The 56,975-nt window shown below is 61.0% G+C and carries 53 protein-coding genes and 1 rRNA gene (1 of these 54 running past the window's edge); 35 read left to right on the plus strand and 19 right to left on the minus strand.

Annotation, left to right across the window (positions count from 1 at the left end; translation table 11 throughout):
* From rrf to AACS24_RS18325, 8 genes are all read left to right on the plus strand, one after another.
* Positions 1–84 (plus strand): 5S ribosomal RNA (rrf, locus tag AACS24_RS21995); the annotation flags it as partial.
* 182 nt (positions 85–266) lie between these two features.
* Positions 267–773, plus strand: coding sequence for an NUDIX domain-containing protein (locus tag AACS24_RS18295; protein WP_108571567.1), 507 nt, complete (start codon positions 267–269; stop codon positions 771–773).
* Positions 774–905: 132 nt separating this feature from the next.
* The gene (locus tag AACS24_RS18300) at positions 906–3,059 is read left to right on the plus strand and encodes an AsmA family protein (RefSeq protein WP_108571568.1); all 2,154 of its coding nucleotides are present in this window, start codon (positions 906–908) and stop codon (positions 3,057–3,059) included.
* Positions 3,060–3,204: 145 nt separating this feature from the next.
* Positions 3,205–4,587: an ATP-binding protein gene (locus tag AACS24_RS18305; protein ID WP_108571569.1), complete on the plus strand. Its 1,383-nt coding sequence runs from the start codon at positions 3,205–3,207 to the stop codon at positions 4,585–4,587.
* A complete protein-coding gene (locus AACS24_RS18310) occupies positions 4,584–5,231 on the plus strand; it encodes a response regulator transcription factor (protein ID WP_065401380.1) in 648 nt (215 codons plus the stop codon). Before AACS24_RS18305 ends, AACS24_RS18310 begins: the two co-directional genes overlap by 4 nt.
* 80 nt (positions 5,232–5,311) lie before the next feature.
* On the plus strand, positions 5,312–6,076 hold the full coding sequence (locus AACS24_RS18315) for a DUF2861 family protein (protein ID WP_258222993.1): 765 nt from the start codon (positions 5,312–5,314) through the stop codon (positions 6,074–6,076).
* 258 nt (positions 6,077–6,334) lie between these two features.
* Positions 6,335–8,536 carry a glycoside hydrolase gene (locus AACS24_RS18320; protein WP_108571571.1) on the plus strand — a complete coding sequence of 734 codons (2,202 nt, stop codon included), beginning with the start codon at positions 6,335–6,337 and terminating at the stop codon, positions 8,534–8,536.
* Between the two features lie 95 nt (positions 8,537–8,631).
* A complete protein-coding gene (locus tag AACS24_RS18325; protein ID WP_108571572.1) occupies positions 8,632–9,162 on the plus strand; it encodes a GNAT family N-acetyltransferase in 531 nt (176 codons plus the stop codon).
* An 87-nt stretch (positions 9,163–9,249) separates the two neighbouring features.
* Here AACS24_RS18325 and glnE read toward each other — a convergent pair whose 3' ends face one another.
* Together glnE and AACS24_RS18335 are read right to left on the minus strand one after the other, a co-directional pair.
* Entirely contained in the window at positions 9,250–12,123 is a 2,874-nt protein-coding gene (glnE, locus tag AACS24_RS18330; protein WP_181364231.1) for a bifunctional [glutamate--ammonia ligase]-adenylyl-L-tyrosine phosphorylase/[glutamate--ammonia-ligase] adenylyltransferase, read from the minus strand.
* Positions 12,124–12,299: 176 nt separating this feature from the next.
* Positions 12,300–13,550, minus strand: a complete 1,251-nt coding sequence (locus tag AACS24_RS18335) for a methyl-accepting chemotaxis protein (protein ID WP_108571574.1) — start codon at positions 13,548–13,550, stop codon at positions 12,300–12,302.
* Positions 13,551–13,582: 32 nt separating this feature from the next.
* On the opposite strand from AACS24_RS18335, the gene AACS24_RS18340 reads away from it, so the two are divergent.
* The 11 genes from AACS24_RS18340 (at position 13,583) to AACS24_RS18390 (ending at position 27,736) form a co-directional block, all read left to right on the plus strand.
* A complete protein-coding gene (locus AACS24_RS18340; RefSeq protein WP_108571575.1) occupies positions 13,583–14,401 on the plus strand; it encodes a potassium channel family protein in 819 nt (272 codons plus the stop codon).
* Between the two features lie 152 nt (positions 14,402–14,553).
* Positions 14,554–15,159, plus strand: coding sequence for a TIGR04211 family SH3 domain-containing protein (locus tag AACS24_RS18345; protein ID WP_108571576.1), 606 nt, complete (start codon positions 14,554–14,556; stop codon positions 15,157–15,159).
* Positions 15,160–15,488: 329 nt separating this feature from the next.
* Positions 15,489–18,653, plus strand: coding sequence for a bifunctional proline dehydrogenase/L-glutamate gamma-semialdehyde dehydrogenase PutA (putA, locus tag AACS24_RS18350; protein ID WP_108571577.1), 3,165 nt, complete (start codon positions 15,489–15,491; stop codon positions 18,651–18,653).
* Positions 18,654–18,908: 255 nt separating this feature from the next.
* Positions 18,909–19,688, plus strand: coding sequence for an NAD(+) diphosphatase (nudC, locus tag AACS24_RS18355; protein WP_108571578.1), 780 nt, complete (start codon positions 18,909–18,911; stop codon positions 19,686–19,688).
* Positions 19,689–19,868: 180 nt separating this feature from the next.
* Positions 19,869–20,936 carry a uroporphyrinogen decarboxylase gene (gene hemE / locus AACS24_RS18360; RefSeq protein ID WP_005354434.1) on the plus strand — a complete coding sequence of 356 codons (1,068 nt, stop codon included), beginning with the start codon at positions 19,869–19,871 and terminating at the stop codon, positions 20,934–20,936.
* Positions 20,937–21,047: 111 nt separating this feature from the next.
* Complete coding sequence (locus AACS24_RS18365; protein WP_108571579.1) at positions 21,048–21,977, plus strand: ROK family protein; 930 nt, start codon at positions 21,048–21,050, stop codon at positions 21,975–21,977.
* An 80-nt stretch (positions 21,978–22,057) separates the two neighbouring features.
* Positions 22,058–23,068: an erythrose-4-phosphate dehydrogenase gene (epd, locus tag AACS24_RS18370; protein WP_108571580.1), complete on the plus strand. Its 1,011-nt coding sequence runs from the start codon at positions 22,058–22,060 to the stop codon at positions 23,066–23,068.
* 61 nt (positions 23,069–23,129) lie between these two features.
* Entirely contained in the window at positions 23,130–24,293 is a 1,164-nt protein-coding gene (locus tag AACS24_RS18375) for a phosphoglycerate kinase (protein ID WP_108571581.1), read from the plus strand.
* Between the two features lie 115 nt (positions 24,294–24,408).
* Complete coding sequence (gene fbaA, locus AACS24_RS18380; protein WP_033112775.1) at positions 24,409–25,488, plus strand: class II fructose-bisphosphate aldolase; 1,080 nt, start codon at positions 24,409–24,411, stop codon at positions 25,486–25,488.
* A 158-nt stretch (positions 25,489–25,646) separates the two neighbouring features.
* A complete protein-coding gene (locus tag AACS24_RS18385) occupies positions 25,647–26,951 on the plus strand; it encodes an NAD(P)/FAD-dependent oxidoreductase (protein WP_108571582.1) in 1,305 nt (434 codons plus the stop codon).
* Between the two features lie 194 nt (positions 26,952–27,145).
* The gene (locus tag AACS24_RS18390; RefSeq protein ID WP_108571583.1) at positions 27,146–27,736 is read left to right on the plus strand and encodes a hypothetical protein; all 591 of its coding nucleotides are present in this window, start codon (positions 27,146–27,148) and stop codon (positions 27,734–27,736) included.
* Positions 27,737–27,799: 63 nt separating this feature from the next.
* Here AACS24_RS18390 and AACS24_RS18395 read toward each other — a convergent pair whose 3' ends face one another.
* From AACS24_RS18395 to cutA, 4 genes are all read right to left on the minus strand, one after another.
* The gene (locus AACS24_RS18395) at positions 27,800–28,213 is read right to left on the minus strand and encodes a hypothetical protein (RefSeq protein ID WP_108571584.1); all 414 of its coding nucleotides are present in this window, start codon (positions 28,211–28,213) and stop codon (positions 27,800–27,802) included.
* A gap of 79 nt (positions 28,214–28,292) precedes the next feature.
* Positions 28,293–28,784 carry a GNAT family N-acetyltransferase gene (locus tag AACS24_RS18400; RefSeq protein WP_108571585.1) on the minus strand — a complete coding sequence of 164 codons (492 nt, stop codon included), beginning with the start codon at positions 28,782–28,784 and terminating at the stop codon, positions 28,293–28,295.
* The gene (locus AACS24_RS18405; RefSeq protein ID WP_108571586.1) at positions 28,774–30,558 is read right to left on the minus strand and encodes a protein-disulfide reductase DsbD; all 1,785 of its coding nucleotides are present in this window, start codon (positions 30,556–30,558) and stop codon (positions 28,774–28,776) included. The genes AACS24_RS18400 and AACS24_RS18405 overlap by 11 nt, the downstream gene beginning before the upstream one ends.
* Complete coding sequence (gene cutA, locus AACS24_RS18410; protein WP_042029703.1) at positions 30,555–30,872, minus strand: divalent-cation tolerance protein CutA; 318 nt, start codon at positions 30,870–30,872, stop codon at positions 30,555–30,557. Before cutA ends, AACS24_RS18405 begins: the two co-directional genes overlap by 4 nt.
* Positions 30,873–31,090: 218 nt before the next feature.
* On the opposite strand from cutA, the gene AACS24_RS18415 reads away from it, so the two are divergent.
* Complete coding sequence (locus tag AACS24_RS18415) at positions 31,091–31,441, plus strand: hypothetical protein (RefSeq protein ID WP_041210630.1); 351 nt, start codon at positions 31,091–31,093, stop codon at positions 31,439–31,441.
* Positions 31,442–31,547: 106 nt separating this feature from the next.
* Here the strand turns inward: AACS24_RS18415 and AACS24_RS18420 are convergent, their stop codons facing one another.
* On the minus strand, positions 31,548–31,997 hold the full coding sequence (locus AACS24_RS18420; protein ID WP_108571587.1) for a PACE efflux transporter: 450 nt from the start codon (positions 31,995–31,997) through the stop codon (positions 31,548–31,550).
* Between the two features lie 135 nt (positions 31,998–32,132).
* Between AACS24_RS18420 and AACS24_RS18425 the strand changes: the two genes are divergently transcribed.
* Positions 32,133–33,014, plus strand: a complete 882-nt coding sequence (locus AACS24_RS18425; protein WP_108571588.1) for a LysR family transcriptional regulator — start codon at positions 32,133–32,135, stop codon at positions 33,012–33,014.
* Positions 33,015–33,020: 6 nt separating this feature from the next.
* Here the strand turns inward: AACS24_RS18425 and ygfZ are convergent, their stop codons facing one another.
* Positions 33,021–33,929 (minus strand): tRNA-modifying protein YgfZ, encoded by a 909-nt coding sequence (gene ygfZ, locus AACS24_RS18430; RefSeq protein ID WP_181364232.1) that lies wholly within the window; start codon positions 33,927–33,929, stop codon positions 33,021–33,023.
* Between the two features lie 111 nt (positions 33,930–34,040).
* On the opposite strand from ygfZ, the gene AACS24_RS18435 reads away from it, so the two are divergent.
* Positions 34,041–34,310 (plus strand): FAD assembly factor SdhE, encoded by a 270-nt coding sequence (locus tag AACS24_RS18435; RefSeq protein ID WP_108571589.1) that lies wholly within the window; start codon positions 34,041–34,043, stop codon positions 34,308–34,310.
* Positions 34,311–34,329: 19 nt separating this feature from the next.
* The gene (locus AACS24_RS18440; protein WP_108571602.1) at positions 34,330–34,707 is read left to right on the plus strand and encodes a protein YgfX; all 378 of its coding nucleotides are present in this window, start codon (positions 34,330–34,332) and stop codon (positions 34,705–34,707) included.
* Between the two features lie 123 nt (positions 34,708–34,830).
* On the opposite strand, the gene nadB is transcribed toward AACS24_RS18440, so the two are convergent.
* Positions 34,831–36,438 (minus strand): L-aspartate oxidase, encoded by a 1,608-nt coding sequence (nadB, locus tag AACS24_RS18445; protein ID WP_108571590.1) that lies wholly within the window; start codon positions 36,436–36,438, stop codon positions 34,831–34,833.
* Positions 36,439–36,620: 182 nt separating this feature from the next.
* Between nadB and rpoE the strand changes: the two genes are divergently transcribed.
* From rpoE to pdxJ, 10 genes are all read left to right on the plus strand, one after another.
* Complete coding sequence (gene rpoE, locus AACS24_RS18450) at positions 36,621–37,202, plus strand: RNA polymerase sigma factor RpoE (protein ID WP_033112788.1); 582 nt, start codon at positions 36,621–36,623, stop codon at positions 37,200–37,202.
* 22 nt (positions 37,203–37,224) lie between these two features.
* Complete coding sequence (locus AACS24_RS18455; protein WP_033112789.1) at positions 37,225–37,827, plus strand: RseA family anti-sigma factor; 603 nt, start codon at positions 37,225–37,227, stop codon at positions 37,825–37,827.
* A gap of 21 nt (positions 37,828–37,848) precedes the next feature.
* Positions 37,849–38,829, plus strand: a complete 981-nt coding sequence (locus tag AACS24_RS18460) for a MucB/RseB C-terminal domain-containing protein (protein ID WP_033112790.1) — start codon at positions 37,849–37,851, stop codon at positions 38,827–38,829.
* Between the two features lie 100 nt (positions 38,830–38,929).
* Positions 38,930–39,391 carry a SoxR reducing system RseC family protein gene (locus AACS24_RS18465; RefSeq protein WP_108571603.1) on the plus strand — a complete coding sequence of 154 codons (462 nt, stop codon included), beginning with the start codon at positions 38,930–38,932 and terminating at the stop codon, positions 39,389–39,391.
* A 117-nt stretch (positions 39,392–39,508) separates the two neighbouring features.
* The gene (lepA, locus tag AACS24_RS18470) at positions 39,509–41,302 is read left to right on the plus strand and encodes a translation elongation factor 4 (protein ID WP_033112792.1); all 1,794 of its coding nucleotides are present in this window, start codon (positions 39,509–39,511) and stop codon (positions 41,300–41,302) included.
* A gap of 3 nt (positions 41,303–41,305) precedes the next feature.
* Entirely contained in the window at positions 41,306–42,229 is a 924-nt protein-coding gene (gene lepB, locus AACS24_RS18475) for a signal peptidase I (protein WP_033112793.1), read from the plus strand.
* On the plus strand, positions 42,230–42,901 hold the full coding sequence (gene rnc, locus AACS24_RS18480; protein WP_033112794.1) for a ribonuclease III: 672 nt from the start codon (positions 42,230–42,232) through the stop codon (positions 42,899–42,901).
* Positions 42,898–43,797, plus strand: coding sequence for a GTPase Era (era, locus tag AACS24_RS18485; RefSeq protein WP_033112795.1), 900 nt, complete (start codon positions 42,898–42,900; stop codon positions 43,795–43,797). Before rnc ends, era begins: the two co-directional genes overlap by 4 nt.
* 14 nt (positions 43,798–43,811) lie before the next feature.
* A complete protein-coding gene (gene recO / locus AACS24_RS18490; RefSeq protein WP_005335391.1) occupies positions 43,812–44,522 on the plus strand; it encodes a DNA repair protein RecO in 711 nt (236 codons plus the stop codon).
* A gap of 84 nt (positions 44,523–44,606) precedes the next feature.
* Positions 44,607–45,344 carry a pyridoxine 5'-phosphate synthase gene (gene pdxJ / locus AACS24_RS18495; protein WP_005335389.1) on the plus strand — a complete coding sequence of 246 codons (738 nt, stop codon included), beginning with the start codon at positions 44,607–44,609 and terminating at the stop codon, positions 45,342–45,344.
* 93 nt (positions 45,345–45,437) lie between these two features.
* Here pdxJ and AACS24_RS18500 read toward each other — a convergent pair whose 3' ends face one another.
* The 10 genes from AACS24_RS18500 to kbaZ form a co-directional block, all read right to left on the minus strand.
* Entirely contained in the window at positions 45,438–46,682 is a 1,245-nt protein-coding gene (locus tag AACS24_RS18500; RefSeq protein ID WP_108571591.1) for a MalY/PatB family protein, read from the minus strand.
* Positions 46,669–48,138, minus strand: coding sequence for a maltose/glucose-specific PTS transporter subunit IIBC (gene malX / locus AACS24_RS18505; RefSeq protein ID WP_231499775.1), 1,470 nt, complete (start codon positions 48,136–48,138; stop codon positions 46,669–46,671). The genes AACS24_RS18500 and malX overlap by 14 nt, the downstream gene beginning before the upstream one ends.
* Positions 48,139–48,242: 104 nt before the next feature.
* Positions 48,243–49,097, minus strand: a complete 855-nt coding sequence (locus AACS24_RS18510) for a tagatose bisphosphate family class II aldolase (RefSeq protein ID WP_108571592.1) — start codon at positions 49,095–49,097, stop codon at positions 48,243–48,245.
* The gene (nagA, locus tag AACS24_RS18515; protein WP_108571593.1) at positions 49,088–50,287 is read right to left on the minus strand and encodes an N-acetylglucosamine-6-phosphate deacetylase; all 1,200 of its coding nucleotides are present in this window, start codon (positions 50,285–50,287) and stop codon (positions 49,088–49,090) included. Before nagA ends, AACS24_RS18510 begins: the two co-directional genes overlap by 10 nt.
* On the minus strand, positions 50,287–50,727 hold the full coding sequence (gene agaF, locus AACS24_RS18520) for a PTS galactosamine/N-acetylgalactosamine transporter subunit IIA (RefSeq protein ID WP_108571594.1): 441 nt from the start codon (positions 50,725–50,727) through the stop codon (positions 50,287–50,289). The genes nagA and agaF overlap by 1 nt, the downstream gene beginning before the upstream one ends.
* Positions 50,728–50,775: 48 nt before the next feature.
* Positions 50,776–51,654: a PTS N-acetylgalactosamine transporter subunit IID gene (gene agaE, locus AACS24_RS18525; protein WP_005354370.1), complete on the minus strand. Its 879-nt coding sequence runs from the start codon at positions 51,652–51,654 to the stop codon at positions 50,776–50,778.
* Entirely contained in the window at positions 51,644–52,417 is a 774-nt protein-coding gene (gene agaW, locus AACS24_RS18530; RefSeq protein ID WP_005354369.1) for a PTS N-acetylgalactosamine transporter subunit IIC, read from the minus strand. The genes agaE and agaW overlap by 11 nt, the downstream gene beginning before the upstream one ends.
* A 15-nt stretch (positions 52,418–52,432) precedes the next feature.
* Positions 52,433–52,906 carry a PTS N-acetylgalactosamine transporter subunit IIB gene (agaV, locus tag AACS24_RS18535; RefSeq protein WP_005335358.1) on the minus strand — a complete coding sequence of 158 codons (474 nt, stop codon included), beginning with the start codon at positions 52,904–52,906 and terminating at the stop codon, positions 52,433–52,435.
* Positions 52,906–54,075, minus strand: a complete 1,170-nt coding sequence (locus AACS24_RS18540) for an SIS domain-containing protein (RefSeq protein WP_108571595.1) — start codon at positions 54,073–54,075, stop codon at positions 52,906–52,908. Before AACS24_RS18540 ends, agaV begins: the two co-directional genes overlap by 1 nt.
* A gap of 12 nt (positions 54,076–54,087) precedes the next feature.
* On the minus strand, positions 54,088–55,401 hold the full coding sequence (kbaZ, locus tag AACS24_RS18545) for a tagatose-bisphosphate aldolase subunit KbaZ (protein ID WP_108571596.1): 1,314 nt from the start codon (positions 55,399–55,401) through the stop codon (positions 54,088–54,090).
* A gap of 274 nt (positions 55,402–55,675) precedes the next feature.
* On the opposite strand from kbaZ, the gene AACS24_RS18550 reads away from it, so the two are divergent.
* Both AACS24_RS18550 and cysQ read left to right on the plus strand, forming a co-directional pair.
* Positions 55,676–56,536 (plus strand): DeoR family transcriptional regulator, encoded by an 861-nt coding sequence (locus tag AACS24_RS18550; RefSeq protein ID WP_108571597.1) that lies wholly within the window; start codon positions 55,676–55,678, stop codon positions 56,534–56,536.
* A gap of 47 nt (positions 56,537–56,583) precedes the next feature.
* Positions 56,584–56,975, plus strand: partial view of a 3'(2'),5'-bisphosphate nucleotidase CysQ gene (cysQ, locus tag AACS24_RS18555; protein ID WP_108571598.1) — the 5' portion only. It continues 364 nt past the right edge of the window; only the first 392 of its 756 coding nucleotides appear in the window; it begins with the start codon at positions 56,584–56,586; its stop codon lies off the right edge, out of view.

Here is a 56,975-nt window from a genome sequence, read left to right on the forward strand (position 1 = left end):
ATCCCATGCCGAACTCAGAAGTGAAACGCGGTAGCGCCGATGGTAGTGTGGCATTCGCCATGCGAGAGTAGGACACTGCCAGGCACCCAATTTAAGAACCCCGCTCATCGAGCGGGGTTTTTTATTGCCTGAAAATCAGCAAATCGCCCGATAATTGCCCTGCTTTATTCCTCTCCCTTTGAATTCCTAGTCCTCCCCGTCTGTTTTACTCATAAAAAACGGTCGCAACAGCGTAAAATGGCGCTTTATCTGGTCGGAGATAGCCCATGTTTTGTCCAAAATGCGGCGGTCAAACCCTGCAGAGCGTCAGTCCCAAAGAGTTTCGCTGTGGCTGTGGCTTTCATTTTTTCCAGAATGTGGCGACTGCGGTAATGGTGGCGCTTTGCTGGCAGGATGAGGTGCTGGTTGCGGTGCGTGCCTGCAATCCTGGCAAGGGGTTGCTGGATCTGCCGGGCGGATTTGTCGATCCCGGCGAGTCTCTGGAGGGGGCGCTGGTGCGCGAGTTGCAGGAGGAGCTGGGGCTCGATGTCAGCGCTCAACCTTTTACCTATCTCGGTTCATTCCCCAATATCTATCCCTACGATGGCATCACCTATCACACCTGTGACACCTTCTTTGCCATCAAGCTGAGCGAAAAACCGGTCATCCAGCCGGCTGACGATGTGGCCGCCTGTCAGTGGTTGAAGATCAGCGATATCCCCTTGTCCCGCTTTGCTTTTGAATCGACGCGCACCGCGATGGCGCGGCTGCAGCAATCCTCTTTGCAAGCCTGATCCCTGCTGATGACGATGGGGATTGGCAGCGACCATCCCTGTCTCATCCTTGTCCGCTTTTGTCCCGCAGACGCCATTCGTCAGACGGTGAGTGGTATAGTCAGCAGTGGATCCGGATTCAAGGAGCATATCGTGAAGAAGATAGTTCTCATCTTGCTCGGCATCGCCGTGGCGGCCTTGCTGGCCATAGTGACGCTGATAAGCCTTATCGACCCCAATCAATTCAAGCCCCAACTTGCAGAGCAGGTGCGCAAGAGCACGGGCCGGGAACTGGTGATGGCGGGGGAGATTGACTGGCGTTTCTGGCCGAGTCTTGGCCTCTCGCTGGAGAAGGTGGCTCTGCGCAATCCGGCCGGTTTTGCCGAGCCGGATCTGGTTCGTTTCGAACAGGGCGAGGCCTCGGTTGCGCTGTTGCCGCTGTTCTCCCATCGTCTGGAGGTCGGCAAGGTAACCCTGAGTGGCGCCCATCTCTTTATCCAGACCAAGGCGGATGGCAGCTCCAATCTGAGCGGACTGATCAAAGATGCCACTGCTGATGCAAGCGAACCGGTCGTCCCCGCAACCCCTGCGCCAACCGCTGATAGCAAGCCCTGGCAGATCAGCTTGCAGGGTGTCGCGCTCTCCCAGGCCAGTGCGCTGGTACAGGATGATCGCAGCGGCACGTCGCTGCGACTGGATCGCCTCGATCTCGATATGGGGCAGCTGGCTACCGGTGAGTGGGTACCCGTGGCGCTGGCCGCCAAGGGGAGTGCCGACAAGCTCGCTTTCGACGTTAAAGGGCAGACCCAGATCAAGCTGGCGCAGGAGGTGATGGCCAGTGAACTGAAAGACTTGAGCCTCAGTGGCAGCCTGAGTGCTCCGTCCCTGCGACTCGACAGTTTCTCCATCAAGGGAGACCGATTGGCCTTTGGTGAGTGGAGCAACTTCACGTTGGCGCTGAAAGGAGCCAAGGTAGAGGGGCAGCAAGCTTTACTGGCTGGCTCGCTGGAAGGAACGCTCAAGGGACGGCTCGACAAGGAGATGAAGCTTGCCGAACTCTCCGATGTGCTGCTGACGGCAGCGCTGGAAGGTGATGCCCTGCCGCGCCCGCAGATGAAGCTGAAACTGGCCGGTTTTGCCCGTGTCGAGCTCGACAAGCAGTTGATTACCCTGAGCAAGCTGGTGATGAGTGCCGATGAGGCGCTGCTGAGTGGTGATGGAACCGTGCAGCTTGGTGCCACTCCGGCAATCACCTTTGATCTGCATGGGGAGAAGCTGGATCTCGACAAATGGCTCGCCAAATCGACACCGGCTCCGACCGCACAGCCGAAAGAGGGCAAACCGGCGGCCAATACCGCTGCAAGTGGCAATAAAGCGGTAACCGGCAAAAGCGAAGCTCTCTCCGCGGTCGAACCGGATCTGGGCGCGCTCAAAGGGGTGGATCTGGATGGTCGGTTGCAACTCGGCAGCCTGCGTCTGAAAGGGCTGGATCTTGGCGCAGTCGATCTGCAGGTGGCTCTGGCCAAGGGACTGCTGACGCTCAAACAGTTCAGCGCGACCGTGGCTGGCGGTCAGGTAAACGCGAACGGGGTACTCGACGCACGCCAGCAGCCCGCCACCTACAAGGTGCACAAGCAGGTGGCCGGAGTGAACATTCGTCCCTTGTTGCAGACTCTGGCTCAGAGTGATCTGCTGGAGGGCAAAGGCGATCTCGATGTGCAGGTGCAAGGACGTGGTCTCTCTGAGTTGGCACTGCGCAACGGGATGCAGGGTAAGGTTACCTTGAAGCTGAGCGATGGGGCCCTGCACGGCATCAACCTGCCGGAGATGATCCGCGAGGCGCGGGCCACCCTCACCGGCAAGGGGGCCGAACAGGTGAAGGAGGCGCGCAAGACCGACTTCAGCGCCCTGACCGCCAGCTTCCAGATTGCCGACGGCGTTGCCCGCAGCAACGACATCCAGCTCTTTGCCCCCGCCTTGCGGGTCAAGGGCGAAGGGCAGACGGCACTGGTGCCGGAGAGCCTCGACTTCCTGTTCCTTACCTCCATCGTCGAGAGCAGCAAGGGGCAGGGAGGCAAGGATGTGGACGAGCTGAAGGAGATCACCATACCGGTACGGATCGGCGGCCACTGGCAGGCGCCCAGCTATCGGCTCGACGTGAAGGCGCTGCTCAGCAACAACAAGTTGCTGGAGGATAAGGCCCGTAAGGAGGCCGAGCGCGGACTCAAGAAGCTGCTGGGGGACAAGGCCGACAACGATGCCGTCAAAGGGGTGGCTGACCAGCTGCTCAAGGGACTGTTCAAATAGGTGACGGTTCATATGGGCTGGCGGGAGCTGCGCCAATGCCGTTAGCGGTTGACCGGATGTCAGCGCCATTTAAAAATGGCGCTGACATTTTTTATGGCGCAGTGCTCTGCTGTGTCTTCATCCGGAGTCATCTCGAGTTGAACCCATGCGCCTGATCCTGCTGCTCTGTTCCCTGATCTGCTACGGCATGGCGTATCCCGCGCTGGCTGGGCCGCTGGCGGATCGTCTGGCTGGCGAGCTGGCCAGACAGGCTCCCGAACATACGCTGCCTCTTGATGAGGTGCAGCGGCTCGACCGGCGCCTGCTTGCTCCCGACTCCCTTCATCCTGCCTGGCACCGTTATCCGCTGCGCCAGTTGCAGGCCATCTATCGCTATCAGCAGGAGTGCGGGGCGGATAATGCCTTGCCCGCCGAGTGGCTGCCACTGCTGCGGGCGCTTTGCGGCCAAGGGGCTGCGCCCTCGACCAGCTGGTTTGCCGCTCACCCCATCTATCCGCTTGGCGGCTCCAGCGCGGCTCGCTGGCAGGCTGGTCATCCGTCCGCCGGGCTCGACGATCTGCTCCATGTGCGGGAGCGGCGCGACCGGTTGGGGCTGATTGGCGAGCTTGATGATGACAACCTCGACGCCCTGCTGCGGGGCGAGCGCTGGCTGCTGCAATCCGGTCAGCTCTGGCTGCTTGCCGGTGGACAGTGGCGTCGCTATGGCGCTGGCCAGTGGCAGCCGCTGGCCGAGCGGTTCGGCGTGATGCTGGATAGCTGGGTCGATGGATCCTGTCAGGAGCGGGTTGGCGCGCTCTGTATCAACGAGAGCCCCACGCTGCACTGGCAGTGGCTGGCGCTGGCCAGCTCGCTTGGTTTCATCCTGCTGCTGGGATGGGCCAGCTGGCAGCGCTGGCGCCTGCTGCGGGAGCGGCGCGTCGCATTGCAGATGCTGACTCACGAGCTGCGCACCCCCATCATGGCGCTCTCAGGCATCAGCGAGGAGCTGCGCCACGACTTCGACCGGCTCCCCCCTTCCGCCCAGCAGAGCGTGGGTCAGCTGCTCGGCAGTGTCGCCCGCTTGCATCAACTGGCACAGGCCAGTCGCCACTATCTGGCGGCAGAGACCCTCGAGGATGAGCGGGTGGCGGTCAGTTTGGCCGAGTGGCTCACGCTGGCCTGCGAGCGGCATGGCGCCACCTTCTGCCTTGAGCGGGAGATGACTCTGGCGCTCCCCTTCTACTGGCTCGATCTCGCCCTCGACAACCTGCTGCGCAACGCCAGCCTGCATGGCCGCGCGCCGGTTCGCGTCTGTGCCAGCTGGCAGGCGGGGCGCTTGATCCTCGCGGTCAGCGATGGCGGCGAGCTGCCGGGTTATCGGCTCGCTACCCTGCTGCGCCGCGGTGCCCGTGCCGAGGGTTTGGGGCTGGGGCTTGCCATCGTGCGGCATCTGCTGCGCCGTCTTGGCGGGCGCCTCGTCCTGTCCGGTCCACCGACTACCTTCACCCTGACACTGCCCTGCCAACTCTGGAGCGACCCCGAATCATGAAGACCATCCTGCTTGTCGAAGACGAGGCGCTGCTGGCGGAGAACCTGCAACGCTATCTGACCCGCGAGGGGTATCGCTGCCTCTGGTGCGACACCCTGACTGCGGCAGAGCAGCAGTGGCTGGCGGCGGATCTGGTGCTGCTGGATCGTACCATGCCGGAGGGGGATGCCCTCGACTGGCTACCCCAGTGGCTGGCGCGCAAGGCGTTGCCGGTGATCGTGCTCACCGCAAGGGTGGAGGTGAGCGATCGGGTGGCCGGGCTCGATGCGGGGGCGCGCGACTACCTGACCAAGCCCTTCTCCCACGACGAGCTGCTGGCACGGATCCGTGCCCAGCTGCGTCAGCTGGGGGATGGCACTCAGGCAGTGGGTGGCTTGCAGCTCCATCCCGCCCGGTTGCAGGCGAGCTGGCAGAATGCGGAGGTGAGCTTCACCCCCACCGAGTTTGCCCTGCTCACCCTGCTGGTGCGAATGGCGGGGCGGGTGCTGAGCCGGGAGGAGATCCTCAACCGGGTATGGGGCTATCAGGCGTTTCCCTCCACCCGCACTGTCGATACCCATATTCTGCAACTGCGCCAGAAGTTGCCCGGGCTGGCCATCGAGACGGTGCGCGGCATCGGCTACCGGCTGGAGGTGACAGCGTGAAGCGCGCAATGCTGGCTGGACTGCTGTTGGCTCTAAGCGTCTGTCTTCTGAACCAGGGCCTTCTAAACGCAAGCAGCGTGATGGCAACTGAACGCGTCTTGGAAACCGAACGCACTGATCCGCTGCAACCGGCCACCCTGGCGCTGTTGCAGGGGGATAACCTGCACGGCTGGCAATCTTTGCAGCAGGCGTGGCCTGCGCTAAACAGCGATGCCGAGCGCCGTAGCTGGCAGGGGATGCTGGCCGCGCTAAGTGCCCAGCACTGCGGCAAGGATTTCCCGCTTACTCTGCCTGATGGGGTGAGCGAGCTGCGCCTTGAGCTGATCCAGCGCGATGCGCCGCTGCTGCGGGACTATCGGGTGCAGCTGACCGGGGAGGGACCCATCACCGCCGCGGAACTTATCGATCCCGCTGGCCGTAACCGGCTGGCTGGCGCCCAGTGGGAGGCGGAAGAGAACACTGGCGTCAGGGTTGTAGGCGCCGACCTGCCGACCCCCTTGCCAGCCGGACTCTATCAGCTGCGGCTGGCGGTGGCGGGCAAGCGCTGGCAGGTGGCACTGCCGCTGCCTGCAGTGCAGGATCTGGACTGGCTCTCCCGCTCGCCGCAGGCGGTGGCCAATCTCCCCGCCAACCCAGCTTCCTGTACGCCGCTCTGGCTCGATCAGGCGGTGCTGGCCCGCCCGCAATACTCCCTGCTCTGGTGGCACCGGATTGCGCCCGATGAGCCGGTTAACTGGCCAACCGCCACTCCTGACAGTTGGCGCACCCTCTCGCTGGTGCAGACCAGCCAGCGCGGCCAGCTGGTGTTGCAACTGAGCCACAGTCAGGCAGGGCCGGTGGAGTGATACCGGGGGATTGAGTCGCTGCTGTCTGTGATGGATGACCAGCTTCGGGCACAGATTGTTTCGTTGGTGCAATAGTTATCATTTTTTGCTGATGTTATTTGCAACAATTGACCCGTGGCTGGTGGTGGCTATTAAATAGGAAATGGCTGAGAAGCCTCTCCGCCTCTGCTCTGTGCTTAATCCTGACATTGGCCTGACAATCGCAGGCTGCCGATCTGCTGAAATGCGATTCCCGTGTGTTATCAGGAATCACAGACCATGACTTTTCTTCCCGTGCTAACGAGCCGGATCCGCCCGCTGTTGTTGTTGGCGCCGCTGTTCTCCCTGCCTGCTGAGGCGCTGACTCTGGCCAACGAGCAGTGGCGTATCGAGCTGGATCCCGCCACTCTGGCAGCCGAAGCAATTCTGCCATCGGGCAATCACTTGGCCATCTCTTCCCCCGGCCCGCGCCAGCCGGTCACCGCCCTGCAGCAGGAGGGTGAGCGCGCCAGCTGGCTGACCCGTGCTGATGGCGAGGTACGGGCGTTGGCTCGCCTTGAGGGCAACCGCCTGATCCTCACCCTGAGCCGCGCGACCACTGGCGAGCTGGTATGGCCGCGGGTGCCGGCAGGGGCACAGGCGCTGATGCTGCCGATCCATGAGGGATTTCGCATTCCGGCTACTCACACGGCGTGGCGCAAGGCGCTGGTGGAGGAGTATCAGGGGATCAACACCACGGATAATCTGACCTTGCCGCTGGTCGGGCTGGATCATGGGGTGCAACAGCTGGCGATCCTCTTTGCCAACCCTTTCAACAACCGGCTCACCTTTGCTCCTAAGCAAGATGGCATTGCCCTCACCGCGACCCACAGCGTCAATCGCCTTAATCAGGCTGACTCCTATGAGGTGGAGGTATCGCTGCAGCCGGGCAACGACTGGCTGGCGGCGGCCAAGGCCTACCGCAGCTGGCTGCAGGGGCGGGGTGAGCTGGTCTCGCTCGAGAGCAAGCTGGCGGCGGTGCCGGATGGCAAACGGCTGATCGGTGCCTCTCACCTCTACCTCTGGGGCGAGCGACTGCTGGTGCCACAGGATGTGAAGAGCTGGCCCGCGCTGCGCCGCCTGATCCCCGCCGACTGGCTCAAGGGGGAGAGCAAGAGTGCGCTGCAAGCGCCCGATCTGGCCCGCAACCGCTACCTGCAAAATCTGGTGCTGGCCGGGGTGGAGCAGGCGCTCGCACTGCGCCATCCGGGTCAGCAACCGGCCGATTTCACCGCCCGGCGCGCGCTGGCGGCAAGGCAACTGGGGGCTGCGCTTAACGATCCGCAAAGCTGGGGTGATGGTAGCTCGGCCAAGATGATCGCCGCTCTCAAGCAGGCTGGACTACCAAAACTCTGGCTGGGGTTGCCCCAATGGACTGCGGGCTTTGCTGCGCCAGAGGGGATTGAACTTGCCAAAGAGGCAGGTTATCTCATCGCCCCCTACGACTCCTACGATACCGCGCTGCCGGAGGGGAATCGCCAGCAGAGCTGGCTCACCGCCCAGATGGGGCAGGATATCTACCTGCGCTGCGGCATCATGCAGGAGAATGGACGGCGCAAGAGCGGCTTTCAAAACAGCGGCGTCTACACCAATCAGGCCTGCGTGCGCCCGGTGATGGAGCAGCGCGTGCCCTGGTTGCAGCAGGCGAGCCACTACAACAGCTGGTTCCTCGATGTGGCGGCGACCGGCATGGTGTTTGACGACTTCGATCCGGCCAAGCCGACCACTCAGGCGCAGGATGCGCAGAACCGGATGGCGGGGATGGCGTGGATTGTCAAGCGTCAGGGCGTGCTGGTGGGCTCCGAGGAGGGCGGGGCGGTAGCCAACCGCACCGCGGCCTTTGCCCATGGCCCCCAGACCAGCGGTTTTGGCTGGCAGGATCCCGATATGCGCCGCAACAAGCGCTCCCCCTACTATCTGGGGGCCTGGCATCCCGAGTTTCAGCCCGATTACTTCTTTCGCCAGAGCCGTCTCAAGCCCGAGTATCAGGGGCTCTACTTCGATCCGGCGCTGCGGCTACCGCTGTTCCAGAGCGTCTTTCACGACAGCATAGTGACCACCCACCACTGGACGATGGACAGCCTCAAGTTCAAGGAGAGCCGTCAGGTCACCGAGCTGTTGCAGCAGCTCTACAACGTGCCGCCCCTGCTCAACCTCAGTCTGGATAGTGCCGGTACGCGCATTCCCTACCTCAAGGGGCTCGATGCCTTCTTCCGCCCGCTGCACCAGCGGCTCTACAACCACCCGCTCACCGGTTTTCGCTGGCTCGACAAGCGAGGAGAGGTGCAGCAGAGCGAGTTTGCCGATGGCACAAGATTGGTGGCCAACTTCGGCCCGGCCACCGAGCTGGCAGGGATAAAACTGGCCGCTCAAAGCGTGCTGGCGCTGCTGCCCGATGGCCGGCAGCTGCAGTTTGTTTCGCAAGCTGATGGTGCGCGTTAATCCGGGATCCTGGTTGTTATGTGTTCAGAGGATGATGCGGCAGAACTTTTAATGTATAGATGAACGTTCTGCAAAATAGATGAGAGGTAGTTCTGATGATTGAAAGTGAAGTGATTAGAGAGGTAAACCATCCGGCGTGGCCGCTGGTCTGGCAGATCTATGGCGAGAGTTTTCCCCGCTACGAGCAGCGCCAGTCACAGCATCAGCCACAGAAGATGCGGGATCCTCGCTATCACTGCCAAATCTTTTATCAGGACGGCCTGCTGCTCGGTTTCATCTTCTGGTGGGCGTGTGGCGAGCAGATCTATATCGAACATCTGGCCATCAATCCGGCACTGCGCGGCCGCAACTACGGCAGCTGCCTGCTGGCCGAATTTTGCGAGCGGGCAGGCAAAACCGTCATTCTCGAGATCGATCCGCCAGAAGATGAGATTGCCATTCGCCGTCTGCGCTTCTATCAGGGGCTGGGCTTTTGTCTCAACGATTATGCCCATGTCCACCCGCCCTATCAGCCCGGCTACGAGGGCCATGCTCTGCGGGTGTTGAGCTATCCGGGGCGCCTTCAGGAAGAGGCCTATCAGCGTTTCAACAGCATGCTGGTGGAGACGGTGATGGATCACGGCTGAGCAACCGTAAGAATGTCGTTTTGCCGATAAGAGAGGGCTCGCCTGAAGCAATTCAGGCGGGCCCATTTTCATTGCCGCTGGCGGGAATCACTCCCCCAGCAGCTTGTGCCAGACGTCGAGCACATGGCTGCGCTCACTCTGCAGTTGATCGTCGCTCACCTTGCGGGAGATCTCCGAGAGGTTGAGGCGATGGCCGAGGTTGCGGATCTCCAGATAGGCCTGCTTCAGCCCCTCCGCCTGCTCCAACGTCAATACCCCCGCCATGACGCACTCATCGAAGATACGCACGTTATCTGACCAGCGGGTAAGGGCGTCGGGCTCGCCGCAGGCGTGGGCCAGCACCAGATACTGGGCGATAAATTCGATATCCACCATGCCGCCGGGGGACTGCTTGAGGTCGAACTCGCCAGCACCGGCCTTGAGCAGGTGATCCCGCATCTTCTGGCGCATCTCGCGCACCTCGCGGGCCAGGGTCGGCAGCTCCCGTCCCTTGGCCAGCACATCGCGGCGGATGCGGGCAAACTCGGCAACGATGGCATCGTCGCCATAGATGGGGCGGGCCCGCACCAGCGCCTGATGCTCCCAGGTCCAGGCTTCGTTTTGCTGATACTGCTCGTAGGCTGAGAGGGACGAGACCAGCAGGCCGGAGTCGCCGGAGGGGCGCAGCCGCATATCGATCTCGTAGAGAATGCCGGAGGGGGTGCGGGTGCTGAACAGGTGCAGGATCCGCTGGGCGAGACGCAGGTAGAACTGGCGGCTGTCGATGGGTTTGCGCCCGTCGGTGTAGCTGTTGGGGTCGCCGCCGTGCAGGAACACCAGATCGAGATCCGAGCCGTAACCGAGCTCGATGCCGCCCAGCTTGCCGTAGGCCACTACCGCAAAGCCGCGCTGGCCGCTCAGCGCCACCTCGGGCGGCACCCCGTAGCGCTCGCTCATCTGGGCCCAGGCCTGATTGACCACCTCCTCGGTGATCGCCTCCGCCAGCCAGGTGAGGTGGTCGCTCACCTTCATCAGCGGCAGGGCGCCAGCGATGTCGGCCGCCACGATGCGTAGCAGCTGCACCTGCTTGAACTGACGCAGCCCCTCCATCTGCTGCTCCACATCCTCTTCGGGGATGCGCAGCAGGAACTGGCGCAGCTGGGGCTTGTACTGGTCGAGCGGGGTGGGGTGGTAGAGGTGCTGGGGATCGAGCAGCTCATCGAGCAAAATGGGGTAGCGGGCCAGCTGTTCGCTCACCAGATGGCTGGCGTCGCACAGCCGCACCAGCTGGCGCAGGGCGCCCGGGTTTTCCGCCAGCAGTTGCAGATAGGCGCTGCGGGTGAAGATGCGAGTCAGCAACTCGCACACCCGCTCGAACAGGCGGGCGGGTTGCTCGCTGGCCACCACCAGCCGCAGCAGCTCCGGCATCAGCCAGTCCAGCGCGATGCGCCCCTGCGGCCCCACCTGACGGCGTTTGTACTCCTCCTTGAAACGCAGTAGCGCGGCACAGAGCGGGGCGGGCTCGGCCACTCCCTGCGCGGTCAGCAATTTTTCCAGCTCGGCGGCATCGAGCTCGGTGCGCCAGAGATCGAGCCAGAGCTGCTCCAGATGGGCGGGTGCCTCTTTCTCTTCCCCCACCACGGCGGCGAATTCCTGATGGACGGCGGCCATCTCCTCATCGAGATGAGCCATAAAGGCGCCCCAGTCGGCAAAACCGAGGGCGGCGATCAGCCGCTGGCGATCCCGCTCTTCGGTGGGCAGGGTCTGGGTCTGCTGATCGCCGATCTCCTGCAATATGTTCTCGACCCGGCGCAGGAAGCGATAGGCATCCAGCAAGCGATCGCAATGGGCAGATTCGAGGGCGCCACATTGGGCGATGGCGGCCAGCGCTTCGGGCAGGTGGCGCACCCGCAGCGCCGGTTCACGCCCACCGCGAATAAGTTGCAGCGCCTGGGCGATGAACTCCACCTCGCGAATACCGCCAGCCCCCAGCTTGATGTTGCCCTCCAGTCCCTTGCGGCGCACCTCGGCGGCGATCATCGCCTTCATCTGGCGCAGACCGTCGATGACGCCAAAGTCGATATAGCGGCGAAACACGAAGGGGCGCAGCATTTCGGCCAGCTCGACCGAGTGCTCGCATTGGGGGCCCAGTACCCGCGCCTTGACCATGGCGTAGCGCTCCCAGTTGCGGCCGTGGTGCTGGTAATAATCCTCCATGGCGGCGAAGGAGATGGCCAGCGGCCCCGCATCGCCAAAGGGGCGTAAGCGCATATCGACCCGGAACACCTGACCATCCTGGGTGGGCTGGTGGAGGGCGTTGATGATGCGCTGACCGAGTTTGATGAAGAATTGCTGGTTGGCGAGCTCGCGCCGTCCGCCGACCGTGTAGCCGTTCTCGGGGAAGGTGAAGATAAGGTCGATGTCCGAGGAGAAGTTGAGCTCACCGCCACCCAGCTTGCCCATGCCGAGAATGAGCAGCGGCTGCGGGTTGCCGTTGCCATCCATCGGGGTGCCCAACTCATTGCACTGCTTGGCGTAGAGCCAGTCGCGGGCGGAGCAGATGAGGGCATCCGCCAGCTTGGTCAGGTGGATAAAGCTCTCTTCCACTTCGGCGTGACCCAGCAGCTCGCGCCAGGCGATCACCAGCATGCGGCTGCGGCGGAACTGGCGCAGGATGCGCTTGAGCGCCTCTTCATCACTCACCTCGGCGAGCAGGGAGGTGAGGTCACTCTGGTAGGCGGGCCAGCGTTCGACCCGCTCCAGATCCCCGGAGGTGAGCAGCTCGGTCAGCAACTCCGGCTGTTTGAAGAGAGAGTCGGCGACAAAATCGGAGAGACCGAGCAGGGTCAGCAGGGTTTGGCGCACCGGCTCGGGCTGATTGCCATAGTCGGGGGCCAGTTCAGTCAGCCGTTGCCACTGGCGCTGGGCCAGCTCCTGCAGCAGGGGGGAGAAGGCGGAGAAAGAGGGAGAGTGCTGGGCCACGGTTGCCGTCCTTGTGGTTAACAAAACTGCCGGATAAAAAGCTGGCTGCCAATCTAGCACTGTCAGGCCCCCGCGTCACAGCGCAGGGACGAGAAGCATGATCCGGCGGGAAAAATGGGCTGCTGGTGGTGATATGAAAAAAGGCCCCGCAGGGCCTTTCTGTCTATTCACAGTGGTCACGCCAGCTTGAAGGACTGGATCTGGCCATCCAGCTCCTGGCTGTGCTGCTCTACCAGTACCGAGGCCTCTTGCAGTTCGCGCAGCACTACCACGGAGCCTTCGGCAATCTGCTTGACCTGCTCCAGATTGCCGCGCATCTCCTCGGCCACCGAGCTCTGCTGATCGGAAGCGGCAGCGATGTGGCGGTTCATGTCGGCCACGCCCTGTACCCGCTCCACTATGGTGGCGAGCTGATCGCCCGCCTGGGTCACCTGGGCAACCCCCTTGTCGGCCTGCTGCACGCTCTGGGCCATCAGCTCGCCAGCCTGACGGGCATTGCCCTGCAGCTGTTCGATCATCTTCTGGATCTCGACGGTGGCAGCTTGAGCCCGGTTGGCCAGCTCGCGCACCTCGGAGGCCACCACGGCAAAACCGCGGCCCGCTTCACCGGCGCGAGCCGCCTCGATAGCGGCGTTCAGTGCCAGCAGGTTGGTCTGCTCCGAGATGCCGCGAATGGTATCGACTACCGAGCCAATTCGCTCGACCCCGTGCTCCACTTCGTTGACCACGCTGGCGGAGCGCTGGATGTTGCCGGAGAGGGTATCGATAGTGTTGACGGTCTCGGCCACGCAGCGGCTCCCCTCTTCGGCCAGCTGGCTGGTCTCGGCAGTGGCCTGGGAGGCCTGATCGGCATGAGAGGCCACCTCGCGAATGGCGCCGACCATCTGACTCATGGCGCTGGCCAGCTGCTCAATCTGGGCGAACTCTTCGCTGATCGCCTCGTTGGCCTCCTCCATGCAGAGGGTCACCTGGGAGGCGATGTCGTTGAGCTCCTTGCAGGCGGCGCGCTGGCTGCCAAAGACTGCTTTCAGATTCTCCTGGGAGTGGGAGACCGCCTTGGCGATGTCACCGAACTCGTCGCGGGAGCGGAGCTGCACCTTGTGGCTGAGGTCACGCTTGGCGAAACGCTCCAGCAGATCGACCAGATAGTGCACCTGCTTGACCATCAGACGGGAGCCGGTCATCAGCAGGATAACGAACAGCAGCCCCATGATGGTGGTCTCCATCAGGCCGCTCCAGAGCAGGCGGTCGGCAATGGCGTTGGCTTTCTCCGGATCCAGCCCCTCGGTGAGCAGGGTGGCCTCCAGATTGTTGGCATCAAACCAGAGTTTGGTCAGTAGCAAAATGGTACTGATCACCATCAGCAACACCACTTTCGGCACCAGCCGAATGTTGCTCATCCGCTTCTCCAGCAGGTTCAACTGCATCGTAAAATCTCCTTTGAAAATCGCTTTTTCCTTTGCCCTCAAGGCTATCGGCATTATCTTCTCTTTTATTAATTTGCACTGTGTTTAAAGTTGGAAAATGTATGCGGCATCACTTAACTCACTTGCGGGCGATGGATTTGCTGATGGCATTTCTGTCGATAGTCTCGGTGTTACTGGTCACGGCCCGCTGGTGGGGTCATGCGAGCATCACCCCACAGACCCTGCAGCTCTTCTATGACCTCGACAGTCTGATCTGCTACTTCTTCCTCGCCCACTTCGCCTATGGCTGGCTCAGGGCGCCCGATCGCAAGGCATTTTTCATGGCCAACTGGATCTATCTGCCGGGCAGTCTGCCGATGGTGGAGCAGCTGCGCTGGGCCCGTCTGCTCCAGCTGTGGCGGGTCTATCAACTGTTCAGGGAGCACCCGGATCTCTGGGCCATGTTCCGCCGCGAGCGCAACGAGACCACCCTCTCCGGCATCCTCTTCCTCTTCTTCCTGTTGCTGGGGGTGGGCTCCGGCGTGATGTACTGGATCGAGTCGGGTCAGCCCGGCAGCGAGATCCAGACCCCCTACGATGCGTTCTGGTGGACGCTGGTGACCCTGTCGACCGTAGGCTACGGCGATCTGGTGCCGCGGACGGAGGAGGGGCGCTTTGTCGCCAGCCTGTTGATCCTGTTCGGGGTTGGCCTGTTTGGTGCCATCAGCGGTTTCATGGCCAGCATCTTTTTGCAGCCAGCCAAGGAGAGCGAAACCGACAAGTGGCGTCACCACTACAACAACCAGCAGGAGCAGCTGCTGCGCGAGTTGCGGGCGCTGCGTGACGAGGTGCGCGAGCTCAAGAAGAAGTAAGGTTGTCGCACGGGAGCGCAAGTTGCGAGCCAGCTCCCAGCTATCGGTTGTGGCAGAGCAGGGGAGGTGCTTTTTCTTTGCTTGTCCTTTAACCTGCTGGCGGCTTAACATTCAACCTCTTGTCCAAACCTGAAAAAGAGAATCGATCAACCATGCGCGCCCTTCTCGGGATTCTTATCTGCTTGTGTGCCCAACAGGCACTGGCCGATACCCGTTATGTTTCAGACAACATCTTTACCTTTATCCACAATGGTCCGGGTACCCAGTACCGGATCCTCGGTAGCGTCAAGGCTGGTGAACCGCTGGAGGTGAAGGCGGTGAACGGCGAGGCCGGTTTCACTCAGGTGGTGGACGGTCGCGGCCGTGATGGATGGATCAAAAGCAGCGAACTGCAGAGCCAGATCAGCCTGCGCGAGCAGCTGCCGCAGGTAGAAAAGGAGCGTGACGAGCTCAAGGCCCGCCTGCAAAACCTCAACGGCGACAACGAGAAACGCTTCGCCGAGAAGGATGGCCAGATCGCCGCCCAGAGCAAGGAGATTGCCGCCCTCAAGGCCCAGCTGGTCAGCCAGGGTGAAGAGATGAACAATCTCAAAGAGCAGAACGACGCCCTGACCCAGAGCTACGATAACCAGGAGCACGACATGCAGATGGACTGGTTCATCCGTGGTGGTGCCATGGTCGGTGCCGGTATCCTGCTTGGCATCCTGTTGCCCATGCTGCCCCGCCGTCGCAGCCGTAGCGATCGCTGGATGAACTGACAGCATCTGGCTGAATGAATTGATGAGAAGGGTCGCCGTGGCGGCCCTTCTTTTTTTGGGCGCATTGGGGATATCCGCTATTGGGCGGGATGCGTGGCTGCTTTGCGACAGGGCGGTGGCAGATCGTATACAAAATGAAGTCAGATGACCCTCATGTTTATTGGCGGGCTGGCTTCAAAAGGGAATGAATAGGGTGAATTAGCGATCTTTGTTAAAGAGTGGCAACAAATTCATTTCATATAGGGTGCAACATTGTATACATTATCGGCGTTTCGGCGGCGCGTCCGCCTTTGTCGATATCAGCCCTCGGGCGTACAGGAAGACCCCCTATGTTCAAAGCTACTCAAGTGCTTGCTGCTGACTATATCCCCTCCGATCTGGCCGCCCTGCGCGAAGCCATCACCCAGAACTACGTGGTGGATGAAAATGCCTATCTGGCCGAACTGTCGGCCATGCTGCCGGGGGATGGCGCCGCGCTGGAGCAGGTGACCCAGCGTGCCCGCACCCTGGTGACCAAGGTGCGCAAGGAGAGCGGCTCCGGCGACGGCATCGACGCCTTCTTGCAGGAGTACAGCCTGGATACCCAGGAGGGGATCATCCTGATGTGTCTGGCCGAGGCGCTGCTGCGCATTCCCGATGCCGAGACCGCCGACGCCCTGATCAAGGACAAGCTCTCCGGCGCCAACTGGTCCTCCCATTTCCGCAAGAGCGACTCTACTCTGGTCAACGCCTCCACCTGGGGGCTGATGCTGACCGGCAAGATCATCAAGCTGGACAAGAAGCTCGACGGCAACCCGGCCAACCTGCTGGGGCGCATGGTCAACAAGCTGGGCGAGCCGGTGGTGCGCTCTGCCATGTATGCCGCCATGAAGATCATGGGCAAGCAGTTCGTGCTGGGGCGCGACATGAAAGAGGCGCTCAAGGCGAGCCGTAAATCCCGCGAGCTGGGCTACACCCACACCTACGACATGCTGGGTGAGTCGGCGCTGACCATGCAGGATGCCGACAAATACCTGACCGATTATCGCAACGCCATCGAGGCGGTCGGCAACGAGCGGATCAGCGACGGCGGCCCGGCCCCCTCCATCTCCATCAAGCTCTCGGCGCTGCATCCGCGCTATGACGTGGCCAACCGCGAACGGGTGCTCGGCGAGATGTGCGAGCGGCTGGTGGGGCTGGTGCGTCTCGCCCGCGACAAGGATGTGGCCATCAGCATCGATGCCGAGGAGATGGACAGACTCGAGCTGTCGCTGGACTTGTTCGAACAGCTCTACCGCTCCGACGCCAACCGTGGCTGGGGCAAGCTCGGCATGGTGGTACAGGCCTACTCCAAGCGTGCGCTGCCGGTACTCTGCTGGCTCACCGCACTGGCCCGCGAGCAGGGTGACCTCATTCCGGTTCGCTTGGTAAAAGGCGCCTACTGGGACAGCGAACTGAAATATGCCCAGCAGGCGGGCCTGCCCGGCTACCCGCTCTTTACCCGCAAGGCGGGCACCGACATCTCCTACCTCGCCTGCGCCCGCTACCTGCTGAGCGAGCCGACCCGCGGCTTTATCGCCCCCCAGTTCGCCACCCACAACGCCAATACCGTGGTCAGCATTCTGGAGATGGCCGGTGATCGCCAGTTTGAATTCCAGCGCCTGCACGGCATGGGCGAGGAGCTGCACAACGCGGTGCTGAGCGACAATCCCGGCCTGCACTGCCGCATCTATGCGCCGGTCGGCGCCCATAAGGACTTGCTGCCCTATCTGGTGCGCCGCCTGCTGGAGAACGGGGCCAACACCTCCTTCGTCCACAAACTGGTGGATCCCAATACCCCGGTGGACTCGCTGGCCGAGCATCCGCTGCGCACCCTCAAGCGCTACTCCGGCTTTGCCAACGACCGCATTCCGCAGCCGGTGAACCTGTTCAGCGACCGCAAGAACTCCAGCGGCGTCAACATGAACATCCTCTCCATCCAGCGCCCCTTCTTCGCCCGCTTGCAAGAGCTGGAGAGCAAGCAGTGGCTGGCGGGCCCCATCGTCGATGGCGAGACCCTCAAGCGCAGTGAGGCGCGCACCGTGCTGAGCCCGCAGGATGTGAGCCTCACCGTCGGCAAGATCCACTGGGCCGACGAGCAGGCGGTGGAGCAGGCCTTGGCATCTGCCCACGCTGCCTTCCCGCGCTGGCGTGAAACCCCGGTGAGCGAGCGTGCCGCCGCGCTGGAGAAGCTGGCTGATCTGCTGGAAGCGAACCGCGAGCAGTTCGTCTCCCTCTGTACCCGCGAAGCGGGCAAGCTGCTGCAAGATGGCATCGACGAGGTGCGTGAAGCGGTCGATTTCTGCCGCTACTACGCGGTGCAGGCCCGCAGCCTGATGGGGCAGGCGACCCTGCTGCCAGGCTACACCGGCGAGCAGAACGAGCTGTTCCTGCAGGGGCGCGGGGTGTTTGTCTGCATCAGCCCGTGGAACTTCCCGCTGGCGATCTTCCTCGGCCAAATCGCAGCTGCGCTGGCCACCGGCAATACCGTCATCGCCAAACCGGCGGAGCAGACCGGCCTTATTGCCCATCTGGCGGTGACTCTGGCCCATCAGGCCGGTATTCCGGGCGACGTGCTGCAACTGCTGCCCGGTGATGGTGCTACAGTCGGCGCCAAGTTGACGGCGGATCCGCGCATCGGCGGCGTCTGCTTCACCGGCTCCACCGAGACCGCCAAGCTCATCAACATGACCCTGGCCCAGCGCGATGGCGCCATCCTGCCACTCATCGCCGAGACCGGCGGCCAGAACGCCATGATCGTCGACTCCACCGCCCTGCCGGAGCAGGTGGTGCGCGACGTGGTGAGCGCCGCCTTCCAGAGCGCCGGTCAGCGCTGCTCGGCCCTGCGGGTGCTCTACCTGCAGGAGGAGATCGCCGAGCGGGTGCTGGAGATCCTCACCGGTGCCATGCAGGAGCTGAAAGTGGGCAACCCGGCCGAGCACAACACCGACGTCGGCCCGGTGATCGACGCCGATGCCAAGGCCGGTCTCGATGCTCACCTCGCCTACATGATGCCGCGCGCTCGCCTGATTGCGCAGGCGCCGATGCCGGCCGCGACCATGGAAGGGCACTTTGTCCAGCCGACCGCGCTGGAGATCGGCTCCATCCGCGAGCTGGCCAAGGAGCAGTTCGGCCCCATCCTGCACGTGGTGCGCTACGCCACCCGGGATCTGGACAAGGTGATCAGCGACATCAACGGCACCGGCTACGGTCTGACGCTGGGGATCCACAGCCGCAATGAATCCCACGCGGAGGAGCTGGCGAGCCGCATCAACGTGGGCAACGTCTACATCAACCGCAACCAGATCGGCGCCATGGTCGGGGTGCAGCCATTCGGCGGGCAGGGGCTCTCCGGCACCGGTCCCAAGGCGGGCGGCCCCCACTATCTCGGGCGGTTTGTTACCGAGAAGACCCGCACCATCAACACCACGGCGGTGGGTGGCAACGCCTCCCTGCTGGCGATGGGCGATGCCTGATCGGTGCAGCGAAAGAACGACTGACAGCAGGCCGCCTTCGGGCGGCCTCTTTGTTGATGTGCTCCTCTTGCTCGCCGGTTTTGGCCCCGGCGGGGCGAAGATCGGAGGCGATTTTGTTATGGCGGCGGGGTCGTCAGTGGCGCTTGCCAGTCGTAAGATGGGGCCCATTCGCGCTATTTTGCCCCTGCTGCAGCCTGCTGCAGCCTGCTGTGACCGTGGCGTTGTTTAATCTGACTTAACGAGAGTGTTTATCCGATGTCATTAACTGAACAAGCTCGCTGGTTTGTCGTGGCGGGTGACCATCAAATCCTGCTCGATGAGGCGGGTCAGGTGCCCAAAGGCGTGAAGGCGTGCCTGCCCGCAGCGCTGGCCGGTGCCCGTTTCGAGCGTTTTGACGAGTGGAAGGGGCTGCCCTGCTATCTGCTGGATCTGGGGGCTGAGGCCGACACGACTATGATGGCCCCTCTGCGCCAGCTGATGGTGGCAGGGGATGAAGAGGGCTTTCGTCTCGCGGGCCGAGCCTGGCAGCTCGTTACCTTCCGCCGCACCCACCGTTTTTGCGGCGAGTGCGGCGCCCCCATGACCCCGAAGGCGGGGGAGTGGGCACAGGTGTGCCAGCAGGGGCACAGCGTCTATCCGCGCATCTCCCCCTGCATCATAGTGGCGGTGCGCAAGGGGCCGGAGATCCTGCTGGCGGCCCATCGCCGTCACTATCAGGCGGACGATCCCATGTATACCGTGCTGGCTGGCTTCGTGGAGGCGGGGGAGAACCTCGAGCAGTGCGTGGCTCGGGAGGTGTTCGAGGAGAGCGGCATCCGGGTGCGCAATGTGCGCTATGTGGCGAGCCAGCCCTGGCCCTTCCCCCACAGCCTGATGATGGGTTTTACCGCCGACTACGAGAGCGGCGAGATCAAGGTGCAGGATGACGAACTGGTCGCCGCCGCTTTCTTTGCCGCCGACCGGCTGCCGCGCTTGCCACCCCACGGCACCATTGCCCGGCGGCTGATCGAGTTGTCACTGGCTGGCGAGGGGTAACAGCGCTTATCTTTTCGCCAACCTTTTTGCACTTCTTTTTAAAAACGGGGCGGTCAGGTTTGCGCCCCTTCACATCTTTGCAACCGATCACCCATTTGCCACGTTTTGGGCAGTCCGCTTGACTGGGCAAAGTGGTATTATGACCGCCATTTTATGCGTGATATGAATTCAGGAACTGGGATGAAAGAGCTGAAGAACGATCGATACCTGCGCGCTTTGCTGCGTCAGGATGTAGACATGACGCCGGTATGGATGATGCGCCAGGCAGGGCGCTATCTGCCGGAATACAAGGCGACTCGCGCCCAGGCGGGGGATTTCATGTCCCTGTGCCGCAATGCCGAGCTGGCCTGTGAAGTCACCCTGCAGCCGCTGCGCCGCTACCCGCTCGATGCCGCCATCCTCTTCTCCGACATCCTGACCGTGCCCGATGCCATGGGACTGGGTCTCTACTTCGAGCAGGGTGAAGGCCCGCGCTTCGAGCGCCCGATCACCTCCATGGCCGACGTGCAGGCGCTGCCCATTCCGGATCCGGAAGATGAGCTGGGCTATGTGATGAATGCGGTGCGCACCATCCGCCGCGAGCTGAAGGGCGAAGTGCCGCTGATCGGCTTCTCCGGCAGTCCATGGACCCTGGCCACCTACATGGTGGAGGGGGGCAGCTCCAAGGCATTCACCAAGATCAAGCAGATGATGTACGCAGAGCCGCAAACCCTGCACCTGCTGCTCGATAAGCTGGCCGACAGCGTAATTAGCTATCTCAACGCCCAGATCAAGGCGGGTGCGCAGGCTGTCATGGTGTTCGACACCTGGGGCGGCGTGCTCACCCCGCGTGATTACCGCGACTTCTCCCTGCAGTACATGCACAAGATTGTCGATGGCCTGATCCGCGAGCACGACGGTCGCCGCGTGCCGGTCACCCTGTTTACCAAGAACGGCGGCCAGTGGCTGGAGCAGATCGCCGCCACCGGTTGCGATGCGCTGGGTCTGGACTGGACTACCGACATTGCCGACGCCAAGCGTCGGGTCGGTGACAAGGTGGCGCTGCAGGGCAACATGGATCCCTCCATGCTCTACGCTACCCCGGCTCGCATCCGTGAAGAGGTCGCCTCCATTCTGGCCGGTTTCGGCCACGGCAACGGCCACGTATTCAACCTCGGCCACGGCATCCATCAGGATGTGAACCCGGAACACGCTGGCGTGTTCGTCAACGCGGTACACGAGCTCTCCGCCCAGTACCACGGCCGCTAAGGCCGGGGTGAGAGAAGAAGAGTTTGTTTGATATCCGGGGCCGCAAGGCCCCGTTTTACATTAAAAATGGCGCTGCGACGACGAGCGCGTGGCGTCCGTGCAGGAGGCAAGATGAGCAGCAAGTCACTGGATTGGGGTATCGATCTTGGCGGTACCAAGTGTGAATGCGTGGTGCTGGATGGCGACGAGGTGCTGCTGCGCCACCGCATCCCCACCGAGCGGGCGGGCGGTTATGAGCATATGATCGGCCAGATCGCCAAGCTGGTAGCTGAGTGCGCCGAGAAGATTGGCCAGCGCCCGACCGTCATTGGCATGGGCACGCCGGGGGCGCGGGATCCGCAGACCGGCCTGATGAAGAACTGCAACACCACCGAGCTTAACGGCAAACCGTTCAAGGAGGATCTGGAGCGTAAGCTGGGCGTGCCGGTGCTGATTGCCAACGATGCCAACTGCTTCGCGCTGGCAGAAACCCATCTGGGGGCGGTGCGCCAGCACCATCCCGATGCCAAGGTTGTATTCGGCATCATCATGGGCACCGGGGTCGGCTCCGGCATCGTCATCAACGGCCGCATTCTCAACGGTCATCACGGTATCGCCGGTGAGTGGGGCCACAACGTGCTCTCTCCCGACGGCCCCGAGTGCTACTGCGGCAAGCACGGCTGCGTCGAGACCCTGATCAGCGGCCCGGCGCTGGAGGCCTGGTACGAGGCCAAGGCCAAGCGTCGGCTGTCGCTGGCGCAAATCGCGGCCGCCACCGCCCACGATCATGTGGCCAAGCTCACCATCGACCGGCTGCACCTGCTGTTTGGTCAGGCGCTGGCCAATGTGGTCAACATTCTCGACCCGGATGTGATCGTCATCGGTGGCGGGGTGGGCAACGTGCAGAGCCTGTACAGTGTGGGACGGGAGACTATTTTGCCCTTCCTCTTTAATCCCCGTTTCAGTGCCCCCATTATTGCTCCAGCCCTTGGCGACAGTGCCGGGGTGTTCGGGGCGGCCCTGCTGGCCCGCGGTGAATTCAAGGATGCCCTGCTGTCGTGAGCCGGGCCCGGGCAGCCGGTCGGCTGCTCTTTTCTCTAGCCCATGCGCTAGCAAATCTGTGGTAAGGAACTGGCTGCCAGATGATCAAGATTGCCATCAACGGTTACGGACGGATCGGCCGCAATGTATTGCGAGCCCTCTACGAGAGCGGGCGCGACAAGACCATCAAGATCGTCGCCATCAACGAGCTGGCGGCCCCCGAAGCCATGGTGCATCTGACCCGCTTCGATACCAGCCACGGCCGTTTTCACTATCCGGTGCAGCTGGCTGGCAACAGCATGCTGGTGGGGGAGGATCTCATCTCCCTGTTTGCCGAGCGGGATCCGTCGAACTTGCCGTGGCGGGCGCTGGGGGTGGATGTGGTACTCGACTGCACCGGGGTATTTGGCTCGCGGGCCGATGCCGAACTCCATCTGGCGGCGGGGGTGGGCAAGGTACTCTTCTCTCATCCGGCCGAAGCAGATGTGGACGCCACCATCGTCTACGGGGTCAACCATCAGGTGCTGACCGGACGGGAGCGGATCGTCTCCAACGCCTCTTGTACCACCAATTGCGTGGTGCCGGTGATTGAAACATTGCATCGAGAATTCGAGATAAATTGTGGTACTATTACGACAATTCATTCGGCCATGCATGATCAGCAAGTCATCGATGCCTACCACAGTGACTTGCGCCGAACCCGCGCTGCCAGTCAGTCCATCATTCCGGTGGATACCAAGCTGGCAAAGGGGCTGGAGCGTATCCTGCCCCACTTCGCCGGCAAGTTCGAGGCGATCGCGGTGCGGGTGCCGACCATCAATGTAACAGCGATGGATCTGAGTATTACTGTTCGTAAAAAAGTGACAGTTAGTGACGTAAATCAAGCCCTGCAACGGGCATCCAGAGGTACATTACACGGTATTCTGGATTACACGGAAGAACCGCTGGTCTCCGTAGACTTCAATCATGATGCGCACTCATGCATCATTGATGGTACCCAGACCCGGGTGAGCGATGCCAACCTCGTCAAGATGTTGATGTGGTGCGATAACGAATGGGGCTTCGCAAACCGGATGCTGGATACCACCCGGGCCATGATGGTTGCAGGCTGAGCCTGCCCCGGGCGAAAGGTTACTGTTTTTAACATTACCTGGAAAATATAGAGGACTGAATATGTCTGTTATCAAGATGACTGACCTGGATCTGGCGGGCAAACGCGTTCTGATCCGTGCTGACCTGAACGTGCCGGTAAAAGACGGCAAGGTCACCTCCGATGCACGTATCGTCGCTACCCTGCCGACCATCAAGCTGGCTCTGGAAAAGGGCGCCAAGCTGATGATCACCTCCCACCTGGGTCGTCCGACCGAAGGCGAGTACAACGAAGAGTTCTCTCTGCTGCCGGTTGTCAACTATCTGAAAGACGCTCTGTCCTGCCCGGTTCGCCTGGCCAAGGATTACCTGGATGGCGTAGAAGTCGCTGCCGGTGAGCTGGTTGTGCTGGAAAACTGCCGTTTCAACAAAGGCGAGAAGAAGAACACCGAAGAGCTGGCCAAAAAATACGCCGCCCTGTGTGACGTCTTTGTAATGGATGCGTTCGGTACTGCTCACCGCGCCGAAGGTTCCACCTACGGTGTGGCTCAGTTCGCTCCGGTAGCTTGTGCCGGCCCGCTGCTGGCTGGTGAACTGGAAGCGCTGGGCAAAGCCATGCTGAAGCCCGAGCGCCCGATGGTTGCCATTGTTGGCGGCTCCAAGGTTTCCACCAAGCTGACCGTACTGGAATCCCTCTCCAAGATCGCTGACCAGCTGGTCGTCGGTGGTGGCATCGCCAACACCTTCATCGCTGCTGCCGGTCACAACGTCGGCAAGTCCCTGTGCGAGCACGACCTGATCGACACCGCCAAGAAACTGGCTGCCGAAACCGACATTCCTGTGACCACCGACGTGGTCGTGGGTGCCGAGTTCTCCGAGTCCACTCCGGCCACCATCAAGTCTGTTAACGATGTGACCGACGGCGACATGATCTTCGACATCGGCCCGGATTCTGCCAAGGCTCTGGCTGACATCATCATGAACGCCAAGACCATCCTGTGGAACGGCCCCGTCGGCGTGTTCGAGTTCGACCAGTTCGCTGAAGGCACCAAGATCATCGCCGAAGCCATCGCTGCTTCTCCGGCCTTCTCCATCGCTGGCGGTGGTGACACCCTGGCTGCCATCGACAAGTTCGGCATCGCTGACAAAGTCTCCTACATCTCCACTGGCGGCGGCGCCTTCCTGGAGTTCGTAGAAGGCAAGGTTCTGCCGGCTGTTGAGATTCTGGAACAGCGCGCCAAAGCCTAATTGACCCGGAACGGGGGGCAAAAGCCTCCCGTTTCGTTTATCATGTGCCCGCTGTGCCGGTTCATGATGAACCCCCCATTTTTTATTAACGGCATACGAGACAGGACGATTAAACATGTCTAAGAAAATTTTCGACTTCGTAAAACCCGGCGTGATCACTGGTGATGACGTTCAGAAAGTGTTCGCCATCGCTAAAGAGAACGGCTTCGCTCTGCCGGCCGTAAACTGCGTTGGTACCGACTCCGTGAACGCCGTACTGGAAGCTGCCGCCAAGGTTAAAGCGCCGGTTATCGTTCAGTTCTCCAACGGTGGTGCCGTGTTCACCGCTGGTAAGGGTCTGAAGCTGGAAGGTCAGAAAGCTGCCATCCTGGGTGCCATCTCCGGTGCCAAGCACGTTCACGCTGTTGCCGAAGCTTACGGCGTGCCGGTAATCCTGCACACCGACCACGCTGCCAAGAAGCTGCTGCCGTGGATCGACGGTCTGCTGGAAGCGGGCGAGAAGCACTTTGCTGAAACCGGCAAGCCGCTGTTCTCCTCCCACATGCTGGATCTGTCCGAAGAGTCTCTGGAAGAGAACATCGACATCTGCTGCGAGTACCTGACCCGCATGGCCAAGATGAACATGACTCTGGAGCTGGAACTGGGTTGCACCGGTGGCGAAGAAGACGGCGTCGACAACAGCCACATGGATCAGTCCGCTCTGTACACCCAGCCGGAAGATGTTGCTTACGCTTACGAGCGTCTGTCCAAGATCAGCCCGCGTTTCACCATCGCTGCCTCCTTCGGTAACGTACACGGTGTATACAAGCCGGGTAACGTCAAGCTGACCCCGTCCATCCTGGACGCTTCCCAGAAATACGTTTCCGAGAAGTTCGGTATTCCTGCCAAGTCTCTGGACTTCGTATTCCACGGTGGTTCAGGTTCCACTCTGGAAGAGATCCGCGAGTCCATCTCCTACGGCGTAGTGAAGATGAACATCGACACCGACACCCAGTGGGCAACCTGGGAAGGTCTGCTGCACTTCTACAAGAAGAACGAAGCTTACCTGCAAGGTCAGCTGGGCAACCCGGAAGGTGCCGACAAGCCGAACAAGAAGTACTACGACCCGCGCGTATGGCTGCGTGAAGGTCAGACTTCCATGATCGCTCGTCTGGAGAAAGCATTCTCCGACCTGAACGCCATCAACGTACTGTAATTCGTTACAGCACCTTGATTGCATGAAAAGGCGCCCTTCGGGGCGCCTTTTGCATTTCTGTGATCCGCGGCAGCTGGTTTGCCGTGCCGTAGCTGGGTATTATCGAAACAAGTTTGCTTATTTTATTAAACAATTTGCAACAAGGCAGGATGCTGAACATGCAGGCAGGAAAGCACATCGGATATCAGGAGCACGCGGCCTCCTACTACGCCGCGACCCGCAACGATCCGCAGCAGTGGCCGGAACTCGAGGCCGAGCTGAAAGCGGATGTCTGCATTATCGGTGGCGGTTTTACCGGCCTCAACACCGCCATCAACCTGGCTGATGCAGGCTACAAGGTGGTGCTGCTGGAGGCCAACCGCATCGGCTGGGGGGCCTCCGGGCGCAACGGTGGCCAGCTTATTCGCGGTATTGGTCACGATACCAGCCAGTTTGCCCGCTGGATTGGTGAGGAGGGGGTACGCGAGCTCGACCTGATGGGGCTGGAGGCGGTGCAGCTGGTGCGCGAGCGGGTCGAGCGCTTCAATATCGAGTGCGACCTCACCTGGGGTTACTGCGATCTGGCCACCCGTCAGCGCCATCTGGCCGGCTTCGAGGAAGATCTCGACCATCTGGCGAGCCTCGGCTATGAGCACGAACTCAAGCTGGTGCCACGCGAAGATATCCATAGTGTGGTGGGGTCGGATCGCTATATCGGCGGCCTCATCGACATGGGCTCCGGCCATCTGCATCCCCTCAATCTGGCGCTCGGTGAGGCTCGTGCGGCTGCCAGCCTCGGGGTTTCCCTGTTTGAACACTCCAGAGTGACTCATATCGATTACGGCAAGCAGGTTGAAGTGACCACCGCCCACGGCCGTGTCACTGCTGACTATCTGGTGATCGGCTGCAACGCCTATCTCAACGACCTCAATCCGGAGCTGGGAGGGCGGGTGCTGCCGGCCGGCTCCTACATCCTTGCCACCGAGGTGCTGGATCGCCGCTTGCGCCAGCGCTTGCTGCCGCAAAACATGGCGGTGTGCGATCAGAACGTGGCCCTCGACTACTACCGCCTCTCCGCCGACGGTCGTCTGCTGTTCGGCGGGGCCTGCAACTACTCGGGAAGGGATCCCCGCGATATCAAGGCCTTCATGTTGCCCAAGATGCTGCGGGTCTTTCCCGAGCTGGCTGGCACCGCCATCGAGTTCCAGTGGGGCGGGATGATCGGGATCGGCGCCAACCGGCTGCCGCAGATTGGCCGCTTGAAGGTTCACCCCAACGTGCTCTATGCCCAGGCCTACTCCGGCCACGGTCTCAACGCCACCCATATGGCGGGCAAGCTGGTAGCCGAGGCAATCCGCGGCGAGAGCCGGGGTTTCGATCTCTTCGCCAGCGTGCCTCACATCACCTTCCCGGGTGGCCCGGCGCTGCGCTCTCCGCTGCTGGCGCTGGGGATGCTGTGGCACCGTTTCAAGGATATCTTCTGAGTCACTGGCGGGGCACTGTGCCCCGCCAGCCCTTGTTTATAGCGGCACTGCACTAGCGCACAGCCTGATAGACCAAAACATGCGTTAGCGCCAATCCCTTCCGGTTGGCGCTATCTTTTAGGTGTGAGAGTTATGCCGGGTCAGGCGAACAAGAGCGGGTTCGCTGACAGAAAAAGATGTGAAGGAGGGGCGGGATGGAGATGAATGTGGTCGCGTCAGGCGGGCCCAGCCCGCTGGTGCAACGGCAGGGATCTTCTACCGCGCAGCCATTGGCGAGGACGACGCTGTCATCATCAACTGGCAGTGACAGCCGGATGGTGCGCGACCTTGGCTCTGTACTCGATAATCTCGGACTGTCGTCGAAAAGAGAAGGGGGCGGCGGGAGCAATATTTCAATCAAGGACTCGCTGGAGGCGTTCATCAATACCATGATGGGAGCGCTGCAACAGCAGCAGGAGCAACAGCTGGCGTTGCAGCAACAACAGCGGCAAGAACAGGAGCAACGAAAGATTGCGCTCACCGACAACAGCGAGAGCCCGCTGAAACGGGATCTGGCGCGTCTGCTGGAGACGCTGGATCAACCAGGCGGGAAGGACAAAGAGAGCAGCCAAGGGGGGCAGAACGACGCGATTGACCCCTTGCAGAGCCAGCTGACCAAGCTTCTGGAGAGCAGCGGTGCGGCAGATAGCGGGATCACCCTCAAGGATGTGCTGTCGGGGTTGGCCAGCAAGCTGCCGGGTGAACCCGCAGAGCGGAAAGGGTATCGGGTCGATACCCAGGTCTGAGCTGGTCAACCACGGCAGAGCTGCCGTTGCCGAGCTTGCAGAGAGTAAGGGGCGGGCAGCCCTTTATTGCGCCGGTTCAGCCAGCCGCCACCCCTGTTCACTTTTCATCATCCACACCTCAGCCTCTTGCGGCAGTACCTGACCCGCTTCGAACTCGCCATATTTGCGCTCAAGCTCCATCAGTCCCATCTCCTGCTGGAAGGGGCCGACACGGTCATAAATCAGATCTTCATCGTGCAGCACCTGCAGCTGATCCAGTCCCTGCTTGAAGTGAAGCTGGTAGCTCACCTTGACCAGATAGATTCCCTCCATCCGCTCCTCCTTGCCGAGGATGGTGAAGTCACTGATATCGAACAGGTTGGCATCCGTTTCGGCCAGCAACTTGGCGGTAACCTGCTGGCGGATAACATCTTCTCCGGGCCCTGCACTACAACCAAACAGCCAGAGGGCCAGCAGGGGGATGAACCACTTTTTCATCAAAACTCCGAACAGGTGCAAAAAGAGCAAAACGGGAGGGCAGATTGTGCCACGCGAACGGGCGGTGGCAAACCTCGGCTCACGGTTCCAGTGCGCGTTCCAGCACGATGGCCTCGGCCCGATAGCCGGCCAGCTCGCGACGATAGCACTCGGTGAACCCTCTGCGCTGCCAAAAAGAGAGTGCGGATTCATTGCTGGCAATGATCGACAGGCGAAGCCGGGTGGCTCCCCATGAGCGCGCCAGCGAGCAGGCGTGGCGATAGAGCGCCTGACCACGACCAGCACCTTGCCAGGGTTCCCCTACCAGCAACAGCCCCAGATAGGCGGTGGTCGGGTCGGGATAACCACGCAGCAGATCCACCACCGCGGTCAGCTCCCCCTCTTCCCAGTGGCCGATGAGATGCTTGGCAGAGAGCGGCAGGCCGGGTGGACAGGCTACCAGCTCCTCTTCTGCGGCATCTGGGGAGAGGGGCTCATCGCTCACTGCCGCCTGATAGGACGGGGCCAGTTCAAGCAGACGTTGCAAGGCCGGCGCATCGCTTGCCTGCAATCGGCGCAGCTCACTTGGCATTGCTGACCCTGTCGAGGTGAGCGAGGAACTCCGCCGGCCCCATAAAGCCGGTGACCCGCTGGCCTGTCAGCTCCTTGCCCTCACGGTCGAAGAAGATGAGGGTCGGCAGCCCGAGTACATTGAGGGTGTTGAGCAGCTCGACATCGGCATCGTCGTTGGCCGTGACATCCGCCTGCAGCAGTACCATCTGGCCGAAACGCTCGCGCACTGCCGGGTCGCTGAAGGTCTTGTGCTCGAACTCCTTGCAGGCGACGCACCAGTCGGCGTAGAGGTCGAGCAGCACCGGCTTGCCACGGGCGGCAGCCAGCTGCACTTTGAGATCAGCCAGCGTCTTGATGCGGACAAACTGCGGAGCACTCTGGTTGGTGCCCGTCGTGACCGCGCCGGTAGCGGGCGGTTGCAGCAGATCCTTGCCCACCACTACGGCGCTGATCATCGCCAGCAGCAGTACAAAGCCGCGCAGGCTCTTGGCCACCGAGTGGGGCTGGTGCTGGTTGTGATGATAAAGGTAGCCGCACAGCAGCAGCCCCCAGCCAAGCCAGGCCAGGGTGGTGATCTGATCGCTCCAAAGCCTTGAGAGCAGCAGGATCGGTACCGCCAGCAACGCGAAGCCAAACAGCTGCTTGATCACATCCATCCAGGCCCCCGCCTTGGGCAGCAGCTTGCCGCCCGAGGTGCCGAGCAGCAGCAGCGGTAGCCCCATCCCGAGCGAGAGGGCGTAGAGCGCCGCAGCGCCAAGCCAGAGATCGCCGCTCTGGGCCACGTAGATCAGCGCCCCCGATAGCGGCGCCGTGGTGCAGGGGGAGCAGACCAGACCGGAGATCATTCCCATGATGGCGACCCCGGCCACCGAGCCGCCGTGCTGGCGGTTGGAGAGGCCGGAGAGCCGGGTTTGCAAGCTGCTCGGCAGCTGCAGGGTGTAGAGCCCGAACATGGAGAGGGCGAGCAGCACAAACATCGCCGAGAGGCCGATCAGCACGTAGGGGTGTTGCAGCGCAGCCTGGAACTTCAGCCCTGCCGAGGCAACCACCAGTCCGAGCAGGGTGTAGGTCACCGCCATCCCCTGTACATAGACCATGGAGAGCAGGAAGGCGCGGCCGGTGGAGAGGCGATGACCGGCGCCGGCGATGATGCCGGTCAGAATGGGGTACATGGGGAAGACGCAGGGGGTGAAGGCGAGCCCCAGCCCCAGCGCGAAGAAGGCGGCGACACTGAGCCAGAAGCCCTGGCTGCCGAGGGCGGCGGCCAGCTGATCCTGCTGACTGAGTGACGGGTTGGCCGCCTGCGCGTTATCCGTGCCAGATGCGGCGAGCTGGGCAACCTCGATCAGCTTGTCGGTCGGCGGGTAGCAGAGACCATCGGTACAGCCCTGATAGGTGAGGCGCAGGGTAGCGTGCTCGCCCACCTCTCGCAGCGGCACGGCTATGGTCACCTGTTGGTAGTAGACCCGGGTCTTGCCGAAGAAGTCATCCTCATGCTCGCTCCCCTCCGGCAGCGCCGGGTCGCTGAAGGTGAGGTTGGTTCCCTTGAAGCGCAGGCTGTGGCGATAGAGGTAGTAGTCGTCAGCGATGTTGAGGGTCAGCAGCAGCTGATCACCCCGCTGTTCGCTCTCGAGACGAAACGCCTCATCCACCTTGAGGAACGTCGGTTTGGCGTTCGCCGCAAGGCCGAGGGAGCCGAGAATATCGGTGCCACTGGCCCGGGCCGGCGCGAGTCCGGCCGTGGCCAGCGTCAGCAGCACCAGCAGGAGGGTGAACAGGCGACTGCACATCATGGTGTCTCCTCCTTGAGCCAGTCGAGGTAGGCGGGCAGGCCGGCGCTCACCGGCAGGGCCAGCAGCTCGGGCACCTCATAGGGGTGATGGGCCAGAATGCACGCCTGCAGTTCGGCAAAGAGCGGCTGACGGGATTTGATGACGAGCTGGATCTCGGTTGCCCGCTCCACCTTGCCCTGCCAGCGGTAGACGGAGGTGACCCCCGGCAGCTGATTGATGCAGGCGGCCAGCTGGCGGTTCAGCAGCTGTTCGCACAGGAGGTCGGCACTGGTTTGGTCGGGGCAGGTGCAGAGCACCACAATGGCATCGGTCATAACGGAGAAGTTCGCCTCGATGAATAAGCTGGCGGGACACCCTTTTGTTGCAGAAATATCCCGAAAATCAGCGGCTACTATACCCCAGAGCCGGAGCAAATAGCATCTGGCGCCATTTGTGAGCGAACGCCGAAAATTAGTGGGGGGCATGAGATAGACGCTGTCTCGGGGACAGGGCAGAATGAGCGGGATTGTTCCCTATCGACGTAAGGAAATGTATGACCCAACAGAATGAGCAGCAGAGAAACCGCATGTTGAGCCTGCTGCGCGAAGGTGAGCGCCGCATGTTGGTTCAATTGGCCGGGCTGCTGCGCACGACCGCCGATGAAATCAATGCCGAGCTGGAGAAAGAGGAGTTGATGGGAACCCTTGAGCAGCCCATCACGGTGGAGTATCTCAACGGCGTGGTGCAGCACCATCTGTTCGAGCGCAAGCACAAGGGTGACATGGCAGTGGCCCAGCAGATCCTGAGCGACTACCAGAACGAACTGGAAGCCCTGCAGGCCGCCCAGGCCCAACAGGAGAGCGAAGAGGCCGAGAGCAGCGAAGCCGCCAAGGCTCAGGCCTGATCCCCTGCCGCTGACCACCCGGTCAGCGCGTCCCGACCTCCTCTCCGGCACCATCATTACGTTTCATGATGGTGCCCTGTTTTTACCTTTTGTTGCCGGTCTCTCTTCAACCCAGTGCATTCTGCTGCAGGTGCGGCATCGACTCGCCCGGGATCGGGAATACCTTGTCGTAAACCCAGTTGTAGACGAAGGCGTAGACCAGATAGAAGGCAACGAAGCCCAGATCCAGCACCAGCGCCTCCAGCATGCTGACGTTGAGCCACCAGGCCATGGCCGGCAGGGCCACGGTCAGGAGACCCCCTTCGAAGCCGATGGCGTGCACCACCCGCTGCCAGACACTCTTGTAGGTGTGGCCCTGATATTTGAGCAGCAGCTTGTCGACCCCGATGTTGTAGATGTAGTTCCAGAGGGTCGCCATCACCGAGAAGAAGAGCGCCAGCGGCCCCATGTGGCTGAGGTGAATGCCGGTCGCCCAGCTGGCCAGCGGGGCGGCAATCAGCAGGCCAATCACTTCAAAGCCGATGGCTTGGCGGATGCGGTCGTTACGGGTACGCATAAATCACTCTCTTGAACAGTTACGTTGAAAACATGGGGACAATCTATCGCCAAATTGCGATGGTTTCACGTTGGTATCTATCGCTAAAATAGATAGATGACTGGCCTGTCGGGATCCAAAAAGAGGAGTAGAAGGGTGAATCCATCGCTGGAACAACTGAAAATCTTGCTGGCCGCCGCCGAGAGCGGCTCCTTCTCCGCCGCTGCCCGCAAGCTTGGCAAGGCACAGTCGGTGGTGAGCAGCGCCATCGCCAATCTGGAGATCGATCTGGGGCTAACCCTGTTTGACCGCAGCGGTCGCTATCCGCAGCTGACTGAGGCGGGGGCGCGCATGGTGCAGGAGGCGGGTATCCTGCTGGCGCAGAGTGAGCGGTTGCAGTCCATTGCCGGCGAACTGGCTGCCGGTGTGGAGTCGCGCCTGACCCTGGCCATCGACGATGACTCTCACCTGCCCTGGCTTGGTACCTTGCTGGAGGAGTTTGCCACCCGCTATCCGACCGTGGAGCTGGAGCTGCTCTTCCCGCTGATGGAGGATGTGACCGAGATGCTGGTGACCGGCCGGGCCCAGCTCGGCATCAGCTACCAGAAGGTGCATCCCCAGCGGGAGATCGTCGCCCGTTCGCTGGGGGAGGTGACCATGCCGCTGGTGGTGTCACCGGATCATCCATTGGCCCGCAAGCAGCCGCTGCGGGAGGTCGATCTGCAGGGGGCGCGCCAGCTGATGGTCACCGGACGACGGGAAGGGTGCGAGCGCCAGCGTTTTCGCATCTCGGCTCAGGTGTGGTGGGTCGAGGGGGATCTCGGGGTGCTGGAGCTGGTCAAGCGGGGCCTTGGCTGGTCCGCGGTTCCGGAATTTCTGCTGCATCAGCCGCTGAAGCGGGGCGAGGTGGTGGTGCTGGAGCCCGAATTTATCGCCAGCCATGCGTTGGCGCTGGAGTTGCAGTGGCATCGCGCCCGCCCGCTGGGGCAGGCGGGGCGCTGGCTGAAGGAGGCCCTGCTGGCGCGGGTGCCTCGCTAGCCGACCTTACTCGGTCAGTTCGTAGGGGAGGGGTTGCAGGGTGAGCTGCGAGCTCTCCTCCTGCTTGAGGCGAAAACGGGCGTCAGCTTCGGTATCTTTTGGCAATACGGCGGTGAGCCACACCTGACCCTGATGTTGCCAGGCGTTGAGCACCATGCCGCTGCGACGCCAGTTGTCACCGAGCTGGATCTCCAGCGTATCGCCCGCATTGACCGGCTCACTGGCACTACCTGCCAGCAGGAACAGGGCGCGGTTGTTGGCGCCGCGATATTTGGCGCGGGCTACCGTCTCCTGCCCCATGTAGCAGCCCTTGTTGAAGCAGATGCCATCGAGCGCCTGCAGGTTGAGCATCTGCGGGATGAACTCGCCCTGATGCACCGCCTCCATGTGCGGCAGACCGGCCTTGATCTCGAGACCCCACCATAGGGATTCGTCACCCGCCGGCAGCGCATCGGCTTGCTCACTGCTCACCAGCAGCCAGCGATCCTGTTCGATCTTCACCGCCATGCCGCCAGCGATAAGGCCGTTCTGCTCCAGGCCAAACTGCGCGGCGATCCACGCATCCGTGCCCTTGCCAGCCAGACCGGTGGCATGGCGTTCATCGGCGGCAATCTCCACCTTGGCGAAGACGGCAAATTTTTTCAGCTCCGGCAGCTGGCGCTCCAGTACCGAAGGGGTAGTCAGCAGCAGCAGGCTCTCTTCAAGGCAGAGCAGGCGAAAATCGCTCCACAGCTTGCCCTTGGGATCACAGTGACCACCCAGCGTGCTCTGCCCCGGTTGCAGGGCGTTGACGTCGCAGGTGACCTGACCTTGCAGATATTTGACGCGATCCTGACCACTCAGTCGGGTGATGGCTATCTTGGTCAGGGCGAAGCGGGTCGGCTCGGCAGGAAAAACAGGGGGTTGCAGGCTCACGATGGTATTCCAGAGAGAAAGTATGTGACCTGCATGGTAAAGACGTAACTAATGTTTGTCAGCCGGAAAATCCAGCTGGTACCATCCCCGGGTCTTTGTAAGGAGAGTTCCATGTTGAGCCCAGTTGAAAAATCCCGCCTGAAGTGGGCCTGCCGCCGTGGCATGCTCGAGCTGGATGTTGTTTTTATGCCCTTTTTCGAATACGAGTTCGACTCCCTGAGCGAAGCCGATCAGCAGACCTTTATCCGCCTGCTGGAGAGCGATGATCCGGACCTGTTCCGCTGGACCATGGGGCACGCAGTGCCGGCCGATCCCGCCTTCAGCGCCATGATCAAGATGATCCTGGAGCGCAATCAGGCCCGTCACGACCGTCAGGCCTGATGTCGTGGAGCGGGTGATCATCCCTGTTCACCCCTCCCGCCATCAGCGCTACTGGCTGGTGGCCCTATCTCTGTTGCTGCTCTGGCCGGTCAGCGCCCTCGTAACCGGCTGGCAGTGGGCGCTGTTTGTTCCCGTCTGGTTGCTGGCGTTCGCCCTGAGCTGGCGTGCGTTGCCTCGTATCCCGTTCGAGCTGGAGTGGGATGGCCAGTGGCTGCGCTGGCAGAGCGTATCCTATCGGCTCGGCAACAAGAGCCGCATTCTACCCGGCGTGCTGCGCCTTGAGTTGCATCCGGAGCAGGGGCGCGCTTGCGTGCTCTGGCTCTTCGCCGATGCGCTGGCCCCCGACCACTACCGCCTGCTGGCCCGGGCAATCAACTTTCCTGCCGACCGGCGCTGAGCGATCTCACATCTTCCCGAGTTACCTCTTTGCAGGAGCAAGGAACTGGGTAGCGCTTTGTCCGGATGGCCCTAAAAAAATGACCCCGCCGAAGCGGGGTCATTGGTATGGCAGGAGAGGGGCTCAATCCCGCTCCGGGGTCAGTACGGTCGGTTTCGAGTCCGGCAGCATCTCTGGATAATCAAGGTTGTAGTGCAGGCCGCGCGACTCCTTGCGCTGCAGGGCGCAGTTGACGATAAGCTCGGCCACCTGCAACAGGTTGCGCAGCTCCAGCAGGTTATTGGAGACCCGGAAGTGGGCGTAGTACTCCTGCACCTCCTGCTTGAGCAGATCGATGCGGCGCTTGGCACGAGCGAGGCGCTTGTTGGTGCGCACTATCCCCACGTAGTCCCACATCATAAGCCGCAGCTCGTGCCAGTTGTGCTGAATGACCACCAGTTCGTCAGAATCCTCTACCTTGCTTTCGTCCCAGGCGGGCAGGCGCGGCGGCTCGGCGCTCATCGGCAGCTTGGCCAGAATGTCGGCCCCCGCCTGATGGGCGTAGACTACGCATTCCAGCAGGGAGTTGGAGGCCATCCGGTTGGCACCGTGCAGACCGGTATAGGTCACTTCGCCGATGGCGTAGAGTCCGGGGATGTCGGTCTGGCCATTGTTGTCGATCATCACGCCGCCACAGGTGTAGTGGGCGGCCGGCACGATGGGCATCGCCTCCTTGGTGATGTCGATGCCGACCGCGAGGCAGCGTTCATAAATAGTCGGGAAGTGCTTGATGATGAAATCGGCCGGTTTGTGGCTGATGTCCAGATACATGCAGTCGGCACCGAGTCGCTTCATCTCGTGGTCGATGGCGCGGGCGACGATATCGCGCGGTGCCAGCTCGGCCCGCTCGTCAAACTCCGGCATAAAGCGGCTGCCGTCCGGGCGGCGCAGATAGGCACCCTCGCCACGCAGCGCTTCGGTCAGCAGGAAGTTGGGGTCGTCCGGGTGGAACAGGCTGGTGGGGTGGAACTGGTTGAACTCCAGATTCGCCACCCGGCAGCCGGCCCGCCACGCCATGGCGATGCCATCACCAGAACTCACATCGGGGTTGGAGGTGTACTGGTAGACCTTGGATGCGCCACCGGTAGCCAGCGCCACGAAGCGGGCGCGAACCACCTCGACCTGTTCGGCATTGCGGTTCCAGACATAGGCGCCCAGCACCTTGTTGCCCGGCAGACCGAGCTTGCGGGTGGTGATGAGGTCGACCGCGTTGAAGCGTTCCATCAGCTGGATGTTGGGGTGGGCGCGCACCTGATCGATCAGGGTGAGTTGCACCGCCTTGCCGGTGGCATCCGCCGCGTGGAAGATGCGGCGATGGCTGTGGCCCCCTTCCCGGGTGAGGTGGTATTGGGATTCGCCCTCGGCGTTCTCCTCCTGATCGAAGGGAACCCCCTGCTGAATGAGCCACTGGATCGACTCGCGGGCGTGGCGGGCGGTGAACTCGACCACGGCCGGGTCACACAACCCGGCCCCGGCGTTGAGCGTGTCGCTCACGTGGGATTCGATGCTGTCGGTCTCGTCGAACACGGCAGCGATGCCTCCTTGCGCATAGAAAGTGGCCCCTTCACTGATGGGCCCCTTGCTCAGAACCAGGACTTTGGCCTGGTCTGCCAATCGCAATGCGAGAGTCAGACCAGCGGCACCGCTGCCAATGATCAGTACGTCGCAAAGGTATTCAACACTTGCTTTCATAAGTATCATTGGCCTGGATTAAGAACTGGCACCATGGTAGCCCAAGCGGGGGCGAGGATGCAGCCTGCATCACATTTTTTTAAACAGATTCGAACTTTCTCTGATTCTCCCTGTCTGAACTTGTGCGCTTAGGAAGGGCCGGAAAAGAAGAACGATAACCTGATGGGGGTTTTACGGCTCTGATGAGCGACCAGAATCTACTGGACGAACAGCTGGTTGAACGGGTCCAGCGCGGCGACAAAGCAGCTTTCAACCTGTTGGTAAAAAAATACCAGCATAAGGTGGTCAACCTGATTGCCCGGTATGTCAACAACCCCGGCGACGTGCCCGATGTGGCGCAAGAGGCGTTTATCAAAGCCTACCGGGCATTGCCGACATTCCGTGGCGAGAGTGCTTTTTACACCTGGTTGTACCGAATTGCCGTGAATACGGCGAAGAACTATCTGACCTCCCAGGGGCGCAGGCCCCCGAGCAGTGATGTGGAGGCTGACGAAGCGGAGTCTTATGGCGGCGGTGAAGCCTTGCAAGAGGTCTCAACCCCGGAAAACCTGGCGCTGACTGACGAGATCAAACGCACCGTGTTTTCAGCCATTGAGGCATTGCCGGAAGACCTGAGGACAGCGATCACCCTTCGCGAACTGGAAGGGCTGAGCTATGAAGAGATTGCCGAAATCATGGATTGCCCAGTGGGTACGGTCAGATCCCGTATCTTCCGGGCGAGGGAAGCAATCGACAAAAAGCTGCAACCTCTGATCGAGAATTAACTGGGGAAAGACGGGTTAACTTATGGCAAACAAAGAGCAAATCTCTGCCCTGATGGATGGTGAGCTGAGTGACGCAGAGGTACTGAACGAGCTGGAGATGGACTCCGGCTTGCAAGATACCTGGGGTCGTTACCACCTGATTGGCGATGCCATGCGGGGTGACCTGCCGGTCAATCTGCAACTGGATCTCAGTGACAGCATCATGGCTGCGCTGGAGGATGAGCCGACCATACTGGCACCCAAGCCGGTCGAGGCCGCTCCGGTGGCGCAACCGGTCGTTGCACCGGTCAAGACAGATTCCAATGTGGTGCCCCTGTTTCGTCGGGTTGGCCAGCAGCTGGGGCAATATGCCATCGCAGCTTCTGTGGCTGCCGCCGTCATCTTCGGGGTGCAGCAGTATCAGGGTCAGGACGGCGTGCCGAACAACCCTGTGCTCAATACCATCCCCATCGGTGGCAGTGCCGCGCCAGTGAGCGTCCACTATCCGCAAGAGGGCAACCGCGTTCGGCCGCAACAGGGAATGACCGAACAGCAGATGCAGGAGCAGCGCGAACGCATCAACGCCTTCCTGCGTGATCACCAGTTACAGCAGCGCCTGTTGCAAGACAGACAGATCCAACAATAACGAGTTGTCAGGGATACAAACGTGCGCCAGTCCAGCCGTATTTTGCTGGCCTCTCTCCTGCTAATCAGTGCCAAGGCCTCTGCCGACGACAAGTCGGCCGAGGCCTTGTTGCAGCAGATGCAGAGTGCCGTGCATCAACAGAATTTCGAGTTGTCCATGGTCAAGGCCCGTCAGGGGCGTCTTGAACCGATCCGCATCAGCCACGCCGTGATCAATGGCAAAGAAGTGGCGCATCTCAGCTACCTCGACGGCAAGGCGATCGAGTATCTGCAGCGCGAGAACGAATACACCTTCTTTGAAAACAGCCATGATCCCTACACCCTGAAGGATGCCCGCTTCCCCGGCATCTGGTCGAGTCTGGTCAGCATGCCGCTCTCCCGGGTATTGCAGAGCTATGATCCCGTGCTGGCCGGCCGCAGCCGCGTCGCGGGTGTGGTCGCTCAGGTGGTGAGGCTGGTGCCCAAGGAGGCCGACAAGTACGGCTTCATGCTCTGGGTTGATGAGCAGAGCCATCTGCTGCTGCGTGTCGACATGGTGGAGCGGGAAGGCAATCTGGTCGAGCAGCTGCTGGGGGTGGATCTGGAGCTGCAGAACAAGCCGGCCCCCTGGCTGGTGACCCTGGCCAACAGCAAGTTGCCCCCGGCGCTGGCGCTGGAAGATGCCTATCCGGCTCCGCAGCAGCAGTTGAACTGGCAGGTGACCTGGCTGCCCGATGGCTTCAAGGTGCTGTCGCAGGACAGGCACCAGCTGGTGACCACCAGTATGCCGGTGGATTACATGATGCTCTCCGACGGGCTGGTCGATCTCTCGGTCTACGTCTCCCGGGTCGATCCCAAGCAGGCGGTGCGCCAGCAGCTGATCCGCCAGGGCGCCACCTCGCTGGTGAGCTTCGTCAACGAGGTGGGGGTTGAGATCACCGTGGTCGGGGAAGTGCCTGCCGAGACCGCCAAACGGATTGCCGAGTCGGTGCAGCCGCTGGCTCGCAACGAGGCCGTGCAGTGAGTCCATGCTCTGGGTTCACAGTGGTGCACTGTTTGCCGTTGGCTGTGAGTCGTGTTCAGATCCTGCCATTGCATTAGCACGAGGTGTTCCCGTGAACGAGATGAGTGAAGAGCTGGCGACCGTAGTAGCCATTGAGGGTGACCATGCCTGGGTGGAGTGCGAACGGCGCTCTGCCTGCAGCGGCTGCCAGCAGCAATCCGGTTGCGGTACCGGTACTGTGGCCAAGGCGTTTCCCCTGAAAGCCCCACGATTGCGGATCCGCCTTACCGCCGAGGTGAGCGTTGGCCAGCAAATCAGGCTCGGCATCCCGCAAGAGAGCCTGCTGCGCGGGGCCGCGCTGGTCTATGTGCTGCCGCTGTTTTGCCTGCTGGCGAGCGCTCTGCTGGGGCAACTCTGGCTGGCGCCGCTGCTCTCGGGGGGGGAGGGCGTCACCATTCTTGCCTCTCTGCTGGGTGGCGCTGGCGGCTTTTTACTGGTTCGTTACTTTTCCAACCGCCTGGATCAGGGGCGCTACGGCCCGCAGATGCTCGGCGTGGTGGTTCCCGTCCGTACCCTCTCCTGACCGAACAGGCGCTATTTCACTGGCGTTGGCGACTAAAGAATGGCCGTCAGCCGGGTTATCCAGTAAAATCGCGCCTCCATAACCGACCTTAAACCAATTTTGAGTGACTCTTGCTCGATGAAACACATTCGTAACTTTTCGATTATTGCGCACATCGACCACGGTAAATCGACCCTGTCGGACCGTCTGATCCAGACTTGCGGTGGCTTGTCCGACCGCGAGATGCAGGCTCAGGTGCTTGACTCCATGGATCTGGAGCGCGAGCGCGGCATTACCATCAAGGCGCAGAGTGTGACCCTGAACTACCAGGCACAAGACGGTAACACCTACCAGCTGAACTTTATCGACACCCCGGGCCACGTGGATTTCTCCTACGAGGTCTCCCGCTCTTTGGCGGCCTGTGAAGGGGCGCTGCTGGTGGTAGATGCCGGCCAGGGGGTTGAGGCACAGACTCTGGCCAACTGCTACACCGCCATGGAAATGGATCTGGAAGTGGTGCCGGTACTGAACAAGATTGACCTGCCGGCTGCAGAACCCGAGCGGGTTGCCGAAGAGATCGAAGATATCGTCGGTATCGACGCGGTCGATGCGGTGCGCTGTTCCGCCAAGACTGGCCTCGGTGTTGATCTGGTACTGGAAGAGATCGTGGCCAAAATCCCGGCGCCGGAAGGTGATCCGGATGCGCCGCTGCAGGCGCTGATCATCGACTCCTGGTTCGACTCCTATCTGGGTGTCGTCTCTTTGGTGCGGATCAAGAACGGTTCTTTGAAGAAGAACGACAAGATCAAGGTGATGAGCACCGGTCAGGTGTGGGGTGTCGATCGTATCGGTATCTTCACGCCCAAGCAGGTGGACACCGACGGGCTGGGTTGCGGCGAGGTAGGTTGGGTTGTCTGTGGTATCAAGGATATCCACGGCGCGCCGGTGGGCGATACCCTGACTCAGGCCAAAAACGGTGCCGACAAGGCGCTGGCCGGTTTCAAGAAGGTGAAGCCGCAGGTTTATGCCGGTCTGTTCCCCATCTCCAGCGATGACTACGAGTCGTTCCGTGACGCCCTCGACAAGCTCTCCCTGAACGATGCATCCCTGTTCTTCGAGCCGGAAAGCTCCACTGCGCTGGGCTTCGGCTTCCGTTGCGGCTTCCTCGGCATGCTGCACATGGAGATCATTCAGGAGCGTCTGGAGCGTGAATACGATCTGGATCTGATCACCACGGCACCGACCGTAGTGTACGAAATCGAGCTGACCGACGGCTCCACCATCCATATCGACAGCCCGGCCCAGATGCCTGCCATCACCAGCATCAAGGAGATGCGCGAACCGATCGCCGAGTGTCATATCCTGCTGCCGCAGGAATACATGGGCAACGTGATCACCCTCTGTATCGAGAAGCGTGGCGTGCAGACCAACATGGTCTACCACGGCAAGCAGGTCGCGCTGACCTATGAAATCCCGATGGCGGAGGTGGTGCTCGACTTCTTCGACCGCCTGAAGTCCACCAGTCGCGGCTACGCCTCGCTGGATTACGGCTTCAAGCGTTTCGAAACCTCCGACATGGTGCGTCTGGACATCATGATCAACGGTGAGCGCGTCGATGCGCTGGCCATCATCACCCACAAGGACAACGCCCAGTATCGCGGTCGTCAGGTGGTGGAGAAGATGCGCGAGCTGATCCCGCGCCAGATGTTTGATATCGCGATTCAGGCGGCCATCGGCAACCAGATCATCGCGCGCAGCACTGTCAAGGCACTGCGCAAGGACGTAACTGCCAAGTGTTACGGTGGTGACGTGAGTCGTAAGAAAAAGCTGCTGAACAAGCAGAAAGAAGGTAAGAAGCGGATGAAGTCCCTCGGCCGTGTCGACGTGCCGCAGGAAGCCTTCCTCGCGATTCTCCACGTCGGAAAGGATTAATAGATGGCAAGCACGTTTTCCCTGATCCTGGTGGTGGTCTGCGCGATCACCGGTGTTATCTGGTGTCTGGACAAGATGATTTGGTCCAAACAGCGAGCCGCCAAAATTGCCGTGGCCCGTGCCCATGGCGGCGCTCATCTGGATGACAAAACCCTGGCCAAGGTGGCCCCCGTTCCGGTCTGGATTGAACAGACCGCCGGGGTCTTCCCGGTCATCACCTTTGTGCTGATCCTGCGTTCGTTCATCTTTGAACCGTTCCAGATCCCGTCAGGCTCCATGATGCCCACTCTGCTGGTGGGCGATTTCATCCTGGTGGAGAAGTTTGCCTATGGTCTGCGGGACCCGGTGACCAACACCAAGTTCCTCGAGACCGGTGAGCCCAAGCGCGGCGATGTGGTGGTGTTCAAATACCCGCTCGAACCGCGGGTGGACTACATCAAGCGGGTGGTCGGCATGCCGGGGGATCGGGTCATCTATCGCAACAAGGAGCTGATGATCCGGCCCAAGTGCGAGGAGCAGGAGGGGAAAACGTGCCCGGGCTTCCAGAAGCTCGATGTCAAGTTTGAACAAAGAGGCGAATTTACCCAGATGGGGATCCCCCTTGACCGCTATACCGAGCAGCTGGGCGATGTCTCCCACGAGACCCTGCGCAACCCGCTGATGCCCGATATGGTTGGCCGTTACTATCGCCAGCCCGGCACCTATCCCGACGAGTGGGTGGTACCGGAGGGGCAATATTTCGTGATGGGCGACAACCGTGACAACAGTACCGACAGCCGTTTCTGGGGCTTTGTGCCCGAGCAGAATCTGGTTGGCAAGGCGGTCGCTATCTGGATAAGTTTTGAATTCGAGCGCGAAGAGGGCTCCCTGCTGCCAAGCTGGGTACCGACAGGGGTGCGCTTCAACCGCATTGGCGGAATCAAGTAAATGAATATCAAGATGAACAGACTGCAGTCCCGTCTCGGACACGTCTTTCAGGATCTGGAACTGCTGACCCGGGCGCTGACTCACCGCAGCGCCGGCTCCCGTCACAACGAGCGACTGGAGTTTTTGGGTGACTCGATTTTGAGTCTGGTGATTGCCGACGATCTCTTCCACCGCTTCCCGCAAGCGGCGGAAGGGGATCTCAGCCGGATGCGCGCCACTCTGGTGCGCGAAAAGACCCTGGCCGAGCTGGGCCGCGAGTTTGACCTCGGGGATCACCTGATCCTGGGGCCGGGCGAGCTGAAAAGCGGTGGTTTTCGCCGTGAATCGATCCTGGCCGACACGGTCGAGGCGGTGATTGGCGCCGTCTATCTGGATAGTGATCTCGAGACAGTACGCACTCTGCTGCTGGGCTGGTACACCAGCCGTCTGGAGGAGATCAAGCCGGGCATCGAGCAGAAGGATCCCAAAACCCGTCTGCAAGAAATTCTGCAGGGAAGCCGCAAATCCCTGCCGACCTATACAGTGACCAACGTGAAGGGCGAAGCCCACAACCAGGAGTTCACCGTCCAGTGTGACGTGGAAGGTCTGGATGGTCCGATCAAAGGGGTCGGCACCAGCCGCCGCAAGGCCGAACAGGCCGCAGCGCAGCAAGCATTGGAAAAACTGTCATGACAGATACAACCTACTGCGGCTTTGTCGCCATCGTGGGCCGCCCCAACGTGGGCAAGTCCACCCTGCTCAACAAGCTGCTTGGCCAGAAGGTCAGCATCACCTCGAAAAAACCCCAGACCACCCGTCACCGGATTCTGGGGATCGACACCGAGGATAACTACCAGACCATCTATGTAGACACCCCGGGTCTGCACATTGAAGAGAAACGGGCCATCAACCGCCTGATGAACCGCGCCGCCACCAGTTCGCTGGGCGACGTGGCCATGGTGGTATTTATGGTGGACGGCACTCACTGGACCAAAGATGACGAGATGGTGCTGGGCAAGTTGCGCAATCTCAAGTGCCCGGTGGTGCTGGCGGTCAACAAGATCGACAACGTCAAGGAGAAGGAGGAGTTGCTGCCCCACCTCGAGTGGCTGGGTCAGCAGATGAACTTCGCCCATATCCTGCCCATCAGTGCCCAGAAGGGCACCAACGTGGAGAAGATCCGCGAGTGGGCCAAGCCGTTGCTGCCGGAGAACGTCCACTTCTTCCCGGAAGATTACGTGACCGATCGCTCCTCCCGTTTCATGGCCTCCGAGATCATCCGTGAGAAGCTGATGCGTTTCACCGGTGAGGAGCTGCCCTACTCGGTGACGGTAGAGATCGAGCGCTTCAAGGTGGAAGAGAGCGGTATCTATCACATCCACGGCCTGATCCTGGTCGAGCGCGATGGCCAGAAGAAGATGGTCATCGGCAACAAGGGCGAGAAGATCAAGACCATCGGCACCGAAGCGCGCCTCGATATGGAACGGCTGTTCCAGAACAAGGTGCACCTCGAGCTGTGGGTCAAGGTCAAGTCGGGCTGGGCTGATGACGAGCGCGCCCTGCGCAGTCTTGGCTACGGTGACGATTAAGTGGCGCTGACTGATTGCTGACCCCGGCTTTCGTCATCCATAGCCGGCCCTATCGTGAGACCAGCCAGCTGGTCGAGGTATTCACCCAGGATAGTGGCCGCTTTACCCTGGTGGCTCGCGGTTCTCGCGGGCCACGCTCCCCTCTCAAGGGGCTGCTGCAACCCTTTACCCTGCTCACCATCGCCTGGCGCGGCAAGGGGGATCTCAAGAATCTCACCCAGGTCGAATGCCCGGATCACTCCCTGCGACTCGGGGGCGATCGTCTCTTCTACGGCCTCTATCTCAACGAGCTGGTCTACTACCTGCTGGAAGCGCACACGCCGTTCCCCGAGGTGTTCGACGCCTATGCCCGTGCCATCATGGCGCTGGCCGATGGCGAGACGCCGGAGCTGCCGCTGCGCCGCTTCGAGTTCCTGCTACTGCAGGCACTTGGTTATGCGGTTGATTTCGAATACACGGCGGACGACGAGTCGCCCATCGAGCCGACTCTGCTCTATGGCTTCGAGCGTGAATTGGGCTTTGTTGCTTGCGAGCGGGCGCCGGATCCCCGTACCCTGTTTCTCGGTGCCCACCTGCTCGCCTTTGCCGAGGGACGTTTCGATACCCCTCCCTTGCTGCAGGCGGCCAAACGTTTCAGCCGATTGGCCTTGCAACCCTATCTGGGCAAGCGCCAGCTAAAGAGCCGGGAGCTGTTTTTAAAACGCAAAGCCAGCATGCAAGGCTGACACAGATTACAGACATACGGATATTGGCGCGGGGTGATTCGCTGACCGCGCAGTCAACAGATGAAGCCTTTCAAGGAGTTCTCAATGAGTGAAATCTATCTGGGTGTGAACATCGACCATATCGCCACCCTGCGCAACGCCCGGGGCACCCAGTATCCGGATCCGGTACAGGCCGCCTTCGTGGCCGAACAGGCCGGGGCCGATGGCATTACCGTGCATCTGCGAGAAGATCGCCGCCACATCACCGACCGCGACGTGGAGATCCTGCGCCAGACTATCCAGACCAGAATGAACCTGGAGATGGCGGTGACCGAAGAGATGATCGGTATCGCCTGCCGCATCAAGCCCCACTTCGTCTGTCTGGTGCCGGAGAAGCGCACCGAGGTGACCACCGAGGGTGGTCTGGACGTGGCCGGTCAGCTGGACAAGGTGACGGACGCCGTCGCCCGCCTATCCGCCGTGGGCGCTCAGGTATCCCTCTTTATCGATGCTGACCCTATCCAGATCGATGCGGCAGCCGAAAGCGGCGCCCCCTTTATCGAGATCCATACCGGCCGTTATGCCGATGCCACCACCGATGCCGAGCGCAACGCCGAGTTCAAGCGCATCGCCGCCGGTGCCTCCTATGCCGCTGGCAAGGGGCTCAAGGTCAATGCCGGCCACGGCCTGCACTACCACAACGTCAAGGCCATCGCCGCCATCCCCGAGCTCTATGAGCTCAACATCGGCCACGCCATCATCGGCCGCGCCGCTTTCGATGGTCTGGCCAAGGCTGTGAGCGATATGCGCCTGTTGATGCAGGAAGCCCGTCAGGGGATCTGACTCTTCGGTCACTGGCGATAGTGGCTACGTAAAACAAAAGGGACGCTGTGGCGTCCCTTTTGTTGTTTTTGCCGATGTGAATATCGACAGCCGTCAGGCCTGCTGCTGCGCCCATCTTCCCAGACGTTGCAGCGCCTCGCCGAGCAGTTGGCGGGAGGTGCCTATGTTGATCCGCACATACTCTTCACCGCCGCTGACGTAGTGGGAGCCATCTTCGATGATGACACCCGCTTCGACTGCCCATCTGCGGGTCACCTCGCTTGCGCTCATGCCACTCTCTCCGGTATTGACCCAGACCAGATAGGAGGCATCCATCGGCATGACCCGAAAGTCGGGCAGGTTCTCCCTGAAGTAGCGCGCCAGCAAGGCGTAGTTCTCTCTCAGATAGAGATTCAGTTCGGCCAGCCAATCATCGCACTCGTTATAGGCGGTGATAATGCCCCAGAGCCCGAACACGTTGGGAGAGGTGATGGAGTTCTGCTCAAGACGCGCTCTGAACCGGCTTCTGATCTGTGGATTTGGAATGATGCTGTAGGAGGTTTTCAATCCGCCCAGATTGAATGCCTTGTTGGGCGAGCTCATCAGCATCATGTTGTTGCGGTAACGCTCATCCAGCGCCAGAAAGGAGACGAACTCGCCATGGATGATGTGCTCGGCATGCACTTCGTCGACCATCATCAATACCTGATAGCGCAGGCAGATGTCGGCAATGGATGCCAGTTCGGCCTGACTCCAGATCCTGCCCGACGGGTTGTGGGGCGAGCAGAGGAAGTAGATTTTGGGCTTGTGGCCAATGATCTGCTCCTCCAGCTTCGCCAGATCGATCCGGTATCGCCCTTTGCTGAGGGCTAACGGGTTGGCGACAACCTTGACCCCCTGCCTTTCGGCCGCCTTGGCAAAGGGATCGTAGACCGGGGTGTTCATGATGATGCTGTCGCCCGGCTGGCAGAATGCCTGCACCGTGTAGTGCAAGGTAGAGACGGTGCCATAGGAGAGGGTGATCCACTCCCGCTCCACCGCAACCTTGTGGTGGCGAGCCTGGAAGTTGATGACCGCCGCGTAGAAATCATCGATGCAATGGGTGTAGCTGAAGGTGCCCCAGCTGATGATTTCACTGAACTTGCGAGCCACAGCCGGCGGTGATTTGAAATCCATATCGGCAATCCACATGGGAATGCTATCTGTGGGAACGGGGCCAAAGCGGTTCTCGATCACTTTCATATCCCACTTGCGGCATTTGTCGCTGATGCGATCTGCCAGCTCATCGAAACGGGAGGGTTGCAAGTCGGTGGGTGGGTTGGGGAGGCGCAGGGCCTCCCTATCTTTACAGGAGAGCATCGAGATTATCCTTCACGGTTTGAACCTGAGCGCCAATGATGACCTGCACGCTGTGCTCGTCGATCTTGACGACGGAGAGAGCGCCAGCCTGTTTCAGGATCTTCTCCTGCAGCTTGCCCATGTCGTGTACCACCAGTCTCAGCCGTGTGACGCAGTTGTCCAGGCTGACGATATTCTCCTTGCCACCGAGGGCACTCAGGATCACGGCCGGGTCGTGTTTCGCAATCTGGATATCATCGACTTCATCCCTGCCGGGGGTCTTGATGTCATATTTCTTGATGTACCAGTAGAAGACGGTGAAATAGATGGCAGACCAGATGAGGCCAATGGGAATAATCAGATACCACTTGGTTTGCCAGCCCTGCATGATGCCGAAAATAAGCAGGTCGAGTGCACTGCCATCGGTATTGCCGATGGTGACGCCACACATGGCCACCACAAAGAGCGCGGCGCCGGTCATAAAGACATGGAACAGATAGAGTACCGGCGCGACAAAGAGAAACAGGAATTCGATGGGCTCGGAAATACCGGTCACGATAGAGACCAGAACCCCGGAGATAATCAGGCTCTTGATTCTGGTTCGATTGCCGGGCGTGGCTGCCATATACATGGCTAACGCTGCGGCAGGCAGACCGAATATAAAGGTCGGCATAAACCCTTGCGACAGGAAGGCGGTTGCTGCCGGGCTGATGGGTTCACCCGCTTTCAACTGGGCGAAGAAGATATTGAGAGCGCCGGAAATGGTCTCGCCATTGACCAGCTCGGTACCGCCTGCCGGGGTGAAGCGCACCATGGCCAGCATGATGTGGTGCAGACCGAGCGGTTTGAGCAGGTTGATGGCCACCCCGTAGAGGAAGGCACCAAAAGAGCCGGCAGAGATGATCATGTTGCCGACCGCAGTAATACCGAGCGCCACATAGTGCCAGAAGAGCGGCATGGCCAGACCGATCAGCGACATGACCAGCACGGTGATGATGGGCACGGAGCGCAAGCCGCTGAAAAACGAGAAGGCGTCGTGCAGTTTGAGGTTATAGAAACGGCGATGGATGAAGTAGGTCACGATCCCCGACACTATGCCACCTAGCACGCCCATGGAGAGGGTCTGAACCCCCATCACCATGGCTTGTCCCGCCAGTTTGATATTTTCCGGCGAAGCCAGTTGATTGGTACTGGCGAGATAGAAGTTGATCCCGATATTCATCGCCATATAACCGACGAAACCGGAATAGGCCGCGACACCCTTGTTCTTTTCGGTCAATCCCATCGGAATGCCGATGGCAAACATGATTGGCAAATAGGTAAAGCCAAAGCTGCCTACGGTTGCCACCAGATTGAAGACGAGCTGGGTATATTCCCCACCAAGAAAAGGAAAATTATCTATGGTGGAGGGGCTGGTTATGGATGATCCCACCCCCAGCAGTAATCCCATGAATGCCATCAGAGAGACGGGAAACATGAATGTTTTCCCCAAACTCTGGGCAAATTCCCATACCTTATTTCGCAAGGATGCGCGAGCCATCATTATTATCTCCCAGACCTGTTACCGTAATTTTATTGTTATCAAATCTTGTTATTACTCATGCACATACGGATTTTCGCCTCGACCACCTCCTCCATTGCTGCCATGGCTGGCACCAGATACTGGCGCGGGTCGCTGGCATCCGGATGAGAGCCAAGGAAGGCTTTCATCGCATCGGCGAAGGCGATCTTCAGTTCTGTCGCAACGTTGACCTTGCAGATCCCGAGTTCGATGCAGCGGCGCACATCGGCTTCCGGTACGCCTGAAGCTCCATGCAGCACCAGCGGAATATCCACCTGCTCGCGAATGGCTGCGAGGCGGGCGAAGTCGAGGCGGGGCTCCTCCTTGTAGAGGCCGTGAGCGGTACCGATGGCCACGGCCAGCGAGTCGATACCGGTGCGGCGGACAAACTCGGCCGCCTTGAGCGGGTCGGTAAATTTTGCATGAGCGGCATCGACGATGAGGTCATCCTCCTGACCGCCCAGCTGGCCCAGTTCGGCTTCGACGCTGGCGCCCATGCGATGGCAGAAGGTCACTACGCTGCGCACTTTCTCTATGTTCTCTTCAAACGGAAAGTGCGAGGCATCGATCATGGCGGAGCGAATCCCCGCTTCGACCTTGCTGTGGATGTCCTGCTCGTCTTCGTGGTGATCAAGATGCAGCACCAGCGGGATGCGGTACTCATGGGCTGCGGCCTGACAGATGGAGACCAGATACTCGACCCCGGCATGGCGATAGGTGCCCGGGGTGCCAGCCAAAATCACCGGAGATCGCATGCGAGCGGCGGTGCGGGCTACCACCTGCACGGTTTCGAGGTTATGGATGTTGAAAGCCGGTACGGCGTAGCCGCGGCGCTGGGCATCTTTGAGCATTTCATGGGAAGAGATCAGATACATAGTGACTCCTGAGCGTCCTGATTGACGCGAGATCCTGAGAAAAGGGAGGATTGGTCGGTCGGGGTTATCTCCCGGCCTGCCACCCAGATGTGTTGTTGAATGAGTTCAGTCGTGAGGGCGAGCAGGTTGGCCTGTTTGCCAACTGCCAGTGAACCGAGACGATCGGTAATGCCGAGCATCTTTGCTGGTGCCAGCGAGGCCATTGCGATGGCTTCATCGAGCGGTACGTTCGCCAGCTGCACCATGTTGCGTACGGCGCCAAGCAGGGTGAGGGTGCTGCCAGCCAGACCGCCGGTTTCGGTGCGTACCACGCCATTTTTCATCTCGACCCGATAGTTGCCGAGCAGATAGTGCCCGTCGGTCATACCGGCGGCGCGCATCGCATCGGTAACCAGCAGCAGACGCTGGCCGGCGCAGCAGTGACAGAGCTTGAGTACGCTCGGGTGGAGATGATGGCCATCGGCGATCAGCTCCAGCCAGGCTGCGGGATGGACCAGACCTGCACCGACCATGCCGGGTTCGCGGTGGTGCAGACCGCGCATGCCGTTGAAGCAGTGCACCAGCCCGGAAGCGCCCGCCGCCAGCGCCGCCATGGTGGTGTCGTGATCCGCCGCCGAGTGGCCCAGCATTACCCGTATACCGTTTGAGGCGAGATGGTGAATGGCCGCGATGGCGTTGGGCTTTTCCGGTGCCAGCGCCACCACCTTCAGGCTGCCACGCGCCAGCTGTTGCAGATGGTTCAGTTCGGCAATATCCAGCTCCCGAAACAGCGCCTGATCGTGGGCGCCCTTGTTGTCCGGAGTGAAGTAGGGTCCTTCCAGATAGCAGCCGAGCAGCTCGGCGCCCGGCATGCCGCGGGCAACGCCATCGGCAATGCGGGCAAGGGCTTGCTCTATCTCGGGGAGTGGGGCGGTGACCGTGGTGGCAAGAAAAGCGCCGACCCCTTCTGCTGCCTTGGCCATCGACAAGGTAGCCAAGGCATTGCCATCGCTATCCATGACATCGACGCCAGCACCGCCGTGGACATGACCGTCGATCAGCGCAGGCACCAGCAGCTCGACATCCCGTGCCGGATCGCCATCCGTGATGGGGGCAATGGCGGTGATGATGCCCCCTTCATGGGTCAGCTCCTGATGTTCCAGCCAACCCTGTTCGGTCAGCATGCGACGGGCACGGATCCTTGAGGCCATCAGATGCCCTCCTCGACGAGAGCGGCATCTGCCTGACGCTCTTTGCTCATCTCATCCGCCAGCGAGGTGAGGCCCCGGTGGCCGCAATCAAGGGCCTGCCGGCGGAATTCACGGGCGCTGAGGCCATCGCGTTCCAGCGCCATCTCCAGCAGCAGTTGCAGGTTGGTACCGGTAATGACCTCCCGCTCTGGCTGGTACAGTGAGAGGGTAGAGGCGACCCGAAACGGGGTGCCACCGAGCAGGTCGGTCAGGAAGACCACGCCATCCCCCTTGTCGACCTCAGTCAGTGCCGCTTCGCACTGCGCCTGCAGCAGGGCAGTGGTGGAGCTCTCGGGAAAGTCGATGGCGATAACCGCTTCCTGTTCGCCGAGGATCTGCAGCATGGCGCGCTCCAGACCGCTGGCGAAACCGCCATGACCACAAATGATGATGCCCAACATAGTCTGTTCCTTTACTGCAAAGGGGGCCGGCTTGCTGCCGGCTCCGGATTAGAGGAAACCGGCGAACTTGCCGACGATACCGAGTACCACCGTGATGACGATGAGGCGCAGCGGACTCCAGCCTTTGCGGATCAGGGCGTACATCGCCAGGGTGTAGAGCAGCGGCAGAAAGGCTGGCATCAGCTTGTCGAGCACATCAGCCTGCAGCTTGACGACTGCATCACCGGCAGTGATCTCCAGCGTGGTGCCAAGACGCACATAGGTGGCGACCAGCGCGCCGATCACCGTCATACCGACGATGGAGGCAGCATGCCCCACCTTGCGGGTATTGGCCTTGATGACCGGAATGGCCGCCACCCCCATGCGGTAGGCGTAGTGCGCCAGACCAAAACGCAGGCCGAAGTGGACCACGTTGAACAGCAGGAAGAAGACCACGGCACCCATGATGGAACCTTGCAGCGCCAGATCTGCCCCTATGCCGCCGCAGATGGGGAGCAGGGTGAGCCAGAACATGGCATCGCCAATCCCGCCGAGCGGTGCGCCTACGGCAATCTTGGTGCTCTGGATGCTGTTGACGTTCTGCTTGGAGCGCTCCATCGCCAGCACGATCCCCATCACGAAGGTGACCAGGAAGGGGTGGGTGTTGAAGAAGCCCATGTGCCCTTTCATGGCCCGGGAGAGATCCCGCGGATTGGTGTGGATCTTCTGCAGTGCCGGCAGCAATCCATAGAGCCAGCCGGAGGCCTGCATCCGTTCATAGTTGAAGGAGGCCTGCAGCAGCAGGGAGCGCCAGGCAAAGCGGTTGATATCCTGCTTGGTCAGTTCGGCGCCAAGCTGCTGATCTTCATAGGTGTCGTCGGATTGTGGCCGGGTATTGTGCGGTTCGGCGCTGGAGATGATCCGCGCAGCAGTGTTGTTAGATGCCATCTTCGGTTTCCTCCTGAACAGGACGAGCTTGCGGGGTGGTGGTGCGCATGAAGTCGATCAGGGCCATGGCCAGCGCGGCGGCGGCGATGGCCAGCACCGGTAACTGGAGCCAGGCGGCAGCAACGAAACCGAGGATGAAGTAGGGGATATATACGTTCTTCATCATGATCTTGAGCAGCACGGCAAAACCGATGGCGGGCATGATGCCGCCAGCAACGCCGAGGCCGTCGATGAGGCGGGCAGGCAGCACGTCGATGGCTGCCTTGGCATGCTCGGCCCCGAAGTAGGTGGGCAGGAAGGCACAGAGGAAGTAGAAGGTGCCCAGAGCCAGCAGCGCCAGGTAGTTGACCCGCTCGATACCGCGCACGTCAGCCGCTTCGGCCATGCGATCGCAGCGGGACATGACCCCTGACATCACCGAGAAGAGAAAGGTGATCCCCATCTGCACGGCCACGGCGAAGGGAACGGCAACCCCGACCGCCACATCCGGTTTGACCCCGGTGGTGATGGCGAAGGTGGCGCCGACTATGGTGCCGATAATGACGTTGGGCGGTTGCGCCCCCGCCAGCGGGGCCAGTCCCATCCAGACCAGCTCCAGGGTACCGCCCACCAGAATGCCGGTGGGCAGGTCGCCGAGGATGAGGCCAACCAGCGGCCCCAGCACCACGGGACGGTGGAAGTGGGTCAGACCGTTGAACAGGTCGAGTCCGGCGAAGAACGCCAGGATGCCAAGCAGCAGACCTTGTAACAAACTGATTTCCATCACAATTGTCCTTAATCAGAGCAAATTGAAAATGTCCTGTGCCGGTTCGGTCGGCACGCCCTGGACATAGCACTCGACACGGGCGTCCCGCAGGGCGCGAAATGCGGTGATGTCCTGTTCATCCACGGATACGGTCTTGTGGATTTGACGCTTGCCGTCGGCGTAATGCATGTTGCCGACGTTGATCCGGGAGATGGGGACACCTCCCTGAACCAAGGTGTTGAAATCGGTCGGGTTTTTGCAGACCAGCAGGATCTTCTGGCGATCTGCCGCCTTGTGGATGTTGTCGATCACCTTCTGGAGCGGCCAGAACCGCACCGCAATGCCTTCGGCCAGTACCATCTCCATCAGGTTCTGCTGGATGGGGTCCTCTGCCACTTCGTCGTTGGCAACCAGCACCAGATTGGCACCGGCAAAGCCGACCCACTGGACACCGACCTGACCGTGGATCAGGCGCTCATCGATCCGGCTCAATACGATATTGGGCATCACAGCACTCCTTCTTGGTGGAACGGATAGATATTGACCCCCTGTACGACCCGGTTGACCTGACCTGTGGGGCAGGGATTGTCCGGGCTGATCCCCAGCCTCAGCGAAGTATGGAAGGCGTAGTACTGGGCATAGAGCAGGTAGCAGAAGGCGAGCTGGGCATCGTCGCCATGCAGGGTGGCGGGCAAATAGATGTGCTCCCCCTCCTCGATGGCGGGATGGTGCTGGTCGGCGATGGCAACCATCCGGGCGGCTTTGCCATCGCTTCGCAGCTCGCGCAGCAGATCCAGATCGTATTGCCGGGTGTAAGGGTCGTTGGAGATGAGCAGCACGATGAGCGTCTGTTCGTTGACGACCGATTTTGGGCCGTGGCGAAAGCCGGTGGGGGAGTCGAACATGGCGACCAGACGGCCGGCGGTCAGCTCCAGCAGCTTGAGTGCTGCCTCCTGTGCCACCCCTTGCAGACTGCCGCTACCAAGATAGATGACCCGCTCGGGCAACGGCTCGTTCCAGGCCGGTACGCGCTGTACGACCTGCTCCAGAATGGCGTCGCTGGTAGCGACCAGTTGCTCGCAGCGCTGGTGGTTGAACCGCTCTGGCAGGAAGAGAGCCAGACAGCTCAGCATCATGCTGGTCAGGCTGCTGGTCATGGCGAAGCTGCGATCATTGGTCTGGGGCGGCATCAGCAGGGCCAGAGAGTGGGCATCTTGCTGGCAGCGGCGATAGAGCGCCCCTTCACCGTTACAGGTCAGTACCAGATGGTGGCAGTCGCTGAGCAGCTGGCTGGCCAGTTCGACCGCCGCCACGCTCTCGGGGCTGTTGCCGGAGCGGGCAAAGGAGATAAGCAGGGTCGGGCAATCTTCGGCCAGATACTCGGCCGGGTCGGTGACGATATCCGTGGTGGCGATCGCCTCGACCCGGGCATGCAGGTGGGCCGAGAGATAGGGGGCGAGCGCCCGACCGGCAAAGGCGGAGGTGCCAGCTCCGGTCAGGATGATGCGCAGCTCTTGCCGGGCCAGCAGTGGGGTCAGAAAACGGGTCAGTGCAGGACGGCACTCCTCAACCATGGCGAGGGTCTCGCGCCAGGTGGCGGGTTGCTGGCGAATTTCACGGGCAGTCGCCAGGCCATTGGCACTGCGCAACATCTCTTCTGAATAACCAAGGATCATGTCTGCAACTCCTTATACAACAGGGTCGAGCTGGGAATGGCGGCGAGAGGCCGCAGTGCAGGCGCTGGCGTAGTGCCGCAGCACCTCCTGCACCTGATCGAGAATGAGGTCATGGGGATTGGCCGAGAGCGAGCCCTGACGCACCTTGCGATACTGCAGGGGCAGATGCTGGCTCAGCAGGGGGAGCGGGATGGGCTCCGCCGCCAGATTGGCCAGCAATCTGGCGTAGCACTCATCGACCCGGCTATCGGGCCAGTAGTAGCGAATGCGATCCGAATAGCTGTAGCCACGGGCCAGTCGACACTCGTTGGCACTGCCCTGATAGTGGCTGCGCCAGAAGTCGGGGCGCTCCAGCATGGTCTCTTCCATCACCTTGCGCAGACCTGAACAGGCCTTGGCAACCACCAGTTCCTCCTCGATGGCGGCAAGGGCAAACAGCGCTTCGCGCAGGGCGAAGGTGAGGGCGGGGCCGACTTTGAGAATGGCAAAGTGGTCGCGTACCAGCTGGCGATAAGCTTCAGGAGTCTGGTAATCGGTGGAGTGAGCCTCAAACACCATGTGGGGATAGGCTTCGATCATCCGGCTAAGGGGAGCCGCTTTTTCGGGCCGGTAATCGATGACGCGGGTATGGTCAAACTCGACGCCGGGTTGCACCACCAGACCGATCACCCTCGGCCAGATATGGGCCAGCCCCGACTTGTTGAAGGCCTGTTGATGGGCTTCGAGGGTATGGCGCGCCGCCTCCGGCGTGGTGACCGCCAACTCGGCAAGATCTTCATGGGCACCGCCCGGCACCGGCACCTCGGTGCCAATCACATAGACCAGATCGCTTTCGCCAAAAGTGGCCAGACAGGTTTGTTCGGCGATCTGCGCCAGCCGTGCGGCTCGCTCTGCGACCAGCTCATCGGTCAGGGGAACGGGATCGCCCTGACAGGACATGCTGCAGTCGAGGTGGATCTTCTTGAACCCGGCAGCGACATAGCTGGTGATGAGATCCCCAGCATGGGCCATGGCCTGCTCGGCCGGTTCCCCCTGCCAGCGGTTGGGGCCCAGATGGTCGCCCCCCAGAATGAGGCGCTGCGCCGGAAAGTGACACTGTGTCGCCAGCTCGTAGAGACGATCGCGAAAGTCGGCGGGGGTCATGCCGGTATAGCCGCCAAACTGATCCACCTGATTGGAGGTGGCCTCGACCAGCAGCAGCTCATCCCCTTCGACGGCCAGCCGCAGCGCGGCCTCCAGCACCAGCGGGTGAGCGGAGCAGACGGCGTAGATCCCGGTCTGTTCTCCCTGTTTATGTCTTTCGACCAGTGCCAGCATGGATTTCATTTTGATGTTCCTTGGTTGCTGCGTATGGAAAGGTTCTTTCGATTTCTTTTCTTTACGGTAGTGGGGAGGAAAAGAAAACGAAACAAAAGAGTCGTCAGATCTTGAAAGGGATCACAAAAAGAAAGATATCGAAAGGTTGCGAATGATAGGTAAAGATGGGTAGCGTGGTGGTAAAGCGTAATGAAGGCTTGATTTGGCACCTTCGCTGAGCGTTAATATGCAAACGTAACGAAGTGAAAGCGATCTTTCACTACAGCATTCCGGCAGAAGAACTATGCAAACAAGCGAAAAAGGTGCGCTCGGAACCAGCGAGCGGCGGGAGCGGATTATTCAGCAGCTGCGCAGCAATGGCAGCGTTCAGGTCAACGAGTTGGCGACTCATTATCAGGTCTCTACCGTGACCATCCGCAACGATCTGGCCTTTCTGGAGAAGCAGGGGGTGGCCGTGCGCGCTTACGGCGGCGCCCTGCTGTGTGAACCGGGCCAGACGGTGCCGGAGCGCACTATTGCCGACAAGAGTGTGCTCAATACTCCCGTGAAACAGCGGATCGGCGCGCTGGCGGCGACCCTGGTGCCCTCAGGTTGTCGCCTTATCCTCGATTCGGGGACGACAACACTGGAGGTGGCGCGTCATCTGAAGGGACATCAGGAGATCCTGGTGATGACCAACGGTATGAATGTGGCGAATGAGCTGCTCGAAGCAGAAGGGGTGGAGCTGCTGATGACGGGCGGACATCTGCGCCGCAAGTCACTCTCCTTCTACGGTGCACAAGCGGAGCAGTCCCTGCAAAACTACCACTTTGACATGCTGTTTCTCGGGGTGGATGGCATCGATCTGGAGCGCGGCGTCAGCACCCATCATGAGGACGAAGCACGCCTCAACCGCTGCATGTGTCAGGTGGCCGAGCGGATTGTGGTGGTCACCGACTCCAGCAAGTTTGGCCGGCGCAGCCTGCACAAGATCATCGATACCCTGCGTATTCACACCCTGATCACCGACGATGCCGTGCCTGCCGATATCCTTTCCGGCCTGCGCAATGCCGGTATCGAAGTGCTGCTGGTACCGGCCGATGGCAGCAAGGGGCAGGAGAAGCAGGGGCAATATAATCCAGTGCAATCAGCTATAAGCGGTTGATGACAAACGCGATAGACTTGGTTTCTCACTCACTGATCGAGCCTGTTATGTACCACCCCGATATCACCGAACTTGAACCTGTCGCCCGAGCGGCGGGGGCGGCCATCATGGCCATCTACAGCCAGCCCTTCGCGGTGGAGTACAAGAGCGACGAGAGTCCGCTGACCGCGGCCGACAAGGGGGCTCATGAGGTGATCGTTCAGGCGTTGGCACGGTTGACTCCCGACATCCCTGTATTGTCCGAGGAGTCGGGGCCCGAGGTGATGGCGGCGCGCCACGGCTGGTCACGCTACTGGCTGGTGGATCCCCTCGATGGCACCAAGGAGTTTGTCTCCCGCAACGGCGAGTTCACCGTCAATATCGCACTGATTGAAGAGGGTGTGCCGCGCTGGGGGCTGGTTTATGCGCCGGTGCTGGACACGCTCTGGTATGGCGGCAA

This window comes from Aeromonas sp. HMWF016 (genome assembly GCF_963878195.1).
Taxonomy (GTDB): Bacteria; Pseudomonadota; Gammaproteobacteria; order Enterobacterales; family Aeromonadaceae; genus Aeromonas; species Aeromonas lacus.

Excerpts from the sequence above, each read along its gene's own strand:
- AACS24_RS18420 (WP_108571587.1), bottom strand. The coding sequence starts at position 31,997 with ATGCGTACCCGTAACGACCGCATCCGCCAAGCCATCGGCTTTGAAGTG.
- AACS24_RS18435 (WP_108571589.1), top strand. The coding sequence starts at position 34,041 with ATGTTGAGCCCAGTTGAAAAATCCCGCCTGAAGTGGGCCTGCCGCCGT.
- AACS24_RS18310 (WP_065401380.1), top strand. The coding sequence starts at position 4,584 with ATGAAGACCATCCTGCTTGTCGAAGACGAGGCGCTGCTGGCGGAGAAC.
- AACS24_RS18325 (WP_108571572.1), top strand. The coding sequence starts at position 8,632 with ATGATTGAAAGTGAAGTGATTAGAGAGGTAAACCATCCGGCGTGGCCG.
- cutA (WP_042029703.1), bottom strand. The coding sequence starts at position 30,872 with ATGACCGATGCCATTGTGGTGCTCTGCACCTGCCCCGACCAAACCAGT.
- AACS24_RS18415 (WP_041210630.1), top strand. The coding sequence starts at position 31,091 with ATGACCCAACAGAATGAGCAGCAGAGAAACCGCATGTTGAGCCTGCTG.
- agaF (WP_108571594.1), bottom strand. The coding sequence starts at position 50,727 with ATGTTGGGCATCATCATTTGTGGTCATGGCGGTTTCGCCAGCGGTCTG.
- AACS24_RS18385 (WP_108571582.1), top strand. The coding sequence starts at position 25,647 with ATGCAGGCAGGAAAGCACATCGGATATCAGGAGCACGCGGCCTCCTAC.
- agaE (WP_005354370.1), bottom strand. The coding sequence starts at position 51,654 with ATGGCATCTAACAACACTGCTGCGCGGATCATCTCCAGCGCCGAACCG.
- AACS24_RS18295 (WP_108571567.1), top strand. The coding sequence starts at position 267 with ATGTTTTGTCCAAAATGCGGCGGTCAAACCCTGCAGAGCGTCAGTCCC.
- lepB (WP_033112793.1), top strand. The coding sequence starts at position 41,306 with ATGGCAAGCACGTTTTCCCTGATCCTGGTGGTGGTCTGCGCGATCACC.
- AACS24_RS18400 (WP_108571585.1), bottom strand. The coding sequence starts at position 28,784 with ATGCCAAGTGAGCTGCGCCGATTGCAGGCAAGCGATGCGCCGGCCTTG.
- fbaA (WP_033112775.1), top strand. The coding sequence starts at position 24,409 with ATGTCTAAGAAAATTTTCGACTTCGTAAAACCCGGCGTGATCACTGGT.
- AACS24_RS18500 (WP_108571591.1), bottom strand. The coding sequence starts at position 46,682 with ATGCTCTCCTGTAAAGATAGGGAGGCCCTGCGCCTCCCCAACCCACCC.
- agaV (WP_005335358.1), bottom strand. The coding sequence starts at position 52,906 with ATGCCCAATATCGTATTGAGCCGGATCGATGAGCGCCTGATCCACGGT.
- rnc (WP_033112794.1), top strand. The coding sequence starts at position 42,230 with ATGAATATCAAGATGAACAGACTGCAGTCCCGTCTCGGACACGTCTTT.
- AACS24_RS18395 (WP_108571584.1), bottom strand. The coding sequence starts at position 28,213 with ATGAAAAAGTGGTTCATCCCCCTGCTGGCCCTCTGGCTGTTTGGTTGT.
- AACS24_RS18540 (WP_108571595.1), bottom strand. The coding sequence starts at position 54,075 with ATGATCCTTGGTTATTCAGAAGAGATGTTGCGCAGTGCCAATGGCCTG.
- AACS24_RS18305 (WP_108571569.1), top strand. The coding sequence starts at position 3,205 with ATGCGCCTGATCCTGCTGCTCTGTTCCCTGATCTGCTACGGCATGGCG.
- AACS24_RS18405 (WP_108571586.1), bottom strand. The coding sequence starts at position 30,558 with ATGATGTGCAGTCGCCTGTTCACCCTCCTGCTGGTGCTGCTGACGCTG.
- AACS24_RS18335 (WP_108571574.1), bottom strand. The coding sequence starts at position 13,550 with ATGCAGTTGAACCTGCTGGAGAAGCGGATGAGCAACATTCGGCTGGTG.
- era (WP_033112795.1), top strand. The coding sequence starts at position 42,898 with ATGACAGATACAACCTACTGCGGCTTTGTCGCCATCGTGGGCCGCCCC.
- hemE (WP_005354434.1), top strand. The coding sequence starts at position 19,869 with ATGAAAGAGCTGAAGAACGATCGATACCTGCGCGCTTTGCTGCGTCAG.
- rpoE (WP_033112788.1), top strand. The coding sequence starts at position 36,621 with ATGAGCGACCAGAATCTACTGGACGAACAGCTGGTTGAACGGGTCCAG.
- nagA (WP_108571593.1), bottom strand. The coding sequence starts at position 50,287 with ATGGCCTCAAGGATCCGTGCCCGTCGCATGCTGACCGAACAGGGTTGG.
- AACS24_RS18390 (WP_108571583.1), top strand. The coding sequence starts at position 27,146 with ATGGAGATGAATGTGGTCGCGTCAGGCGGGCCCAGCCCGCTGGTGCAA.
- AACS24_RS18375 (WP_108571581.1), top strand. The coding sequence starts at position 23,130 with ATGTCTGTTATCAAGATGACTGACCTGGATCTGGCGGGCAAACGCGTT.
- AACS24_RS18455 (WP_033112789.1), top strand. The coding sequence starts at position 37,225 with ATGGCAAACAAAGAGCAAATCTCTGCCCTGATGGATGGTGAGCTGAGT.
- pdxJ (WP_005335389.1), top strand. The coding sequence starts at position 44,607 with ATGAGTGAAATCTATCTGGGTGTGAACATCGACCATATCGCCACCCTG.
- agaW (WP_005354369.1), bottom strand. The coding sequence starts at position 52,417 with ATGGAAATCAGTTTGTTACAAGGTCTGCTGCTTGGCATCCTGGCGTTC.
- AACS24_RS18550 (WP_108571597.1), top strand. The coding sequence starts at position 55,676 with ATGCAAACAAGCGAAAAAGGTGCGCTCGGAACCAGCGAGCGGCGGGAG.
- AACS24_RS18345 (WP_108571576.1), top strand. The coding sequence starts at position 14,554 with ATGCGCGCCCTTCTCGGGATTCTTATCTGCTTGTGTGCCCAACAGGCA.
- nudC (WP_108571578.1), top strand. The coding sequence starts at position 18,909 with ATGTCATTAACTGAACAAGCTCGCTGGTTTGTCGTGGCGGGTGACCAT.
- epd (WP_108571580.1), top strand. The coding sequence starts at position 22,058 with ATGATCAAGATTGCCATCAACGGTTACGGACGGATCGGCCGCAATGTA.
- malX (WP_231499775.1), bottom strand. The coding sequence starts at position 48,138 with ATGTTTCCCGTCTCTCTGATGGCATTCATGGGATTACTGCTGGGGGTG.
- AACS24_RS18465 (WP_108571603.1), top strand. The coding sequence starts at position 38,930 with ATGAGTGAAGAGCTGGCGACCGTAGTAGCCATTGAGGGTGACCATGCC.
- putA (WP_108571577.1), top strand. The coding sequence starts at position 15,489 with ATGTTCAAAGCTACTCAAGTGCTTGCTGCTGACTATATCCCCTCCGAT.
- nadB (WP_108571590.1), bottom strand. The coding sequence starts at position 36,438 with ATGAAAGCAAGTGTTGAATACCTTTGCGACGTACTGATCATTGGCAGC.
- kbaZ (WP_108571596.1), bottom strand. The coding sequence starts at position 55,401 with ATGAAATCCATGCTGGCACTGGTCGAAAGACATAAACAGGGAGAACAG.
- AACS24_RS18510 (WP_108571592.1), bottom strand. The coding sequence starts at position 49,097 with ATGTATCTGATCTCTTCCCATGAAATGCTCAAAGATGCCCAGCGCCGC.
- AACS24_RS18365 (WP_108571579.1), top strand. The coding sequence starts at position 21,048 with ATGAGCAGCAAGTCACTGGATTGGGGTATCGATCTTGGCGGTACCAAG.
- lepA (WP_033112792.1), top strand. The coding sequence starts at position 39,509 with ATGAAACACATTCGTAACTTTTCGATTATTGCGCACATCGACCACGGT.
- AACS24_RS18320 (WP_108571571.1), top strand. The coding sequence starts at position 6,335 with ATGACTTTTCTTCCCGTGCTAACGAGCCGGATCCGCCCGCTGTTGTTG.
- AACS24_RS18315 (WP_258222993.1), top strand. The coding sequence starts at position 5,312 with ATGGCAACTGAACGCGTCTTGGAAACCGAACGCACTGATCCGCTGCAA.